This is a genomic window from Undibacterium sp. TJN25, from assembly GCF_049339885.1.
Taxonomy (GTDB): Bacteria; Pseudomonadota; Gammaproteobacteria; order Burkholderiales; family Burkholderiaceae_D; genus Undibacterium.
The window spans coordinates 396,137-453,807 of record NZ_JBMPPM010000003.1 but is presented as its reverse complement, the minus strand read 5'-3'; the positions used below and the strand labels follow the sequence as shown (position 1 = coordinate 453,807).

Sequence of the window (57,671 nt, the reverse complement as noted above, 5' to 3'; positions counted from 1 at the left end):
TGCTGAAATAGAAATCAAGAAGAGCCGCTTCCTCGGCTCGCTCTACCCGGTCAGCAGCCGCGCCGAGGCACGCGCCACGCTGACGGCGATACGCGCACAACATCCGAATGCCGTGCATGTCTGCTGGGTATTGTTGTGCGAAGGCGATTCCGGTTTGGACGACGATGGCGAACCTTCCGGCACCGCGGCCAAACCCATGTACAACGTGCTGGTGCATAAGGAGGTCGCCAATGTGCTGGCTGTGGTAGTGCGCTACTGGGGCGGCATCAAGCTGGGTGCCGGCGGTTTGACCAGGGCTTACGGCCAGGCGATTTCAGATGCCTTCAAGGCGGCGCAGCTGGTCCCGGTTGAAGTGCTGTGCGAGCGCAGCTTCGCCATGCAGTTCGCCGACGAATCGGCTTTCCGGCGGCTGGCGGAGCAGTACGCGGCAACCGTCATCGGCGCCGCTTACGGCGACAGCGTACACTTGCATCTGCGCCTGAAGCTCAGCGACGCGGAAGAATTTGAACTGGCGGCTTTCAATCTGCTGCGCGGCTCCCTGCAGCGCCTGGACCCTGAACACCAGGGCCCGGTACACGGCGTTTAATTTCCCTTAAAGCAATATAATTTAGCGTATTTGCCGCGCAGGCGAAACTGCACTACCATTTACCAACCGCTTCCAACCGGACAGACGGCCAATTAAAAGGAGTTGCAGTATGTCTATATCTCTACTCTCTCACGCTCTTGAAAAAGAATGTCCCGAATTGGCCGACCAGATCGCCGTCCTTAAAAGAGAGAATCCGCACTTCGTACGGCTGCTTGCCGCACATGATGATATTGACGAACAAATCACCCGCGATGAAGCAGGCACGCAGCAAAGGCTGGACGACAACACGCTGCAGCAACTGAAACTGCGGCGCTGCCAGCTAAAAGACGAACTGTACAAGATTGCCTGCAACGGCAACTCCGGTAAGCCCTGCGAGTAATCGCTCTGACAGTATCAGGCGGTGCGCTTGACGAAGAACAGCGCAGTGCCGACTGCCATCAACACCCCGCCGAACAGCCTGTTCTGGGTTTTGACTGCGCGCGCATTGCGGAAGAAACCCTGCATCGTCGCTGCCGCAAACGCATAACCGTGCATGACCGTAAGATCCACCGAACACATGGTGACTGCCAATAGCAGCAGCTGCGGCAGCAAGGGACGCTCTGCGCTGATGAATTGCGGCAGTACCGCGACCATGAAGATAATTCCCTTGGGGTTGGTTGCGTTCGTCAGGAAACCCTGCAATATCCGCTTGCGTAACACCGGCACCTCCATTCCTGCCGCATGGCCGGCTAAGGGCAACGCATCAGGCCGGCTGACCGGCGGCGCATTGCCAACATCGACCCTGGCCCGCCACTGGCTGAGCCCGGAATAAATCAGGTATAGCGCCCCCACCGTCTTGACAACGGTAAATGCCGTTTCCGACGCCAGCAGGATGGAGCCCACGCCTGCGCCGGCAATGAACAGCAGCAGCATGCCGCCCATCTGCAAACCCAGTATCGTGCCCGAGGTCTTCCTGACGCCGTAGGCAAGGCCATGCGACATGCACAGCACCGCGCCGGAGCCGGGCGAGATGGCAATCAGCCAGCAGGCAAGAAAAAAGGTGATCCAGGTATGAAAACTCATGGCAAATCTTTTCAATCAACAAAATTGCATAGAAAGGGTGGGGGCGTATTTTAACAGGCCGCCCTGCGCAAAACGCCACTCTGCTATGGGACGGCAGGCTTTAGGGCGGCACCGTCCGGCAACGGCCATAGCAGTGCGCAGGCCACCAGCAGGTAAAACATCAGCCCCATGCGCGGAAAATCAAACAGACTATCCACCACGCCAACAGTGAGGAAACCCGTCAACGACGCGGCGATTGCTGGGAACGGAAACGCATTTTCGCGGTAACGTTTCAGCAATCCCCACCCCACACAAAGCAGCAGGCTGCAAAAAACCAGCAAGCCGAACCAGCCTTGCTCAAAGTAGACCTGCAGCCATAAGTTCTTGAAGTGCCAGGGCAAATGGTTGTCGGCCGCAAAGAACCAGTGGTCCATGCCTTGTTCAAAATTGCCGTTACGGATCAGTTCTGCACCGCTGGCCGACCGCAGCGACACATTATCCACGCCCACCAGCGTATTTTCATTCAGGTTGAGCAGCGAGAGTTTGACGGTAGGGCTGGCATACCAGGCTTGGGGCCGAAACCTTCTGGTACTGACAGCAACCGAGAATTTTTTCCATTCACCTTCAGTATTTCCTACCTTGACGACGTTCCACGTACACGCGGTGGCGTACAGCATCCACTTGCGGCAAACCGGGATCGCCAGCTCTGCATCTTCGCTTTTACTCATCAGCGACAGATCCAGCGTGTATTCCTCACCGTCATGCACGTCAACGATCTGCTCCATGTACAACGGGTCGCCGCCGCTGAGCAGCAAATAGGTATTGTCCGGCCCGCCGACGAAACTGTACGCCGACAGGATGTCATGACCGCTATGGCTGTAATACGTATAAGGCAATGAACCCAGGCCCATACCGAACATCCTGCTGCGGTTGTCCGTATCCATCATGCCGAGGATTTGCGACCAGTGCCCCGTCCGCGTGCCTACGTCTCTTTGTGCAATGGAAAAACGGTATTCCATCGGGGTGTCTTTCAACGCAAACCAGCCGGTAGCCAGCACCAGCAGCAATGCGATGGCGGCGCTGCGCAGGTGCGGGCGCCGGAAAAAAGCGCTACGGCGAAACAGCAGGCTCAGCAGCAACACCGAAATGCCCAACCCGAGCGCAATGTAGCCTCCGCGCGCATAGGTCACCAGCATCGCATAGCAACCGGCCAGAAAAACCGCCGCGCCGCACGTCCGCGGCAGCCAGCGGCGGCTTTTCAGCGTCCACCACAAGACAAACGGCATGGCCGTCGCAAAATAGGCTTCCACGTAGGCGCCGCCGGTATGCATACCGGAAAAAGGCCCGACTACCCGGTATCCGCTATGGAAGTTCCATAGCCCGGGGAAAGACAGCCTCTCCCACATTACGACCAGCGCCGCCGCAAAAGTGCCGATCACCATGCCCAGCGCAATGCGGCGATAGGTATTGCCGGCATTGTCCTGCAGCGCATCGCGCAGGAAAGGCAGCAGCAACAGACCATATAACAGACTTTTCCCCACGCGCAGCGCGTTATAGGGACTGTAATAGTTGCTGAAGGTATTGGCGTCCGGCGCCGGGAAAGGATAACTGCCCCTCAGCGCGGACAGCAGAACCGATACGGCAAGCAAACTCAGCAGCACCAGCGCAGACTTGGCAAAACCCGTGGCGCTCATTACAGGCGGGCGATGCCAGGCCAGCCCGGCTATCGTCACCAATAGAAACAGGTCGAATTCATCGAAGAAGAAACGGCCGCTGAACGCCGCAAAATCGAGGACAGGCAACGCGCCAAGCATTGCGGGCAACCAAATTTTTGGCCAGCGCCGCAGCGCCAGCAGATAAAGCAAGGCGACGACTGAGGGAAAATAGCCTCCCAGCGGATAGCTGGCCAGCCCCCATGCCGCGATGGCGGCTGCCAATACGGCGAGCAGGTCCAGGCGCGCGAAACCTGCGGCAGCCGTTTTCCGTAACAAAGCAGGATGGCCGTGCACAGGCAATACGGAAGGAGCAGGCTTTGCCAGCATGCCGGAGACCGTTATCCAGGCCATTATGCCGGCCAGAGCAGGCACGCAGAACAGGCAGAGACGGCCGAAAAAGTTTATCGCGTCCAAATTGCCGCAACAAAAGTAGAGGATAGCGCCGGTGCTTGCATCATGCGTGTATCAGATAAAAATAAAGGTGGAAGTAGTCTCGTACATGGAATTGCCAAGGCCTGCTACCGCCACATATTACAAGAAAAGCCTGCCCGGCCACGCGCAAACGCCAAAGCGCGTGTCAATTTTAATGCCATGCGCCATAATGGCAGGATAACAAGCGGCTCGCCGTTATCAAGGCCCCGCTATAACCCGCCTTTTCACCCAGACTCGTTTTGCCGGACTCCACTACCGAAGCCGCCATGAATATACCTTCCTCCATCAGATACTACTTCCTCGCATGTTTGTGCCTGTTACTGGCCCGGCCGCTGCTGGCGGCAGATTTCCCCGACACGATCAAGGCGATCAAACCGTCGGTGGTTGCGGTTGGCACCTTCCAGAAAACCCGCAGCCCGGCGGTCAGCTTTAACGGCACCGGCTTTATCGTCGGCGATGGCCTGACGGTGATTACCAACGCGCACGTGGTCAACCGCCCCGCCAGCGCCGACACGCTGGAAACGCTGGGCGTACTGGTCGGCAAAGGAGAAGCGGCGGATTTTCGGCCAGCTATCATCGTCGCCATTGACGAAGAACACGATCTGGCGCGCCTGAAAATTACCGGCACGCCGCTGCCTGCGATGGCCATGGCCGACATGGGCGCTGTCGCAGAAGGACTGCCGGTCGCCTTCACCGGTTTCCCGCTGGGTGCAGCGCTGGGTTTTCACCAGGTTACGCACCGGGGCATCATTTCAGCCATCACGCCGGTGACGAGGCCGACCCAGGATACCCGCTCGCTGGACCCGAAAGTGATCGCCCAGCTACGGCGCGCGCCTTATGTTGTGCTGCAGCTGGACGCCACCGCCTACCCGGGCAATAGCGGCAGCCCGGTGTACGATCCAGAAACCGGCAAGGTATTCGGTGTGATCAATATGGTATTTGTCAAAGGGCTCAAGGAAACTGCCATCAGCAGCCCCAGCGGCATCACCTACGCCATACCGGTCAACTTCATCCAGGAGTTGCTGCAGCGTCCGTCTAAATAAGTGCAAATCGATATCCGTACAAATTTTGCAGGGCAAGCATAAATGTGGCGAGCTGAACATAAACTGTCTATTAAAACTGGTAAACTTAGCCTCCAATAAAAAATATATTTCCCAACAACAATGATCGTAGAAATACATTGTCTGTTAAGGGAATTGCGGGTTTACAAAGCATCTGATACATTGGCTTAACGAAATTATCAAACTGGAAATCTTTATGGATATAGTGGGAGTAGTTGGGCTAGGATATGTAGGCTTGCCGTTGGCAGTTGAATTTGGGAAAAAGCTGACAACAATAGGCTTCGACCTGTCGGAAAGCAAAGTCGCTAGTTACAAGAATTTCATCGATCCTACCGGGGAGCTTAGTAAAGAAGAATTACAGGCATCCCGCCATTTGACCGTCAGCAATGACCCTTCCGCATTGTCGCAGGCTGACTACATCATTATTGCGGTCCCAACTCCCGTAGATATTGCCCACAATCCGGATTTCGGCCCGCTCAGAGGTGCCAGTGAAACGGTCGGCAAACAGATGAAACGTGGCGCCATCATCGTCTACGAATCTACGGTTTATCCTGGAGCAACCGAAGAAGTCTGCATTCCCATCTTGGAAAAGAATTCAGGCTTGAAATGGAAGGAAGATTTCCATGTTGGTTTCTCACCGGAGCGCATCAACCCGGGTGACAAGGAACATACACTGACAACCATTTTGAAAATTGTTTCCGGCGACGATGCAGAAACATTGGAAAAAGTGGCTGGTCTGTATGAAACCATCATTACTGCAGGGGTACATAAGGCAACCAGCATCAAAGTTGCGGAAGCTGCAAAAGTAATCGAAAATACCCAGCGCGACCTCAACATCGCGCTGATGAACGAGCTGGCCATTATCTTCGACATGATAGGAATAGATACACTGGAAGTGCTACAGGCGGCAGGGACCAAATGGAATTTCCTAAACTTCCGACCCGGCCTCGTAGGTGGTCATTGTATCGGTGTCGATCCCTATTACCTGACCCACAAGGCCGATATGCTCGGTTACCATCCTCAGGTGATTTTAGCGGGACGCCGCATCAACGACGGCATGGCAAAATTTGTCGCCGAAAAAGTAGTGAAGGAAATCATCAAGGCCAACCACCATGTGAAAGGCTGCGTGGTCAACGTCATGGGACTGACCTTCAAAGAAAATTGTGCCGATTTGAGAAACTCCAAAATTGCGGAAATGATCTTCGAGTTACAGTCCTATGGCGTAGACGTCCATATTCATGACCCTTTGGCAGATGCAAACGAGGCGATGCATGAATACGGTCTGAAGCTGGAAAGCTGGGATGCGTTGCCGCAGGCAACCGTCACAATTGCCGCAGTATCCCATGATGAATTGATACGCCGGCCACTCAGTGACTACGCAAGCAAGTCCCTTCCAAACGGATGTTTTGTGGATGTCAAATCAAAATTCAATAGAACAGAATTGAAAGATGCAGGCTTCAATGTCTGGCGTCTGTAGTTTTATTTTCTAATACAAAAAAATGACCAAATATCAAGAAACCCAACAGCGTTTGCAGGCCAGCCAATACCGTTGGCTCATTACTGGCGTGGCCGGCTTTATCGGCTCCAATTTACTAGAGGCCTTGCTGAAGTTAAATCAGGTTGTCGTCGGGCTGGATAATTTTGCAACGGGCCATCAACATAATCTCGATCAAGTCAGAGAGTTGGTCGGCGAAAACGCCTGGCGTAACTTCAAGCTCATTAAAGGCGATATTCGTACACTGGAAGATTGCCAGCTTGCCTGTGAAGGTGTGGATTATGTGCTGCATCACGCCGCACTTGGTTCCGTTCCGCGCTCCATCGAAGACCCTATCCTGTCCAATGAAAGCAATGTCACGGGTTTCGTCAATATGATGGTTGCGGCGCGTGACCACCAAGTCAAACGCTTTGTCTATGCAGCATCCAGTTCCACTTATGGTGATCACCCAGGTTTACCGAAGGTGGAGTCGGTGATAGGCAAGCCACTGTCGCCGTATGCCGTCACCAAATATGTCAACGAGTTGTATGCCGACGTATTTCACCGCTGCTACGGAATAGATAGTATAGGCCTACGCTATTTCAATGTTTTCGGCCCTAGACAGGATCCGAATGGGGCTTATGCCGCAGTGATTCCGCAATGGGTGGCTGCGCTGATCAAGAATCAGGCTTTGTACATCAACGGAGATGGGGAGACTACTCGAGACTTCTGCTTTGTGGACAATATCGTCCAGGCTAACCTGTTATCGGCCATGGCGGAAGACAAAGCGGCGCTGAATGAAATCTACAACGTGGCATTGAACGACTCTACCAGCCTGAACCGTTTATACCAGATGATGCGGGAATTGCTGGAAGATGATTTCCCACATATTAAAGAGCATCAGCCGGTCTATCAGGATTTCCGTGCAGGCGACGTTCGCCATTCGCAAGCGAATATATCAAAAGCACAGACTTTGCTCGGCTTCGCCCCCACACATACTGTAGACCGGGGCTTGGCTGAAGCAATGGCATGGTACAAGAAGAACTTGCAAAGCACTTCATAAGACGCTTGAACTTAATTAACTTTTAAGGAATTTCTATTCAGACGATGGCCAAAATCATGATCTTCCTGGTTTTGGCAATTCCTTGTTTCCCCTGCGCCACCACCACCGGACTACAATGAACAAAGTCTGTATCTACGACAGCATTGTTGCACTCCCTTCCGGATACAAGGCACTGTTTGATCGATCGGAGCGGACCGGCGGCATATTTTCAAGCCTGTCCTGGTTCCAGCACCTTTCAAAAACCTCGTTCGAACCCGGCACGCACCTTCGCATTTACGGTCTTGAATCAGAAACCGACACTGACAATGCGCGGGGCGCTCTGGTCATGCGCTTCCAACCTCAAAAATCGCGCTGGCTAACACCTTATAGGCTGGAAGCTGCAACCAACTATTACACCTCGCTGTTCAGTCCGACGATTGGCGGTTGCGATGCCGACATGCAGGACAAAGTAGGTGCACTGATTCGGGCAATCAAAGAAGACACGCTACATTGGGATATGGTGGATATGCACCCCATGGCACTCGATGCCCCGATCTTTCAGGCATCTGTCTTGGCTTTTCGCTCGGCGGGCATGATTACTCAACACTATTTTTGCTTCGGGAACTGGTATCTGCAAGTGCAGGGGCGCACTTATGGCGAATACTTTTCGACACTGCCGTCTCGCCTGCGCAATACGGTGCAGAGAAAGTCGAAGCAACTGGAAAGTACAGATCGGCTCAGTATCAGCATATTTAAGAATCGGGAAAACCTGAACATGGCGATTCAGGTTTTTCAAAAAATTTATCAGTCCAGTTGGAAGGGAAGTGAATCCTACCCCGACTTCATCCATGGATTGATAGAGTTGCTAGCCGACGAGGGAAAATTACGGCTAGGCATAGCCTATATCGACCAGCAGCCAGCCGCGGCACAGATATGGATAGTGTCTGGGGGAACGGCATCCATCTACAAGCTCGCGTACGATGAACAATTCACCAGCCTATCCATAGGATCTATCCTAACCGCCCGCATGATGCAACAAGTGATTGATGGCGACAAGGTCAGCGAAGTAGATTACCTGACCGGCGACGAAGCCTACAAACAAGACTGGATGTCGCACCGCCGCGAGCGCTGGGGCATCTTGGCCTTCAGGACCAGCAGTGTTCGCGGTCTGTGTGCCGCGATATTGCATATCGGTGGGCACACTGTAAAAAAACTGGTGAAGCAATTGGCTTATGGCGGAAAGCGAGCTATAAAATTAATCTTGGGCAATTAGTCTCGCTCTGCTGTTTTTATCCGGATTATTCGATTCACAGCAAATTTGGTGTAACCTTCGCAATGGTGATTTTTTCGATACCGAGGCACCAGAACATCAGACAATAGCTGGGCGTATGCATACCTGGCCTTCGAGAAAACGGTGTTGAACGCAGAAAATTTCATTTCGCAACCATAAGATTTGATCCTCAATAAAAGGACAGAGATATGTCACGCAACAAAAACAAGCACAACAAGGTCGTCATGATTTCTGGAGCCATCTTACTGATGGCCAGCCTGGGCGCGTGCAATAAATTCCAATCAGCAGACAAACTGGTGAGCGAAGCCAAGGAATACCAGCAAAAAGGCGATACCAAAGCAGCAGTCATCCAGCTCAAGAATGCGCTGCAAAAAGATCCGAATAATATCGACGCACGTTATGTGCTGGCCAGTATCTACAATCGCATTGGCGATCCTGTGTCTGCAGAAAAGGAGTTGCGCAAGGCAACAAGCCTGGGACTGAGCTTAGACAAAGCCAACCCGGAATTGGGTCGATCCTTGCTGCAGCAAGGTCAATTTCAAAAAATTCTGGATGAAATCAAAACCGAGGCAAATGCCAAGCCCGATCCAGCCATTCTAACCGTGCGCGGAAATGCGCACCTCGCACTGAACCAGCTGCCGGAAGCCAAACAGGACTTTGACGCCGCCTTGCAGGCGCAAGCAAATTACACCGATGCGCAAATCGGCCTTGGCAAATATGCGTTCACTCAAAGAGATGTGGATGCAACGAATAAATATGCAGACCAGGCCACGGCCGGCAATCCGAAAAGCGCCGAGGCCTGGCTATTCAAGGGCGACGTAGCGAGGGCGCAGGGCAAAACAGCCGAGGCGATGCAGGCATACGACGAAACGCTGAAGATTCTGCCCGATAATGTTGTGGCACACGTCAATAAAGCCAACCTGGAAATGGCGCAGAAAAAATTTGCCGAAGCGCAAACCGAAGTAAATACTGCCAAGAAGGCAGCCCCGGGCAATCTCATCGTCTTATATACGGAAGCTGTACTCAACTTCAGCCAAGGCAAGAACGCCCCGGCGCTGGAAGTACTGCAACAGGTGCAGCGTGCCGCCCCGGATTACATGCCTGGTGTATTGCTGCTGGGCGCCGTGCAGTTTGCTCTCGGATCCAACGAGCAGGCAGAACAGGCCTTGAAAAAATATTTGGCTGCGAATCCGGAAAGCGTCTATGCCCAGAAGCTGATGGCAGGGGTACTCATCAAGAGCGGCCAGTCAAAACGTGCGCTGGTGTTGCTGGAGCCTGCACTGAAAAAAAATCCGCAGGATAACCAATTGATCGCGTTAGCCGGCGAAGCGTCAATGCAAACCAGGGACTATGCAAAGGCGACCGAATATTTCGAAAAAGCCAGTGCCATGGCGCCGGAAAACGCCGAATACCATACCTCGTTAGGCATGAGCAAACTAAGCTCCGGCGAAAGCGAAAAAGCGGTCGCGGAACTGGAAAAAGCGAATACCCTGAATGCCAACTCCAAGTCAAACAAGGCGGGCATCCTGCTGGTCATGACACATTTGCGCTTGAAGGAGTTCGACAAGGCAATGGTAGCCGCGCAGGAACTGGAAAAAGAAACTCCCGACAATCCGCTGGTGTACAACCTGAAGGGTGGTATCTACCTGAACCAGAAAGACAATGTCAACGCCAGAGCCAGTTTTGAAAAAGCGCTGAGCCTGCAACCGACCTACTATCCTGCCGCAGCCAATCTCGCTGGCCTGGACATACAGGAAAAGAAAATAGACTCGGCAAAGAAACGCTTCCAGGCTGTACTGGATAAAGACCCAAAGAACATGCCGTCGATGCTTGCCCTGGCGAATATTGCAATCTCGGAAAAGAATAATGAGGAAGCAAAAAAATGGCTGGAAAAAGCCAGCGGCGATCACCCTGAAGCATTTCAAGCCACGCAACTGCTGGTAGCGCATTACATACGCATGGGAGACAAGCAGAAAGCGATCGTATTCGCGAAAAAAGAGCAGGCACTGAACCCTACCGTCCCCGAATTCCTCGGCTTGCTGGCACGCGTGCAGCAAGCTACCGGGGATAATGCAGGCGCTGTCGACAGCTATGAAAAAATTGCGGCGATGCTGCCGGAATCTGCTGCCGCGCAATTTGTCGTGGTGGGACCTTACGTCGCCATGGGCAAAGATGCGCAGGCCATGGAAGCGGTAAAGAAAACACTGAGGCTGGACCCCAACTACCGCGATGCGCAAACTGCCATGGCAGCGCTGGAAGCGAAACGCGGCAATTTTGACCAGTCATTGCAAGTCGCCCGTCAAACGCAAAAACAGGACCCCAAATCTCCGGTCGGTTATGTAACAGAAGGCGACATCCTGGCCACGCAGAAAAAATTCGGACCTGCGGTCACCGCGTACGAAAAAGGCCTCGCACTTTCCAAAAATTCGCAGATATTCCTCAAGGTATACAGTGCATTGACAGCAGATGGCAAGACGAAAGAAGCAGATGCCAGGCTGAGTCAATGGCTAAAAGACCATCCTGACGACAATACAGTGCGGATGTATCTTGCCACATCGGAACTGGCCAATTCCAAAACCAAAAAAGTCGCTATTGAACAGTTTCAGATATTGTTGAAAACCAATCCGAACAATCCCGCTGTCCTGAACAATCTGGCTTGGGCTTACGACCAGGAAAAAGATCCTAAGGCGCTAGAATACGGAGAAAAAGCGTATAAGCTTGCGCCTGACAGCCCAGCCATCCTGGATACCTATGGCTGGCTGCTAGTACAAAAAGGCGACGTGGCGACGGGCCTGCCATTGCTGAAAAAAGCGGCATCCCTCAGCGCCGATAACGCAGAAATCCGTTTCCATTTCGCGCAAGCCCTGGTCAAGTCCGGTGACAAAACCGGTGCCCGCACCGAGTTGGAAGCAGTGATCGCCAACGGCAAGGGATTCTCTAAACTGGAAGAAGCGAAGACACAGCTGAAACAGCTATAGGCCGGTTGGCTTGAAGGGTGCCTGTAAGCAAGCACTCTTCAGCCGGACTTAGCTTCACGCATGAGATGTCCGGCATACCCTGCAGCAAGGGCAAATTAGATGCCCTGAAGACGAAAAAAAGCCCCGCATGTTCACACATGCGGGGCTTTGATTTTGTTGCTGTCGGATCAGAAGAAGCTTTGCGGTATCACCAGCACGTCGCCAGGACGGACCGGCACGTTGGCGGATATATCGCCATCCTTGATCAGGTCGTTCAGACGCACGCTCAGTTTCTGCTGCTTGCCATCCGTGGTACGGATGAGGTTAGCTTTGTTGCCCGCCGCAAATTCGGTGATGCCACCGACGGCAATCATCACGTCCATCAGCGACATGCCCTGGCGGTAAGCCAGCGCCTGCGGTTTGGCGGCTTGGCCGATTACACGGATCTGTTCCTGGTAAGGGCCGGCAAAACCAGTCACGATGATAGTCACTACCGGTTGCTGGATAAATTTTTCCAGTGCTTTTTCTACGTCCCTGGCCAGCTGCGTCGAAGTCTTGCCATTGGCGACAATGTCTTCTACCAGCGGTGTCGTAATCTTGCCGTCAGGCCTTACAGGAACCGACATCGACACTTCGGGATTGCGCCAAACGATCACATTGATGGTATCGCCCGCACCGATGATGTAGTCATTGGTCGGTATCGCGCCCTCGGTAGGTGCCGGCGGATTGGCGTTCGTCGCGCATCCGCTGATAGCCAGCATAGCGGCCGACATGGACAAACAGGCTAACCATTTCATCGTTGTTGTACGTAGCGTGTTCACGTGTATTCCCTATGAGTGCGTGATGGAGTATCCGGCATTATTCTGGAGGAACCAGGCATGCCTATGTCTTGTATTGAAGCATGATGGTACCACCAACATAGCAAATTACAACTATTCGCCTGCTTATTTAGCATCACTGCTACAGGTGACGAGGCGGCTGATATTCGCAAGCAAGCACTTCATGCAAGCCATTTTTTCTAAAAATGCCCACTGGAATAGTTCACTTTATTGGAAAGGCTTGCAATAAAAAACCCTGATATTTGAAAGGCTTGGCGCACAAAAGTAAGGTAGACGTTGAAAATTTCCAACACTTTTCTCGAATTAAAGAAATTCAACAAACTGCGGATCAACAGCGCAACTTTCCAATAAGTTGCCGTTAGAAAATTTTCGTAGGGCAATTTACAGCTAAATGCCCGATTTACCGGGCTCCACACGGTATTACCTTGTTTTTTTTACATCCGTGCAATATCATAGCTCGCTAAATAAACGTGCCCATATACCAGATAAACTGGTAACTTATAGCTTGATTAGGTGCCGTTAATTACCATATATGGAGAGTTTGACAAGATGGAGGAATTAGTAACGCAGCTACAATCCCTATTGAGGGGCGGATGGAAATACCGCTGGTATGCTGTCACTATCGCCTGGCTGGTCGCTGCCATAGGATTTATCGTCGTCTACAAACTGCCCGACAACTACCAGTCGTCGGCGCGCGTGTTTGTCGATACGCAAACGATACTGAAACCCTTGCTGGCTGGCATGACCAGCATTCCCAATGTGGAACAGCAGGTTTCCATCATGAGCCGCACGCTGCTGAGCCGTCCTAATATAGAACGGGTGATGCGCATGGTGGACCTGGACATTACTGCCAATACCGGCAAGGACAGGGAAAAACTCATCGAGAACGTTATTGCGTCGATCAAGATAGGCGGCACAGTACAGAACGATATCTACACCATCTCCTATAACGACCCTAACCCCAAGCTGGCCAAGGACGTAGTGCAGGCTTTCCTGACCATCTTCGTGGAAGGCAGCTTCGGCGACAAGAAACAGGATTCCGCCAAGGCCATCGTCTTCATCGACAGCCAGATCAAGATCTATGAAGAGAAGCTGGCCGCAGCCGAAAACGCGCTGAAAGACTTCAAGCTGAAAAACATGATGATGCTGCCGCGCACCGGGAGCGACTCCGGCAGCAAACTGATGGATCTCACCGAAAGCCTGAATTCCGCCAAGCTGGAACTGTCCGAAGCAGAGCAAGCTAGGGATGCCATCAAGAAACAGGTGCAGGCAGTAGAAATGCCGCAAAAATCGGAAGATGTAGCACCATTGCCGAATCCAGAGCTGGATGAACGCATTGCTACCGTCACCAAGAACCTTGATTCGCTGCGCATGCAGTTCACAGAACAGCATCCTGACATTATTTCTTCCAAGCGCCTGCTGGCGCAACTGGAAGCACGCAAGGCAGAAGAAGCCAAGAACAGGAAGCCGCCTTCAGAAACGACGATGGCAGCCAATCCGCTGTTCCAGCAGTTGAAAGTATCGTTGTCGGCAGCGGAAGCCAGGGTCGCGTCGATGCGCGCCAGGGTGGAAGAATACAACTCCCGCAGTTCGCGTCTGAAAGCACTCAGCATTGCAGCACCCGAGATCGAATCGCAGTTGGCGCAACTGAATCGCGATTACCTGATCAACAAAGAGAATTATGAAAAACTGGTTGCCAGCCGGGAATCCGCCAAACTGTCCGGCGACCTGAGCGCAACAACGGAAATGATGACCTTCAGGGTCATCGATCCGCCAACCATGCCATTGACGCCGGTAGGCCCGAATCGTCTGAGGTTATTCTCCATCGTATTCGTCGGCGCGCTGATCATAGGCATGCTGGGCGCGGTACTGATGAGCAAGATACGTCCCACCTTCCTCAGCCATATCGATCTGCTGGAAGCGACAGGCTTGCCTATTCTCGGCACCGTGTCGATGAACTGGACCGAAGGCGAAAAAACCAGGCGCAAGAGAAGTCTGTATGCATTCGGTATGTCCTCGTTTGTCTTGCTGGTGTTCTATGTCGGTGTCATGGCAACCATGTATCTTAAATAATGTGTCCTCCCGCTCCGCTGCCTTCCTGATGGAACAGCGGAGTTTCAAAGGGTAATCGGCGACAAAAGCAAAAATATTCTTGGAGTTAGCGTGAGCATTATTGAAAAAGCGGTTGGCAGACTTGACCAAAGCAAGGGAGCGGCAGGAGCGGTAACGCCTGCTGCCGAATCCGCTATTGAGATCAAAGCGGAGACAGCGGCGGAGCATGCGCCTGCAGTCCCGGTTGCATCTGCACTTGTTGAGGCAGTCATTCCAACTCCGGCGCCCGCCGCGGCACCGGCCCCCTTGGCGTCAGCAGAGCCGGTCGCCGCTGTACAGGCGACTCAACGCACGACCCAGCAGGAACAGGCACAAACGTCGGCAAGAAAATCCACTTCCCGCAGGATAGAAATAGATCTGGCCCAGCTGCATCAGCTCGGCATGGTCACTCCCGATGCGGAAAGAACCATCATCGCCGAAGAATTCAGGCTCATCAAGCGTCCGCTGATAGAAAAAGCCTTCGCCAAGAACAACACAGGCATCAAGCACCATGGCAACCTGATCATGGTGGCCAGTTCCTTGCCAGGCGAAGGGAAAACCTTTTGCGCGGTCAACCTCGCCATCAGTATTGCGATGGAGATGGACCATACGGTGTTGCTGGTGGATGCCGACGTGGCACGCCCTTCCGTTCCCCGCTACCTGCGCCTGGACCCTGCTGATACAGCGTCCGCCGTCGGCCTGATGGACGTGCTGCTGGACGACAAGCTGGATCTGGCAGACGCCATGCTGAAGACCAATATCGATACGCTGAGCATACTGCCAGCAGGCCGCAGCCATAAGCGCGCCACCGAATTGCTCGCCAGCCAGGCCATGAGCAGCCTGCTCGACGAGATCGCCAACCGCTATCCAGACCGTATCGTTATTTTCGATTCTCCACCGTTGCTGCTGACGACCGAAGCACGGGTGCTGGCCAACCAGATGGGCCAGATCGTGCTCGTCGTTGAAGCTGAAGCTACGACGCAGCACGTGGTCAAGGAAGTATTGCGCCAACTGAAATCTCACACGAATGTCAACCTGGTCTACAACAAGGCCAAAACATTCGCCGGTGGGGATTACTATGGGCGTTACTATGGTTAGGCGGGTAGCAGTATCCGGAACGGCGCGCAGCAAACATAAAGTACGCGCCATCTCCTTCTGGGTTGCCTCCACCTTGCCACCGCTCGTCATCACGCTGGCCGGTGGTGCTCACGCCGCCGAATGGAAAATCACGCCGACCGTTAACCTGACCGAGACCTATACGGACAACGTCAATCTGGTACCGGATGCACAAAAACAAAGCTCTTTTATTACCCAGGTATCACCCGGCATCGACTTTACTGCGACCGGCGCTCAGGCGAAGATCAAGGTCAATTACCAGATGCAGAACCTGTACTACACAGGCGATTCAAATGGCCTCAAGACCAATCATCTGCTGAACGCACTCGGCAGTACCGAACTGGTGAAAGATCTTTTTTTTTTAGACGGTACTGCGGCAATTACCCAACAGAATCAGAGTCCCTTCGCTGCACAGGCAACGGACAACCTGAACCTGTCTAATAATCGCGTCGAAGTCAGAACCTACAGCGCGTCTCCCGCCTTGCGTCATACGTTCAACCAGTTCGCATCCGCAGAATTAAAGTATACCCGCGACTCGGTCGCCACCACCAATTCAAACAATGCGGTGGGAAACGCCATTAACAGTACTGGGGACACTGTTGCCGTCACCGTTAATAGTGGTACTGCATTCCAGCAATTGAAATGGGGCCTACAATATAATAACCAAAAAACTGCCTTTGACAATTCGGCCAATTCGCTAGAAAGCACCACGACTGGCGGTAATCTCAGTTATTACTTGACGCCACGTTTTAGCCTGACGGGCACGGGTGGCTACGAAAAAAATAATTACATCGCGTTGGATGGAAAATCTCCCTCAGGCGCTTACTGGTCGGCAGGTTTCGACTGGGAGCCGACTGAACGGACCAGTCTGGCGCTTAACGCCGGCCGCCGCTTTTACGGCTCTAGTTACAGCCTGCGGGCAACAGAACGGACCCGCTCTACTGCGTGGAGTATTGCGTACAGCGAAGACATCACAACAACGCGCCAGCAGTTCCTAGTGCCTGGAAGTATCAATACTTCCGCGTACCTGAACTCACTGTTTCTTACCAGCATTCCTGACCCCATCGCACGCCAGCAGACGGTTGATAGTTTTATCCGTAGCTATGGCTTGCCTGCTTCACTGGCAGTACCAATCAATACCTTTTCCAATCAGGTTTTTCTGCAAAAAGGCCTTCAGGCGTCCGTCGCCATTACCGGAGTCAGCAATACCGTACTACTGAGTTTTTTTAACACCCGGCGCAATGCGCAGTCCGCAGCCCTCGGGGGGAATTCTACGGATCCTAGCCTGGCGGATAATAGCCACCAGGTCGGCGGCAGCGTGTTATGGAACCTTGTCTTTTCACCGCGTACATCAGCCAATTTCAATATTGGGTACAATCATTCCACTTCGCCTCTGTTAATAGACACCAATAAGACTTTCAGGACTGCGCTGAGTCATGATTTACAACCCAAACTGAAAGCAACGCTGGAATACCGACACACGCAACAAGATTCCAACTTCAATCTGGGCAACTACAAGGAAAACGCACTTTCGGTTTTCCTACTACTAGGTTTCTGACGGAGTAAGGCAACAGATGTACGAGTCATATTATGGTTTCACTGCGAAACCCTTTCAGCTAAAACCCGATCCTCGCTTTTTCTTCGGCAGCAAGGGGCATAAGCGCGCAATGGCCTACCTGGAGTACGGCATCTCCCAGGGCGAAGGCTTTATCGTCATCACCGGCGAAGTCGGTGCAGGCAAGACCACGCTGATGCGCAACCTTTTTTGCGAGCTGGAATCCCAGAACATCCTGGCCGCCCAGATCGTCAACACCCATGTGGGTTCGGACGACATCCTGCGCTTGGTAGCATCCGCCTTCGGGCTGGAATATGAAGACGCCACCAAGGCATCGCTGCTGACTCGGCTGGAACAGTTCCTGCGCCAATGCGACCAGCAAGGCAAACGCGCGCTGCTGGTCGTGGATGAAGCGCAAAACCTGACGCCACGCGCGGTGGAAGAGCTGCGCATGCTGTCCAACTTCCAGACTGCCGACAAATCGCTGTTGCAGACCTTCCTGCTGGGCCAGCCTGAATTTCGCCGCACGCTGCTGAGCGCCGACATGCAGCAATTGCTGCAAAGGGTCATCGCCAGCTACCATCTCGGCCCCCTGGATCTGGCGGAGACACAATCGTATATAGAACACCGCCTGCATACGGTCGGCTGGAAAGATGACCCAACGATCAGCGCCGCCGCCTTTGCCGGCATCTACGACTACACCGGCGGCATTCCACGCAAGATCAACTCGCTGTGCGACAGGCTGTTCCTGATGGGCTACCTGGAAGAATTGCACGCCTTTGGCGAAGATGAAGTCAAACAGGTGATCGCCGACATCAAGCAGGAATTCGACCTGCCGCCCGCACTGGCACTGGATACCGAAGCGCAAAATGCCGCCAATTTCGCACTGGGCCTGAAAGAATTAAACAATGTCAGCCTGGAAAGCATGGACGACAGGATGGCAAAGATGGAGCGCTCCATCATCTCCGTCATCGATGCGCTGAAAAAAATGCTGCCGTCATCCAAGATGACCGGCTCCGAAAAAGACAACTGATGCTTTACCCTAAAGAATTGAAGAGTTGATCATGTCACAGGCCGGTCCATCCTCAATCGCAGGCACGCACGCAGGTAAGCACGCCGGCATGCCAATACGCAATGCGATGACCATCGACGTGGAAGATTACTTCCAGGTGTCTGCATTTGCCGACCATATTTCCCGCGATAGCTGGCCAACGCTGTCCTGCCGCGTGGAGCGCAATATCGACCTGATACTGGGCGTGCTGGAAGCTTCCCAGGTCAAGGCCACCTTCTTCACGCTGGGATGGATCGCGGAGCGCTATCCGGAAATGGTCAAGCGCATCGTCGCCGGCGGCCATGAACTGGCCAGCCACGGCTATGGACACTTGCGTGCATCCGACCAGAATGCAGAAGAGTTTATGCACGACATCAGCAGCAGCAAAAAAATCCTGGAAGACATCGGCGGCCAGCAGGTGCTGGGCTATCGCGCGCCGAGCTTTTCCATCGGCAAGCAAAACCTGTGGGCACTGGATTCACTGCTGCAGGCAGGCTACCGCTATAGCTCCAGCATCTACCCGGTCAAGCACGACCACTACGGCATGCCGGATGCACCGCGTTTTGCGTTTTACCCAAACGGCGAAGACGGCCTGCTGGAAATCCCGATTACTACCGTGCGCATCATGGACAGAAACCTGCCGGCCGGCGGCGGCGGATTTTTTCGCCTGTTCCCGTACCAGTTGTCACGCTGGCTGCTGCAAAGAGTCAACCAGCAGGACCAGCAATCCGGCATCTTTTATTTCCACCCGTGGGAAGTCGATCCTGATCAGCCGCGGCAGCAAAACATCGGCATGAAAACCCGCTTCCGCCACTACGTCAACCTGGCCCGTACGGAAAACCGGTTGAAGGCACTGACGCGCGATTTTCAATGGGACCGCATGGACAAGATATTCTTAAAGACACCATGAACTCTATCGCTGAAGCACCTGAAGTCCATTTGCACACACCCGCCGCCACACCCCCTATTTCGATCAAACTGATGCAGCCGCAAGATGCGGCAAAATGGGATCAGTTTGTCCTGGAGTGTCCGGAAGCGAGTTTTTTTCACCGTGCCGGCTGGCAACCCGTCATCGAGCGCGCATTCGGCCACAAGACATGGTTCTACTATGCCGAGGCCGATGGCAAGATCGTCGGTGTGCTGCCGCTGGCCGAGATCAAGAGCGCGCTGTTCGGTCACTCATTAAGCTCTCTGCCATTCTGCGTCTATGGCGGCGTCGCCACAGAATCCGCCGCAGCCCGCACTGCGCTGAACGCCAGCGCACAAGCGCTGGCCGCCAAGCTGAACGTAGGCCACCTCGAATACCGCAACTTCAAGGCCACCGAAGGCGCTGAACAAGGCTGGCAGACCAAAGAGCTGTACGTCACCTTCCGCAAGGAAATCGATGCCGACGAAGAAAAGAACATGCTGGCCATTCCGCGCAAGCAGCGCGCCATGGTGCGCAAGGGCATCAAGTTTGAATTGAAGAGCGAGCTGGATGAAGGCGTGGACCGTTTTTTCCACGCCTACTCCACCAGCGTACACCGTCTCGGCACGCCGGTCTTCTCCAAGAAATTCTTCCGCCTGCTGAAAGGAACCTTCGGCAAGGATTGCGAAGTGATGACCATCGTCAAGGACGGCCGCGTCATCGCCAGCGTCATGAGCTTTTATTTCCGCGATGAAGTGCTGCCCTACTATGGCGGCGGCACCGCCGAAGCACGCGACCTGGCCGGCAACGACTTCATGTACTGGGAACTGATGCGGCGCTCCTGCGCCCGCGGCCTCAAGGTTTTCGATTTCGGCCGCAGCAAGCTCGGCACCGGCGCCTTCGACTTCAAGAAGAACTGGGGTTTCGAGCCGCAGCCGCTGCACTATGCCTACCAGTTGCATAAATCGACGGCCGTGCCGGACAATAATCCGCTGAACCCGAAATACCAGCTGTTCATCAAGATGTGGCAGCGCATGCCTTTGGCAATGGCGAACCTGATCGGCCCCCATATCGTCAAAAACCTGGGGTAATCGATGGATGATCTGCTCTTGCTGGTGCATCGCATTCCCTTCCCTCCTAACAAGGGGGACAAAATACGCTCTTACCATCTGTTGAAGCATCTGGCGCAGCGCTACCGCGTGCATCTGGGCACCTTCATCGATGATGAAAACGACTGGCAGTACGTAGACCACGTCAAGAAGCTGTGCCATGACACCCATATCGCCAGGCTCGATCCCCGCTCCGCCAAGATCCGCAGCCTGGGCGCGCTGCTCGGCGGCAGGCCGCTATCGCTGGACTACTACCGCAATGCCGGCCTGCAAAAGTGGGTGGATGGCGTCATCCGCCAGCACGGCATCAAGCGCATCGTCGTATTCTCCTCCGCCATGGCGCAGTTCATTGAGCATGCAGACGGCGCGCGCCGCGTCATCGATTTCGTGGATGTCGACTCCGACAAATGGCTGCAATATGCCGGCAAAAAAGTCTGGCCGATGAGCTGGCTGTATCGCCGCGAAGGCACGCAGCTACTGGCCTATGAACGCCGCCTTGCACGTGAATGCGACGCATCGCTGTTCGTGTCGCAGGCAGAAGCCGCCTTGTTTCAACAGCTGGCGCCGGAAAGTGCCGACCGTATCGACTTTTTCAACAACGGCGTCGATACCGATTATTTTTCGCCAGAGCTGGCGCACGACAATCCTTACAGTCCCGATGAAAAGGCCATCGCCTTTACCGGCGCCATGGATTACTGGCCCAATGTAGACGCGGTGCAGTGGTTTGCCGATGAAGTCATGCCCGGCATACTGAAACAGCAGCCCGGCGCCGTGTTTTACATCGTCGGCGCCAGGCCGTCCGACCAGGTCAAGGAACTCGCCAAACGGCCGGGCATACAGGTCACCGGCTCGGTGCCCGACGTGCGTCCCTACCTTGCCCATGCGCAGGCCGCAGTAGCCCCTTTGCGCATTGCGCGCGGGATACAGAACAAAGTGCTGGAGGCGATGGCCATGGCCAAATCCGTCGTCGTATCACCGCAGGCGCTGGAAGGTATCGATGCACGTGCAGGAAGCGAACTGTTGCTGGCAGATGATGCGGCCCAATTTGTCTCGCAGGTGTTGCCGCTGCTGACACACAAAGACGCGGCAATGGAACAAGCCGCCCGTGCTAAAGTCATTGCCCGTTACAACTGGACCGCCAATCTGGCGCGCGTGGACAGTCTGCTGGAACCGGCATCTGCGCACCGTGGCACCACAGCCCCCTCCTATTCATCCGACCTCACTCCAGCAAAGGCCTAGTCGTGACCTCTACCAATGCGGCGGCTGTACCGGCAAGCTCTTCCGGCTTTCTCAAGGGACTGATCATCGCGTGCGCGCTTCTGATCCCTTTTCTGTTTTATTTCAGCACCGCGCAATCCATCGTCGATGTATGGAACAGTTCTGAAACCTTCGCCCACGGCTACATCATCGTGCCCATCAGCCTTATCCTGATATGGCTGCGCCGCAAGAGCCTGGCCGAAATGACGCTGCACCCCTACTGGCCGGCGCTGGCCGCGCTGCTGGTCTGCGGCATGGCCTGGCTATTGGCCGACCTCGGTGAAGTGCAAGTCATCAAACAATACAGTTTTGTCGCCATGTTTCCGCTGGCTGCGGTCGTGCTGCTGGGCCGCCGTATTTCCTGGGCCATGGCCTTCCCACTGTTTTTTGTGCTGCTGGCAGTACCCTTCGGCGAAGTATTCATCAATCCGCTGATCGACTTCACGGCCGACTTTACTGTGCTTGCCGTGCAGGCAACCGGCATACCGGTGCTGCGCGACGGCAGCAGCTTTTCCATCCCCAGCGGTAACTGGTCGGTGGTGGAAGCCTGCAGCGGCGTGCGCTACCTCATTTCTTCCGTCACGCTGGGCTGCCTGTACGCTTACCTGACCTACCGCTCGCTGAAACGCCAGCTCGCCTTTGTCGCGCTCTCCATCATCGTTCCCATCATCGCCAACGGCCTGCGCGCTTACATGATCGTCATGATAGGCCACCTGAGCGGCATGACGCTCGCCGTCGGCGTTGACCACATCATCTACGGCTGGCTGTTTTTCGGCCTCGTCATGTTCATCATGTTCTGGATAGGCAGCTTCTGGCGCGAAGACAAGGAAGAAGTCGTCACTCCTGAAGAACAACGGCAAGCTGTGCTGGATTCACCGCCAGTCCCCGCCAGCCGAATACTGGCGGCCGCCGTGGCCGTCGTCGTCTGCATCGGCATCTGGCCTGCCTATGCCGGCTACGTACACCGCGCCAGCATCAACCCCGCGCCGGTGGAACTGGCGGGCCTGCACACCAGTTGGCAAGATACATCCTCGTTCACCACCTGGCGCCCGCACTTCCTGCCGGCCAGCGCGGAACTGGACAAGAGCTATCAGCAGGGTACGCAAAAGGTCAACCTGCTGCTGAAATACTATCGCAACCAGACCCGCGAAACATCGCTGATCAGCAGCGTCAACATCATGGTGCCGGACCGCGATGACAACTGGGTCAAGACCAATTTCTCGGAACGCCAGGAAAACGTCGCCAACCGTATGCTGGCAGTGCGCGAGACTCAGCTGAAGGGTCCTTCCGGCCCCATGGTCGTGTGGCACTGGTACTGGCTCGCCGGACGCTATACCGCCAATAACTATCTGGGCAAAGTACTGCAAACAAAAGAAAAAATGCTGATGGCCGGCGACGACGGTGCCTCCATCATTGTTTATGCTCCGTTTACCGAAAACCCGGAAGAAGCCAGGGCAGCTCTCAGAAATTTCCTGAACGCCAACTTGGATGTAGTGCAGGCCACGCTTTCCGCCAATAAGAAGTAAGCAGCGAATATGGCACAAACTCTGACAAATCCACTCCCGCTGGTGGTGCACCTGTTGTACCGGCTCGATTTCGGCGGACTGGAAACCTTGGTCGCAGAATGCGTCAACCGTATGCCTGCTGACAAATACCGCCATGCGATCGTCTGTCTGACGGACTACACCGCATTCTCTCAAAAAATTACGCGGCCTGGCGTCGAGATCCATGCACTGCACAAGCCGCCCGGCCTCGGCCTGGGCACGCATGCCAAGCTGTGGAAATTGCTGCGCAAGCTGAAACCCGCCATCCTGCACACCTATAACCTGGCGGCGATAGAATATTCGTTCACCGCCGCCATGGCCGGCGTGCCGGTGCGCATCCATGCCGAGCACGGCCGCGACCTGAGCGATCCGCAGGGCAAGAACCCCAAACACAATATGCTGCGCCGCCTGCTGATTCCTTTCATCGATTGCTACGTGCCGGTATCGCGCGACCTGCGGCAATGGCTGAAAGACGTGATCCGTGTGCCGGAAGACAAGAACCTGCTGATCAATAACGGTGTCGATACCGCGCATTTTCATCCTGCCCTGGGGCAGGCAAGCCAGGAAGATGCAGCCGCACGTCCCTTCGTCGTCGGCACCGTAGGCCGCGTGCAGGACATCAAGAACCACAAGGGCCTTGTCATCGCCTTCCAGCGCCTGCTGGAATTGCTGCCAGAGTATAAGGACAGGCTACGCCTGCAGATCGTCGGCGACGGCCCGCTGATGGCGCAATTGAAAGAACAGGTCCAGACAGCCGGCTTGTCGGAGCACATATGGCTGGCCGGTGCACGCGCCGACATTGCCGACCTGATGCGCGGCTTTTCCGTTTTCGTATTGCCGTCTTTTGCCGAAGGCACTCCTGTTACACTGCTGGAAGCGATGTCCAGCGGCTTGCCGGTAATCGCCTCCGCAGTCGGCGGCATTCCGGATGTAGTCAGCGAGCAGCACACCGGCATCCTGATACAGGCCACCGACCACGAAGCGATTGCCGCGTCGCTGGCGGACTATTACCGCCAGCCGGAAAAAGCAGCCGCCCACGGTGCCGCCGGTAGGTTACTGGTAGAGCAGCGCTACAGCATCGCGGCCATGCTGCTGAACTACACCAGGCTGTACGATGCGCTGTGCCAGGCAAAACTGAATAAATAACTGAACAAAATATCATTTACACCTCACCCGGGAAACAAGGACATGTGCGGAATAGTCGGAATTTTTGATACGCGCGGCGAGCGGGAGATAGACCGTGCGGTGCTGCACCGCATGAACGAAAGCCAGCATCACCGCGGCCCCGACGAAGGCGACCTGTACCTGGAACATGGCTTGGGCTTTGGCCACCGCCGCCTGTCCGTGATCGATATCGCCACGGGCCAGCAGCCGCTGTTCAATGCCAATAACACGGTGGGCGTCGTATTCAACGGCGAGATCTATAATTACCTGGAGCTGATGGACGAGCTCACCAAGCTCGGCCACGTCTTCCGCACCCGTTCCGATACCGAAGTCATCGTCTATGCGTGGCTGCAATGGGGAGAAGACTGCGTACACCACTTCCGCGGCATGTTTGCCTTTGCACTGTGGGACCGCAACAAGCAAACCATGTTCCTCGGCCGCGACCATGTCGGCGTCAAGCCGATGTTCTACTCGCTGCTGCCGGACGGCCATTTCGTGTTCGGCTCGGAGCTGAAGTCGTTGATGACTTTCCCCGCGCTGTCACGCAAACTCAACCCCAGCGCCGTTGAAGACTATTTCGCTTACGGCTATATCCCCGAGCCAAAAACCATCTTCCACCAGGCATTTAAACTCTGCCCGGGCCATACGATTACATTGAAGATAGGCGACACAGCGATTCATCAAAAGAAATTTTGGGACATTCCGTTTCAGCCTGCGCCGGCAATGTCGGAGCAGGACACGGAACATGAGCTCATCGCCCGTTTACGTGATTCGGTAAAAAGCCAGTTGAAGGCTGAGGTCCCTTTGGGCGCATTTTTATCTGGCGGGGTAGATTCCAGTGCAGTGGTGGCAATGATGGCAGAACAGGCGCCCGAGGCAGTGAATACCTGCTCGATCTCCTTCAATGACCCCAGGTACGACGAGTCCACCTTCGCCAACCAGGTTGCGCAACGCTATAAGACAACACACCACGCCGAAACCGTGGGCATGAACGACTATGGCCTCATTGATACACTCGCGCACCTATATGATGAGCCTTATGCGGACAGCTCCGCCATTCCCACCTACCGGGTATGTCAGTTGGCCCGCAAACGTGTGACAGTGGCGCTGTCCGGCGACGGCGGTGATGAAAATTTCGCGGGGTATCGCCGCTATCGCTACGCAATGGGGGAACAAAAAGTACGTTCCCTGCTTCCCTCGGCACTACGTAAGCCCATATTCGGCACTTTGGGCAAATATTATCCAAAAGCAGATTGGGCGCCTCAGATGTTTCGCGCCAAGACCACTTTTGAAGCGCTTTCCAGGGACATCGTAGAAGGCTACTTCCACGGAGTATCCATCATGCCGGACCGGGTCAGAAAGCAGCTGTTCAGTACACAATTCCAGACGGAGCTGCAGGGCTATCAAGCAGTGCAGGTCATGCGGGAGCACGCCGCGAATGCACCAACAGACGATCCGCTATCGTTGCTACAGTACCTGGATTTCAAGACCTATTTACCAGGAGATATCCTGACCAAAGTAGATCGCGCGAGCATGGCGCACTCGCTAGAAGTACGGGTGCCTCTGCTAGATCATGAGTTTGTAGAATGGGTCTCCAGCCTACCTCCCGAAATGAAGCTACACGGTGGCGAAGGAAAATATATCTTCAAGAAATCACTTAAACCCTACCTATCCGACGATATTCTGTATCGTGCAAAGAAAGGGTTTTCCATACCTGTTGCAGACTGGCTCCGTGGCCCATTGCGTGCCAAAGTAAGAGAAGCTGTTTTCAGCCCTTTACTACTGGATACGGGCATCTTTAATGAAACATATCTTCGGCATATGGTTGAACAACATGAATCCGGTCTCAAGGATTACAGTGCTTCGTTATGGTCAGTACTCATGTTTGAAACTTTTTTGCGAGTGAGTGTGAACGTTGAATACCATTAGATAAATACGGAAACTTTATAGGTTTCCTTCTATCAAGAAAAAAGGCTTAAGTGATTTGGTTCACTTAAGCCTTTTTTAAATACGGGTAACTTGTCAAATATTAGTTATTCAATTGCTCCGCGTCCGACAATTTATCTTTATAGGAATCAAAGATTTTTACCAGTGCATCACGCATTGGATATTGCGGGGCCCAACCTAGTTCGGACTTGGTATTGTCGATTTTCGGCACGCGGTTTTGCACATCCTGGTAGCCTGTGCCGTAGTACCCCTGCGCTGTTATCTCAACCAGATTTACTTTTTTCGCAGTGTCGCGGTATTCAGGATACTCAGCTGCCAGTTCCAGCATCATACCGGCCAGCTCCTTGATGGAGTAGTTGTTGACCGGGTTACCAATGTTATAGATCTTGCCGGTGGCAACGCCGTCTTTATTGGCGATGATGCGGACCAGCGCATCGATACCGTCGTCCACATAGGTGAATGAACGCTTCTGCGCACCGCCATCCACCAGCTGGATGTTTTCACCGCGGACGATATGGCCCAGGAACTGGGTCAGCACGCGGGAAGAGCCTTCTTTCGGCGTATGGATGGAGTCCAGGCCGGCGCCGATCCAGTTGAATGGGCGGAACAGCGTGAAGTTCAGGCCCTCCATGCCGTAGCCCCAGATCACGCGGTCCATCAACTGCTTGGAACAGGCATAGATCCAGCGCGATTTGTTGATCGGGCCATAGACCAGATCCGAAGACTCAGGATCAAATTCTGCGTCTGGGCTCATGCCGTACACTTCGGATGTGGAAGGGAAGATCAGGTGCTTGCCATACTTGGCGGCGGAACGGACGAAAGGCAGGTTGGCCTCGAAATCCAGTTCAAATACACGCAATGGCTTTTGCACATAGGTAGAAGGCGTAGCGATAGCAACCAAAGGCAATATAACATCGCATTTGCGAATATGGTATTCAATCCATTCTTTATTGATCGTGATGTCACCCTCAAAAAAATGCATACGCGGATGATTCAGCAATTCTCCCAAGCGATCATTTTGCATGTCCATACCGTACACTTCCCAATCGGTAGTTTCCAGAATGCGCTTGGAGAGATGATGGCCGATAAAGCCATTGACACCAAGAATAAGAATTTTTTTCATGTTATTTAACCATTAACGGGCTAGCTTGTTGACCAAGCATTATACCAATCTTTGAAGCGCATCAAGCCAGTCTCCTGGCATTGACCTGTGGAAAGAAATTTTGACTTGCATTCCATTTGCTGGCGAAACCTATCAAGCGCGAGCTCAGTTGCCCTTCTTAATCAGCCTACTTAGGAACATCAACACGATTATTATAAAATTTAACAATTCTTGATGGGTGCGGATTTGTGGATTTTTCAGTTAAAAATAGCCGCATGGAAACTGATTTATTTGAGGAAAACGCAAAAACTCGCACAAACGTCGCTTTTCATTCTTGATTAAAAAATATAAGAAAAATATTAACTAACAAGGGCATAGAAGTTGATTCCAAAACGCAATAGCACCTGTTAGTATCGAGAGTTATCAGTAAAATGGCGCTCCTTGTGCAGATCAATATTCAGGCCCGCTTATTCATGTTATGAAACGATGAAGCTACTTACATTTAGCACCCTGTTCCCCAATGCAGAACAACCTAATCACGGCATCTTCGTAGAGACCCGGCTGCGTTATCTCGTCGCCAGCGGCGCTGTGGAATCACGTGTGGTAGCACCGGTGCCCTGGTTCCCGTCGAAAAACAAACGATTCGGACATTACTCCACCTATGCCAGAGTGCCTGCTGAAGAAAGCCGCCACGGAATTCAGATCCTGCATCCTCGCTATCCTGTACTGCCCAAGCTGGGCATGGTGGTTGCACCATTGCTGATGGCAAACGCCATGAAAAAAACACTGGGCAACATCATCGATGAGGGTTTTGATTTTGACGCGATCGATGCGCATTATTTTTACCCAGATGGCGTTGCTGCGGTGATGCTTGGCAAATATTTCAACAAGCCGGTGGTCATTACTGCGCGCGGCACCGACATCAATCTGATTCCACAGTATCGCCTGCCGCGAAAAATGATCTTGTGGGCCGCGCAGAACGCCCGGGGCATCATTACCGTCTGCCAGGCGCTAAAAGACGAAATGGTCGGCCTCGGTGTCGCTGGAGGAAGTATCACGTCCTTACGCAACGGGGTAGATTTGCAACGGTTTCAGGTATTGGACAGAGAATCGATCAGGCAAAGCCTGGGACTGAACAACTTCACCCTTTTGTCAGTCGGCCAGTTGGTGACACACAAAGGGCACGACCTAATCATCCAGGCACTCCCCTCCTTGCCCGAAGTGCATTTGCTGATTGCCGGTACAGGACCGGAACGAGAAAGCCTCGAAGAATTGGCTCAGAGCCTTAAAGTTTCACATCGCGTCAAATTTCTTGGCTCTGTTCCTCAGGCTGAACTCAAGACTTATTACAATGCAGCAGATACATTGGTCCTCGCCTCCAGCCGCGAAGGCTGGGCAAATGTGTTACTTGAATCCATGGCTTGCGGTACCCCGGTCATCGCCAGCAATGTTGGTGGAACACCCGAAGTGGTTGCGTCGCCAGATGCCGGACTGGTCATGCCTCGGCGCACGACGCAGGTGTTGATAGAGGCCGTGCGTGCGCTACGTGCCAGTTATCCGTCGCGTGAAGCAACCCGACGCTATGCAGAAAAATTCAGTTGGGATGATACGACCCAAGGACAAATACAGTTATTTCAGGGAATTTTAAATGGCGGGCGCTTAACGTGAAAATTCTCTACCACCACCGCACTCGCTCCAAAGACGGCCAATCAGTCCACATAGACGAAATGATCGCAGCGATGCGTGATCTTGGACACGAAGTCATTGTCGTAGCACCTGCAGGTGCAGAGCAAACATCTTTCGGATCGGATGGCAAATTTGTGCCATGGCTGAAACGTCATGTCCCGAAGGTCGGCTATGAGCTGATGGAATTTGCCTATAGCCTAATCGCCTATAGAGATCTGGTGAAGGCAGTCAAACTGCACAAACCGGATTGCCTGTATGAGCGTTACAACTTGTTCCTGCCTGCCGGCATCTGGCTTAAGCGCAAATATAATTTGCCAATGTTGCTGGAAATTAATTCGCCGATTTTTGAAGAACGTTCGCGGTACGACGGCCTCTCGTTAAAACGGCTGGCACGCTGGTCGCAACACTTTGCCTGGAACGCCGCAGACTTTGTACTGCCGGTAACCCAGGTGATGGCTGAAATTGTTCAGTCTTATGGTGTACCGGCCAACAGAATGATGGTCATCCATAACGGAATCAATACCAGAGAATTTGAAAACGTAGCGGACAACAACGCAGTTAAATCATCCCTCGGGCTGAACAATAAGCTGGTGCTTGGCTTCACCGGCTTTGTGCGGGACTGGCATGGCCTGGACAAAGTGATCGACATGATCGCCACAGACCCCCATGACTCTGGCAGGCACCTGATGGTAGTTGGAGACGGCCCGGCAAGGCGGTCGCTGGAGCAGCAGGCGCAGGCACTGAATGTGGGGCATCGCGTCAGCTTTACGGGCATTGTTGGAAGAGACAAAATTCCCGAATACGTGTCCGCCTTCGATATCGCCCTTCAGCCAGCAGTAGTTGCCTATGCCTCGCCTTTAAAATTGCTTGAATACCTCGCTCTCGGCAAAGCGATCGTGGCGCCCGCACAACCGAATATCCAAGAATTATTGCAGGATCAACACAATGCCGTACTATTTGATCCTGCAGAGGCAGATGGCTTGCCAAATGCGATAGAACGGCTTTGCGCCGACGCGAAGTTGCGGCAATACGTCGGTAAAAATGCTTCTGCAACTATCAGCAGTAAGCAGCTGACCTGGAAATCCAATGCTGAACGCGTAGTATATCTATTTGAAAGATTGTGCCGCCATGCGTGACTATGCATTATTCGCAGTCATTTTCGGACTACTACCTTTCGCCTTCAAGAAGCCGTTCGTCGGCGTATTGATGTTCACCTGGGTTAGTCTGATGAACCCGCACAGGCTGACCTACGGTGCTGCCTATGATTTTCCGTTTGCAGCGCTGATCGTCGTCGTTACGTTAGTCGGTCTGTTAGCGGCAAAACAAAAAAAAGTTTTTCCAGTAACGCCGGTAACAGTAGTATTGATCCTGCTCATAATCTGGATGTTAGTGACGACCCTGGCTGCCCAGGAGCCGGACCGAGCTTGGGCGGAATGGAACCGCGTGATGAAAACGATGTTCCTAGTTTGCGTTATTTTACTTACTGTGAATACGAAACATGAAATACAGGTGCTCGCCTGGACGATTGCTTTGTCGCTTGGTTTCTACGGTTTAAAAGGAGGAATATTTACCATCCTCTCAGGCGGCGGCAATCACGTGTTTGGGCCTGAAGGAAGTTACATAACCGACAATAATGCGTTAGCTTTAGCACTGATCACCGTGGTCCCTATCATATGGTATGTACAGCTGACAGCAAAATATAAAATAGTACGCTATGCGCTAATGGGACTGACTTTAATGACGGTTGTATCGGCAGTGGGTTCGTATTCCCGCGGCGCTTTATTAGGCGGAGCATGTATGTTCTTTTTTTTGTGGCTCAAGAGCAGGCAAAAAATCCGCACTGGTCTCGTAATATTACTTATTGTCCCATTAATTTATAACGTCATGCCGAGCCAATGGTTTGAGCGCATGAACACAATTGACGATTATAAGCAGGACGACTCTGCACTCGGGCGTATAAATGCATGGGGGTTTGCAGTCAATGTCGCGTCATCTAATCTGACGGGCGCCGGCTTTGACTGCTTCACACACAGATTATTTTTGATATATGCGCCAGACCCGTTAAACCACCATGCCGCACACAGCATCTATTTCCAGGTTTTGGGTGAGCACGGGTATATTGGCTTAGCCTTGTACCTTCTCTTCATGTTTATGGCGTGGAGATCGGGTAGCCGCATTATCAAGCGCTGTAAGGGACGCGAGGATCTCAAATGGGCAGCGGATCTTGCTGCAATGTGCCAAGTAAGCATGATCGGTTTCGCCGTAGGAGGAGCTTTTCTAACCATGGCTTATTATGATTTATATTACGATATTGTTGTTCTGTTGGTTTTAACGGAAAAATTATTGTCCTCTGAAAGCATTCCTGTATCAGGTACGGTAAAACACGATATTTCAATACCCCTAAGTGCCTCTTAACAATTAAAAGCACATGAAATCATCGATTAAAAATCGGTTGTCAGCATTTCTTTTCCGCTCTGTCGGAAACTGGATCGCTCCTAGTGCAATTGGACAGGGTCGGCTATGTATATTAATTTACCACCGCATCCTTGAAATTCCTGATCCACTCCTAGAATCAGAACCGGACGTCGTAGAATTTCGCCGGCAAATGAAAACCTTGGCGACTAATTTTAATGTTTTACCGCTGTATGAAGCGTTAGAGACTTTGAAAAATGGCCGCATGCCACCAAGAGCGGTATGTATCACATTCGACGACGGTTACCGCTCCACTCATGACCTTGCCCTTCCTATTTTAAAAGAATTTAATCTGCCAGCAACAGTTTTCGTCACTACCAGCTATCTGGATGGTAGCAACATGTGGAACGACAGAATTTTGGAAGCATTACGCAGCATGCCAACAGGGCCTCTCGATTTAAGAGGTTCTGGCTTGGGCCTTCATCCAATATCATCGATTGCAGATCGCGAAAATGCCGCAGATAAATTGATTAAAGCGGCCAAATATTTGCCTTCCGAACAGAGATTGGATCTGTCGTTAAAACTCGAAAGCTTCATCGGCGCGGCACACCGCTCAGGGCTGATGCTAACGCATGATATGCTGCGCAACCTGGTGAAAAACCGCGTGGAGGTAGGTGGGCATACCATTACTCATCCGATATTGACTAAGCTGGACGATAATACCGCGCGCCAGGAAATCGCCGGTTGCAAGCAAGAGCTTGAAGCTATCGTTGGAGAACCTGTCCGTTTATTTGCCTACCCTAACGGAAAGGTGGGAATGGATTTTGACGAAAGGCATGTGCAAATGGCGAAGGAAGCTGGCTACAGTGCCGCATTTACAACGACGATTGGCGCTGTAACAGCGAAATCCGATGCTTATCAAATTCCTCGCGGCCGCCCTTGGGACACGACTCAATTGATGTTCAAGTTGCGCATATTGCGCTGGTTGGCTACCTAAAAATCAAAGTCTTACCTATGGCCAATAACACATATTCTCTTTCTTTTCCATCCTCAAAGGACAAAGCCTTTACGTTTAAATATCGGCAAAACGATACCCTATTTTCATCGGCCCCTGTCCCTAGCCTTTTTATCCAGGTAAAAACAGTCGTCAAGGAAATGATTTACGCCTTAGGTGGCATGGGGGTATATCACCGCTTTCGTAATCGGCAAAATTTGACGGTTGTTATGTTCCACAGAGTACTGCCTCGCTCAGATATACGGGCCGCAGGAGCAGACCCCGAATGGACAATGAGCACTGACACTTTTCGTGCTTGCTTGAAATTTTTTAAAAAGCACTATTGCCCGATTTCTATGGAGCAGCTTGCAACAGCCCACGTAATGAAAAAGGAATTACCCGCCTGCAGCCTGTTGATCACTTTTGATGACGGATGGGCAGACACGTCCGAGTATGCGCAGCCCATACTGGATGAATTGGGATTATCCGCTCTTGTATTTGTCGCTGGCTCCATCATTAACCAAACTCGCCCCTTCTGGCAAGAGAGCCTCTATCACCTCTTGTCGTCTCAACCGGATGGCTTGGCAAAATTACAGACATTATTGGCGGAGCATCAGGTCAGCATTTCGCACGACCTGAAATGCGCTAAGGATGAAGAGGGCATACGAACAGTTATACGGCAATTGGGAAATTGCGATCACAGCCGACTTAATGCCATTGCCCAATCGCTGCAATTGGAATCAGATCTTCCTCCGTCTATGCTGACGACTGAACAGTTAAAAAATTTGACCGTGGCGCGCCATTCAGTTGGAAGCCATGGAATGTCACACCAGCCGCTAACGACAGTTAAAAATCCACAACAAGAAGTGTCCGAAGCAAAAGAAATTTTGACTGAACAGCTAGGGTCAAACGCAAGCGTCAACACGATGTCCTTTCCACATGGCGCCTACAACAAGGACGTTGCAAATATATGCTGGGCATCAGGCTATGAATACCTTTTTAGTAGCGACTCTCTGTTAAACCGAATGCAGAATTCGAATAAAAAAAATCGCATCTGGGGACGTATCCATATTTCCGAGCGCGCAATTACCGACATGCGTGGCAATTTTCATCCATCTATGCTGGCAACGTGGTTGTTTTCGCGGCCGAGCGGTACCCTGCTTACAAAGTAATCATGTCAAATCAAAATCTGACGGCTAGAGTTGTCAAACCTCATCAGCTCACACAGCAGGAAATTTCACTGTGGGATGAGCTCTCTCTCACTCAAGCCCATCTCGCATCTCCTTTTTTTAGCGCCCACTATGCGCAAGCGGTAGAAAGTTCAGGCGTGAACGCGAAAGTATGCGTCTTGTACAGCGGTGACAGTATCCGCGGCTTCTTTCCCTTCCAATTCGGAAATACGCTTTCAAGTATGCTGAAATCCGCCGTGCCGGTGGGCGGTAGTATGAGTGACTATTTTGGGCTGGCTGCAAGCAAGGATTTTAGAATTACATCGGATGAGTTATTGCGTTTAGCCAAAATAAATCACTTTAATTTCTCTCATCTCGACGAATCCCAACTGTTCTACGGCTTGGCCGGGGAGCGGCCACGGACTGGCCTGCGTATCCGATTTGATGCCACAGCCGAGAATAGAACTGACCTGGACTGGGTAAGCAACAAATATCTTAAAGATACGCAAAGACGGGAGCGGCAGCTAGAGCGGGATATCGGTCCTATCAAATTCGAATATGATGCCCAGCAAAAAAGAACAGAAAAACTTTTGCATCTGATTGAACAGAAAAGAACGCAGTACAACAGAACCAAGGTGAGCGATGCCTTGAGCTATTCTTGGAAATCCGCCTTGCTAAAAATTTTACTGGATACAAATTTTGCATCCTGCCACGGTACCCTGTCGCACATGACTGCGGGAGACAAGTGGGTAGGCAGCCATTTCGGCATTATGGGTAACGGCGTGCTGCAATACTGGTTTCCCGTATATAACCCGGACTTGACTAAATACGCCCCCGGCAGGCTACTACTGCACTCCATATGCAAAGCAACTCATGGTAATGGCGTACACGTGATAGATCGTGGAGAGGGGGATACCCCTAGCAAGCGGGAAGTTACCAATGAAGATCATCAGTTTTACCGCGGAGCGTGGTACAACAAATCGATTTCCACTCAATTGGCGCGCGGCCTCCAGAGTCTGCAGTGGCGACTGGGAATGTAAAAAATGAACAACTCCAACACTCAACCTGCTGATACTACTTTAGAAGAAAATAAGTACGAAATCAGTGTCATTATTCCCGCATTCAACGCGGCAAAAACAATTTCTCGTGCGATAGAATCCGTCCGCATTCAGGCAATGGAATCCTTGGAAATTCTCGTTATTGATGATGGCAGCGTAGACGATACTTATGCTGTCGTTTCCAGCTTGGTAATGCCAAATGAGAATTTTCGAGTTTTGAAAATGCCGAAAAATAGCGGAGTTTCCGCGGCGCGAAATATGGGCATACGACATGCGGAAGGTAAGTTTTTGGCGTTTCTTGACGCCGACGACATCTGGCTATCTGGCAAGCTAAAACAGCAGATAGATGCTATCAAGCTTGATCCACAGATAACGCTTGTATCCTGCAACAGCATATTAATTTCAGAATCCGGCGAGCATTTAAAAGAGGGCCATGTAAATCGTCAGCCAGTTGAAGGCAGCGAGGCATGGAAAACTTTATTGATCTACAATTTTTTGCCGACCCCAACCGTATTAACCTACCGTCACTTAGTCACCAGCTTGGGCGGGTTTGATGAAACACTTGCCGTCGGTGAAGATCTTGATTTGTGGATCCGGCTGGCATTCCTGGGCAAGGTGCGCGTGCTGAAAGAAATACTGATCAACTACTATGACAGTACTGACAGCTTGATGAAAAGACACACGTGGGAAACACAAACGATCGTCCAACCCATGCTGGAAAAACACATGGCTACTCAGCGTAGTAAATTATCTTCCAGCGAAGTGCGTCACATCCGAGGAACTCAAGCCTTCCAGATGGGGTGTAATCTGTATTTTGCGGGCGCGTTTCTACCTTGCATTCCTCCCTTTTTAAAGGCTGCCTATTTTGGTATCAGACCAATCAAAAGTGCCATATATATTCCCCGTGCCATATTAATGGAAGGGCTGTCGCGAGTGCGAAAATAACGGCGCAAACGGCGCATTGAGATACGCCACCACGGATTTTTCCATACTGCTGTCGATTCAATTCACCCCCTGGGCAACGTCTGCCGCAACGTATTGAATTTGAAATTCCTAGATTTCGTGTTACCGCAATAAAAAGAGAACACCAATGCACTCATTATTAGTATGCGACTCGGCCCATCTCGGTTTGCGGGCATTAGGCGAACATCATAAATAGCGTGAGCCCACTGTTACAGACACGGCTTAATCAAACACATCGGGGCTAAAGCTTGAGTTCGATCCGGAAAAAATTTGGCATACAATTCTTCGTAACCAATAGCGCGACTATCACCTATTTCTTCATGTCGCTGATACTGTCGCGCCTACTGTCTCCTTCTGAGGTCGGTATCTTCTCCATCACTGCCGTGCTGGTAGGATTCACGCATGTCTTCCGGGATTTCGGCGTGGTGTCATTTATCAGGCGGCAAAAAGTCCTGAGCGATGACTTGCTTCGTGCTTCCATAGGTGTGCTTTTTACATCTTCCTGGGTCGTCGCTGTATTACTTTATGCCTCAGCGGACTATGTTGCGATATATTTCAAGCAGCCTGGTATTCGCAACATCATGCACGTCCAGGCCATAGGTTTCCTTATTATTCCCTTTGGCAGCATTCCACAGGCAGTACTTGCTCGTGGTTTGGAAGTGGAGAAAACGGCGATAGTCACCGTCATTTCCGTCATCGTTTATGCAACCACCTGTATTACATTGGCATATTTAGGTTTCAGTTTTATGAGTATGGCATGGGCTAACCTCCTCAACATCATTGTAAGCAGTGTGGGTTTTATGTGGCTTAGTCCTAAAGGGCTACCAAGGACACCCTCTTTCAAAGGATGGAAAGGTGTAGTTCATTTTGGTGCGGGAGCCATGATAACCTCGGCACTTAGAGCAACCGATGCGGCATTGCCCGATATATTGCTTGGTAAAATTTCGGGCCCTCATGACGTCGGTATTTTCAGCAGAGGTAATTCTACTGTGAATATTTTCAATAACGTTGCCGGCCCGACTGTCAATTTTTTTGCGCTCCCGTATCTGGCGAAGATACATCATGGCGGAGATAAGGTAAGCAAAGAAGTAGCCAGGTCTATCGCCTATCTTTCCGGCCTTATGTGGCCCGCATTAGTCGTTATGGCTGTGATGGCTAAAAGTGTCGTCGTACTGTTGTATGGTGCAAAGTGGGAAGAAAGTGCGATCATCATCCCATGGCTATGCGTTTGCGCAGCATTACAGATAGGATTTTTGGTGCTACAACCTGCGCTAACGGCCCTAAACAAGCCCTACATGAGCGCTTTCCCAATCGCATTGATCGTCATCGCAAAAGTTGTGCTCGGTATTTGGAGCTTTGATGGCGGCAATTTGGTTTCCTTCGCCCGCGCAGTAGCGATCGCAGAAATACTCGCAATCCCGATTAATCTCTACCTACTCGACCGTTACGTAGGGCTCAAGTTTTCAGCTTGGATTAAAGCGGTATCCCAAAGCCTGCAACTATGCATCGTTGTATTGGTACAGGTACTTTTGTTGAAATGGGTCATTCAGTCAATTGAGATGCCGCTACTCCGCATTACACTTACTGCGCTGTGGATTACTCCCAGCTGGATATGCGCTATATTTTTGCTAAACCATCCTCTGAAAGAGGAAATGCTGACTGCTCGGAATTTCATAAAATCCTACTTCGTTCCGAAAGCAAAAAAACTATGAACCAAAATTTCTAATCCGGGATTTTGTGATATCAACAGAAAAAGAAATGGGACGTGATTTTTGGCCTTATCAGGCTTCAGTAACTATTCAGAATGCTTTTCCATTGCCAGCAAAAAATTAATATACTCTTCTGCCAAATTATCACGATTCAGGCTCGCGGCGCTCTCTCTCCGCGGTTCTGTATCCCAATGTGTCGAGGGCGTATTAATTAGTTTATCCAGCGCTTCGGATAATGCCAACGGTGTGACATCGCTAATGACAATCCCAGCTTTAGCTTTCTCGACAAGCCTGGCAGCATCACTAATCGCACCAAAAGCAAGTATAGGCTTTGGCACATTTAAGTAGTCGTAGGTCTTTTGAGTAATGACACCGTTGTACGCGGTCAAATTGAGCAACAAGAGCGCACCACTCTCCCGCATAACTTCCACTGCCTGGTTTTGAGGTACCGCCGGGAGTATCTGTGCTGTTCCCCGATGGCGAAAATTGAAGGCCTCAATGGATTTATGTGTTGAAGCTAACTGATTTCCGATCAATAGCAGTCGAATTTTTGTCGCTAACTCTGGGCGGAGTTTGAACACGCCATCGAGTGTATTCAAGAATGGCTCAATGGGCGTATGCTCCGCCGCGCGGCCAACAAAACTTATACAAAATGACTCTGTATATTCGGCCAAGTGATTGCTATGATCGGCCGCTAACGCAAACGCGCGAGGATCCCATCCATTAGGAAATACTCGCCCAGCTTTTTGCCTAAGAAACGGATAGGCAGTTTCATACGCCTTGCGCTTCCCTTCTGTAACATAAGTGACAGCATCCGCCACTTCAAGACAATGCCGCTCCCAATGTAAATCGTTTGCCGATGCCGCCACGAACGGTGGGGTGTGAATTCCCCATTCATCCATATAAAGCAGAACAAGCTTAGCTCGCGCCCATCTGGCGATAAAGGTCGCAGCAACAAAGTTAGAAAAGCGAGGTCCTACAGCCAAGACAACCGTGGGTGGGTCATCCTTGCAAGTTCCCATAACCGTTTTGGCCATGGATATTGCTGTGTCGTAGCCACCATCAAGAGAGGGGGTAAGGAAATAATAGGGACGAGTCGCCGGATCATTCCGCATAGAAAGTGTGCCCGGGGTTCGGAGAATACGCAACGATGAAGGTAGTGACGCAAACATATCGAGCCCTTGCGCCGATGGCGACGCTGGCACCGGCGAACAAATTACACTGATGGAAGTTGATTCTCTTTCCGCCTTTCGAGCGAGGGTCATTGGAATGTGGGCGCTCGTCGCATGCGCCGGTGGAAATGCCCAAGAGACAAGAAGAAGATGAGAGCGTCGAGGGCCCGGACTAGTATGGACACGCGGTGCAAAAGGAACCCAGAATTTGTCAATTAGAAATTTGGCTGTTGTCCATACTCTCATATAGGAATTTCTATTTTTGAAGTTAAGTCATACTCCGGATTAACATAGCAAAATCAGTTGGGGTTATCGTAGTGATCAAAACTGAGAGTTTGGCTCCTTCTTACCCATTGGCCCTCGCAAAAATACCGGCGATCCAAATTAATTGCTACCGATTTTGGCAGTTAAGTAGGCCTCAATTTTAAGGCCGACCAAGGCGCTATCTTTGAGCTGCGACTATACGTCATGGTAATGATACAGGTGCTATTACGAGATAGACCACTTGACTAATTGAGACGCCGTCGATTCGCTTTGGATTGAATACTTCCGTTGGCTGTACACTTTATTTTGCTCACCCTGTCCGTAAGGGTGGGCACGGAATCAAAAGCTTACTTAGTATTAACTCGTTTAGGGGGAAAATCCAAAAAGCTGAAAAGCCGAATGATAATTTCGCGAGCAGTCTTTTTTTTCCGTTCAGTAAAGTACCCGATTACTACAACAACTATCAGTGTGAATATCGCAAGACATATTCCTCGAATCGCCACCGGCCACATTTTTGGAATAAATGCAGCACCTAAATGTAACAGAGGCAGATGAAAAAGATAAAGCGCGAAAGTAAAACCCGCCAAAAGAACTATGGTTTTTTCAGCCCACAGAATTGGTAATTTTAAGAACGAGACGGATAAAAGATTAATAGCTAATAAGAGTCCCATCAAGAAGTCAACAAACGAGAACCCTGGCGGAAAATAGGGTGACGAAGACCTCTCAATCGTTCCATTAGCATCCAATAACAGTAAAAATAAAATCAAAGCCGAGGTCAATATAAACAATCCTGCAGCGGCTAACTTACTAAGTATTATCATTTTAGTTAAGCGATAGGCAGCAACACCAAAAAGCCAAATAGGAAACAAAAGTAGAATGGTTGGCCCTGCTATGCACGCCGCCAAAAAAACAAAAATAATGCGGGAAGTGCCTTTGAGAAAAATTGCGATACCAAATATCTGGTAATACCAAAATTCATAAGGCAGCGACCAAAATGGATCGTTAGACAGCATCGACAAATTCCACCACCAGCTTTGCCCCAAAAAGAAAAAAGCTCCTACCACTCTGAGCAGAGGATTTGTTTCTCTTTCCATCAGATATACTGATGGGTCATGGCGAGTTCCGATGCCATCGCAGACAAGCGTCAAAATCAATGCTGGCACAACTACTGAATAAAGTCGCGCGAATCGTGCGACCGAAAAATCAAAAAAAGTTTTTTCTTTCTTGTCGACGGTATATTGAATAACAAATCCTGAAAGCACAAAAAAAACAATAACCGCGCTATGGCCGTATGGTTGCAATTGCCAAAGAAATCCGCCGCTAATCCGAAGCCAGGATAAGTGGCTTAAAAAAACGGCCAACGCTGCGAATAGTCTGAGGAAGTCTAAGTAAACAGAAAGCTCGCGTCGCATGAAGTGTTTTTTAGGATATCAAAGATTAGTTAACCGAGAGCCCGCAACCACCGCATAAAATTAATATCCGTATTTACACGATTATTTAACAATATGTATTTGGTGAATTAAATCTAGGGCTGTCGAATCCTAGCTTATATTAAGGCTAGAAGTAAAATAATTATGAAATAATAAATATAGATGATTGGGCTAGTTTGCTTAATAAATGCAAACGGGGACACCAAAATGCACCCGACACCGCAAGAGACTGTTCCAATTCGGAGGGGAGATCGCTAAGATCCACACTATAAACTTAGTGAAATCTCATTAACAATCAAAGAAAAATAACTGAAGAACTATTGAGTAATTTCAAATACCCATGCCCATAACAGGATGGACATGGGTACAAAAATCGCATTTGCTACCTTGACCTATAAAACGTTATCAAGGCTGCTTCATCAGCACTAACGCGGAACAATCGCAAATTGAGGGCTGGTTGAATAATCCGGTTTTACCGAACGTGCCATAAATGCTTTCCAAGCATTGGCTCCACCAGCAACACCTGAATCAGCACTATATGCAAGCGCAGGCTGCATATCGGAAGGAAACCCATCCGCCGCAGAAGAATAGCCTACCATTTCGCCGACTTGCAACCCCAACCCACTTGCCATACTTGCGCTTGCGCACGCCAGTGAGCTTAAGTTAGAAGGAACGCTGGCACGGTATGCTTGCCCCATGTCTGTGTAGATTGTGCCTCCGTCAACGTCTGTAACATGGAAAGAGTAAATTGAACCTTGGATCCAGCAAAAACCGGGATCTGTCATCCGTTTGATCGGAAATTTTACCTTCCAAGCCAGCAAAGGCTGAGCTTGCTGGTATCCCAACTCCACAATATGCCCCACAACTGAGGTAAAGAAATCATCCTGCCAAGGTGCAATTCCGGTATTGCCATCGTATACCCGAGCATTCGAATCGGTAAAAGCACCGAAGGTATTTGCCGAACTTGTATTTGAGGAAAACGAATTGTTGTACCAATCGAGGTTATTTCCTAAAAAAGTTGCAAACTGCTTTTTAAGCGTATCGGAATCTGGCGTGATATACGCAGCGTTCGCTACGTCCCTTAACATCCATGCTTGTGCTCTGACCTGATTGGGATATAACAAGCCGCTTATATTATTCCGGTATCCTGGATTGCTTTGGAATAAGGCGTACATGGCTTCAAATTGCAACTCTTCCAAATAGTAATAGTCGCCAGTTACCAAATACGGCAGATAAGTAGATGCCGGCGTATGGGCGGTATCTGCAGTATTGGGCGATGCACAGTCTCCGCCACACGCCGGAAACGATTCGTATTTTTTTGTGGCAGGATTCAGCGTGTCAGTGCTTCGACCTACAATTGTCATGTATGGATAGTCCATCAAACTGACCGGCCTGTCAGTATTTTTGTCACGATAATGCGAGCCCCAACTGCCGGCTAAATCTGCGGTATTCAGTGTAGCCAGCCTCAACGAGTTATCCATGCTTCGCAAGTAGCTTACCGCCCAACTCGGCAATAGCCCGATGTCACCCCTGCCGCCTGTCGATGGCATGTAGGCGACTGCCATCCCGGTTCCCATTGGCTCAAAGCTGGCGCCAGATAGTTTACTGCTAGCATCAGCAACAACTGCAGGTGACACAGTGAAACTTTGATCATAGTTTGAAACTGCCTTACTTGCGATTAAGTAAGCCGGGTTAAGTTGTACGTTCACTTGCGGAGTCTGTCCCCACCAAAACATTTTACGCCAGCGTGCTTGCGTGTAATGAGTAAGGGCAGATTTAGAGTAAACGTTTTGGCCGCCGATCAATATTTTCACGTCATACGTCAGATTTTGCGGGGCAGGTTCAAAAGCCCAGTTATTTTCAAGTGTGACGTCTACTCTTGCATTGCTTAAGCCTGTATAAGAACGAATTGCGAAACGTGCTGTCAGTTGAGGGTGCGCGACACCTTGTGCATTTTTCAGCGGGGCAGACACTAACCATTCGTTCACCAAGGGACCAGCCAGCCAGGACTGGGCTTGTCCCGCCTTAAGTAGCGCATCGGCAGAAGCGGTATAGAGCTGTCCGTTCAGCGTTACACTAACGCTGCTGGTAAAACCCGATGCCAACAGAGCTGAAGCGGTAATGCCAGGCGCAGATGCAACAGATGACTTCGCTTTAATGAGGGAAATTGCGGCTGTCTGCCCGGAAGGCAAACTCGGCAATACGCAAGAAATGATTGCATGCCGTACTGACCCATCGGCGTGCTTTGCCTTTACATCGATCTGCAAGGGCACCGTGCTCCCATCACTCAATTTACCGTACAAAGTATTTGCATTCGGCAGATCCCCTGGAGCAAAAATCTGCCCAAAGGTAACCGGCACATTGGTTTGTGTTTTTGTGCCTATCGCGGTTGTATTTTGTATTTTGACATTCGTGATAATTGTATCCCCACTATTGATAGGAGGAGTAACAACGGGAGGTATTACAACGGGCGGTTTGGCCGCAGGTGGAGTGGCATTTGGCGGCGCAAGCACGGGTGCTGCGCCAGGATTCGACGTGGAACCTACCGGCAAATTGCTGCTGTCCGCCATCGCAACGACGCCGGTGCTATCCGCTCCGCCGCCACCGCCACAGGCCGCCAGCAAGATGCTGATGGAACATGTTGATAAGACACTCATGAGCCTGAAACGCTGAGTTGAAGAGGAAAATTTCATATCGGTTGTCATCGGAAAAGTACCTGTAAATGCTTGGGAGTAAGTGCAGCATACATTGCCTTGCATCATCAATGTCTACGACTCTTACAATTTGTAAACATTGCGTGGCGGCTATAGCAACTTCGATGACAACAACACACAGCTTAATTCTGAATCGACAATAAGAATATAGATTTCGACTATCTATCTGGCGGCAGAAATGCAATTCGCCTTCATCTGTTTATCAAAACCACATGACGTGACAATGACGATTTTATCGGGTAACGAATATTGTGAACACAATCGAGGAACCGCAAAAGCTGTGAAATTTACACCAGCACCTCGGCAGCATTTGGATGCCCGAGAAATGCAGTAGGGCTGGCCGTTAACCCATACGCTCCTGACTGGAATACCACAATCAGATCGCCAATCTCCGCATGCGCCAGCGCCATCTGGTCCGCCAAAATATCCAGCGGCGTGCACAGCGGGCCTACGACAGATGCGTTGCCGGCTTCGCCGGGCGACATCTTGTTGCCGACAGCAACCGGGTAATTCTTGCGGATGACCTGGCCGAAGTTACCGGAGGCGGCAAGGTGGTGGTGCAGGCCACCGTCGGTAATGATGAACAGTTCACCACGCGAACGCTTGATGTCGGTAACACGCGATACATAAATGCCGGCCTCGCCGACCAGATAGCGGCCGAATTCCAGCGCGACTTTTGCCTGCGGCAGTTCTGCGTGGACGCGCGGCAGGCTGGCATGCAGATGGTCGGCGACAGGCGCCACATCCAGTGCTGTCTCTCCGGGGAAATACGGGATGCCGAAACCGCCGCCGATATTGAGCGACGTGACTGGTTGCGGCGCATGCTGGGCGAGGCGGAAGGCTAACTCGAAAGTTTTTTCCTGCGCCTCGATGATCGCTGCAGCTTTCAGGTTCTGCGAGCCGCTGAAGATATGGAAGCCGTGGAAATCCAGCCCCATTGCAGCAATTTGCTTCAGCACCTCGGGCACAAGCTCGGCATCCAGCCCGAAGGGTTTAGGACCACCGCCCATTTTCATGCCGGAGGATTTCAGCTCGAAATCCGGATTAACGCGCAGCACGACGGACGGACGGATGCCGAGCGTAGCGCCTATGCGGTCCAGCCTCTGCAGCTCGGTAGTCGATTCCACGTTGACGACGATGCCTGCAGCTACGGCCTGGCTGAGTTCGGCCTCGGTTTTTCCGGGGCCGGCAAAACTAATGGCCGCTGGCAGCATGGGCGTATCCAAAGCCACCCTCAACTCTCCACCCGAGGCTACGTCCAGGCCATCCACCAGGCCGGCCATGTGCTGCACCAGCGCCGGCATGGGATTGGCCTTGACCGAATAGTGCAGCGATAGCTGTGCCGGCAGCATGCTGCGCAGGTACTGCACACGGCGCGTCAGCAGGCTGCGGTCGTAGGCATAAAACGGTGTGCTGCCCACCCTGTGCGCGAGGCGTGTCAGCGGCATGCCGCCTATGTGCAGGCAATCGTCCACAACAGCGAACTGGGTCTGGGGGGCGTGGGCTGGTTTGGCGGTTTTCATGTTGGCTGTGATTCGAACTGGCGGGCAAAACGCAATTGCAGCGCCTTGCGGTCGATTTTTCCATTCGGGTTGCGCGGTAGCGCTGCAACGTCTATCTCTATATGCGCCGGCACCATGTAGGCGGGCAGGCGGCGCTGGCATTCCTTGCGCAGCGTATCTGCAGCAAGGCTGCCGCTGTCATTCTGCCTGATGACCGCGACAATCGCCTGGCCCAGTTGCGGATGCGGCACGCCGACAGCGGCGAGCTCTTCTACATCAGGAAAGCTGTAAATGACCTCTTCCACTTCGGTCGGGCTGATGCGGTAGCCGGATACCTTGATCATATCGTCTTCGCGGCCGATGAAATACAGGTAGCCGTCTTCATCCATCCTGACGGTGTCGCCGGACCAGACGGCAATTTCGGGGAAAGGCAGGCCTGTCAGTTTTGCCGGTAGCGGCCTGAAGCGTTCGGCTGTTTTTTGCACATCGTTCCAATAACCCAGCGACACCAGGGCGCCGCGATGCACCAGCTCCCCCGGCTCACCAGGCGCGCAGGGGCTGCCGTCCGACTTCAGGACCAGGATCTCGGCATTCGGGATAGCTTTGCCCATGGAGTCCGGCCGCGCATCCAGCTGCGAAGGCGAAAGGTAGGTGGAACGGAATGCCTCGGTCAAACCGTACATCAAATAGACCTGCACAGCGGGCAGCGCAGTACGCAATGCCTGCAAAGTGGGCCGCTGCATCGCGCCACCGGAATTGGTGAGGTAGCGCAAGGTACAATCTGCCGGCCATTTTTGCTGCGCCAGCTGTATCCACAGCGGCGGCACAGCGGCCAGGCCGGTGATGCGTTCTTCGCTAACGAGCGTGACAACATCGCGCGGTAGCAAGTAATTGATCAGCACGGCGGTGGCGCCGCAGAGGAAGGCGGTGGTCAGCTGGCTCAGCCCGTAGTCGAAACTGAGCGGCAGAACTGCCAGTATGCGGTCTTCCGCCGTATTGCCGAGATACTGGACGACGCTTTGCGCCCCGGCCAGCAGGTTGCGGTGGGACAGCACAACGCCCTTGGGCCTGCCGGTGCTGCCGGACGTGTACAGGATGGCGGCGACATCGCTGTCTACGCAGTAATGTGCCTGCGCATCTATGTCAGCCAGCAGGCATTCTTCCCACCGCAGCAGCTTGCAGGCGGGTGAACCCTGCCAGGCCAATACGGCTCCCGCTTTGCTGCCGACGATGACGAGGGTATGCAGGCTGGCGTATGCGCCGGATTCCAGCATTGGCGCCAGCGCCGCCAGCCTGTCGGCAGAGGTGACCAGTACGCTGACGTTGCAATCGTTGACGATATAGGCAAGCTGGTCGGGTTTCAGCAGGGGGTTCACAGGCACGAAGACGGCGCCGGCGGCGGAGGCGCCAAATAGCGAGACGACGGTTTCTATGCGTTTTTCGAGGTAAACCGCGACCCTTTCGCTGCGACCGGTGCCTGCAGCCAGCAAGCCGCCGGCAAACCCAGTAACTTGCTGCTGCAGCTGTGTGTAGCTGAGGCGTTGCGCCTGATAGCACAGCGCCTCGGCGTCCGGCGTGCGCCGGGCGCTGTGTGCAATCAGCTCATGCACGAGGATGGTCATGGCATGCGGAAGCCGGGCCGGCTCATTTAATGGAGTGCCGGTTCATCAGGTCGTACAAGGTGGGACGGCTGATACCTAGCACTTCCGCCGCCTTGGCGATATTGCCGTCCACCCTGGCCAGCGCCTTGACAACAGCCTTGTATTCCGCATCTTCGCGGATCTGGCGCAGGTTGATGGGCTCTTCTTCAGTCTGCGTGGTGGAAAGGCCCAGGTCTTCCGCAGTGATCTGCGGTCCATCTGCCATGATGACTGCGCGCTTGATGCAGTTTTCCATCTCGCGCACGTTACCGGGCCATGGATAGCTTTCTATCATCGCCAGCGCATCGGGACTGAAATTGAGGCCGGGCCGACCCTCCTTGGCATTGAATTTGTTCTTGAAGTGGTGCGCCAGCAGGGCCGGATCGCCAGTGCGCTCGCCCAAGGGAGGGATATTGATAACGATTTCGCTCAGACGGTAATACAAGTCTTCGCGGAAGCGGCCGGTGGCGGTGAGCTCCTTCAGCTTCTGATGGGTCGCGCAGACAATGCGTACATCCACCGGGATTTCCTTGTGGCCGCCTATGCGCTCTATCACCCTCTCCTGCAGGAAGCGCAGCAGCTTGGCTTGCAGCGGCATCGGCAGATCGCCGACCTCATCAAGGAAGAAAGTGCCTTCGTGGGCCAGTTCTATCTTGCCCATGTTCTGTTTGACGGCGCCAGTGAACGCGCCCTTCTCATAGCCGAATAGTTCGCTTTCCAGCAGGTTCTCCGGAATGGCTGCGCAGTTGATGGCCATGAAACGCTTGTCCGCCCTGGGGCTGAGCTGGTGCAAGGCACGCGCGAGCACTTCCTTGCCGGTACCGCTGCTGCCGAGCAGCATGACGGATGCCGATGTAGGCGCCACTTTTTCTATATTGCGGCAGACCTTGAGCATGCCGGGGTCGCGCGTGATGACGCCGGACATCGGCGACTGCGCCTGGGTTTGCAGCATGCGGCGGTTTTCTTGCTGCAGCGTGTGCAGGAAAAACGCGCGCTCTATGACCAGACTGAGCATTTCAGGGTCACAGGGTTTCTGATGGAAATCGTAGGCGCCCATGCTGATGGCCTTGACGGCGTTTGCCCTTTCCTGATTACCGGACAGGACAATCAGCTTGGTATCCGGCGCCATGGACAATACCTGCTGCAAAATAGCCAGCCCTTCGGTGGCGCCATCCGGATCGGGCGGCAGGCCCAGGTCCATCGTGATAACGGCAGGCTCGTGGCGGCGTACCTGCGCCAGCGCACTTTCCCGGTCGCCGGCAACGATGACGTCATAGGCATCCAGGCTCCAGCGCAACTGCTTTTGCAGGCCCAGATCATCTTCGATGATTAAGAGTTTCTTTTTTTCTTGGCTCACGGTATGACCTTTTTGCTTTAATTTGCCTTGACGGCGGCGCGCTCTTCCCTGCTGTGCAGAGGCAAAGTAATGGTGAAACGGGTGCCCATCGAAGGGCGGCTGCTGACTTCCAGCTTGCCGCCTAATTCCTGAATATACTCTTTGGTTTCAAAGACGCCTATACCCATGCCAGCCAGTTTGGTGGATTCAAAGGGGCTGAACAGCTTGTCGCGGATGAATTCTTCGCTCATGCCGACACCGTTGTCCTCAATTTCCACTACGGCGCTGCCGCCTTGCTTGGCCAGAGAAACCCTGACTTCGCCGTCGCGCGGCGTGGCCTCCACCGCATTTTGTATGATATGCCCGATTACCCTTTCCAGCCGCTCCCAGTTGGCGATGACGGCGATGCCGGGGTCCCTGATCTGCAGCACCGGCTTCGGCTCATAGGGGGACTTGGACTCCACGGCCTCCTGCAGCAGTTCATCCAGCTTCAGCGATTGTGATTTTTCGGCATCGAATCCGCGCGCCAGCTTCTGCAGCAGCACTTTCATTTTCTGCACCGAGTTGTCGATGGTATCGACCATGTCTTTCTGGAATTCGGGGTTGTCTTTATGCTTTTCCGCATTGGCGAGCAGTAAAGACAGCTGCGCGACCAGGTTTTTCAGGTCGTGCACCATGAAGGTGGACATGCGGTTGAAGGATTCGAACTGGCGGGCCACCATCAGCGCGTTCGCGGATTCCTGCTGCGCGAGGTAGCTGGCGGCCTGGCTGCCGGCGATCTTCAGCAAATCCAGCACCTCCCAGTTCAGCTCCAGCCGGCTCCGGGCCTGCTCCAGTACGATAAACCCGAACAGGCGGCCCTGGAACACCAGCGGCAGCACCAGCCAGCCCCTGACGACATTTAACAGCCACTCCGGTATCTGCAAGCCATCGTATTTATCCGGGTGGATCTGGCAATCCTGCAGATCTATGACCCATTGTTTCTCTTGCAAGAAGATACTGAACGGGCTGCTAAGCGGTTCGGGCTGCGCCGCGGATTCTTCCATGTTCCACTGGACCGCCGGTTCGAAATTGCCGGACTCCTTGAGGACGAACAGCATGCCACCGGGGCTTTCCACCAGCGCGGCTACCGCTTTGATAGCCCGCTCTCCCAAACCGGGACCGCTGCCGGACAGGATGCGCGTGAAGCGTATCCACTCTTCCCGGTAATCGTAGTTATAACTATAGAAGTGCTTGCTGATGAAGACTTTCAGCCACGAGCGTACCGAACCGGAAAACAGCAATATCACCAGCACAATAGCGGCACCGAACAGGAAAGCCAGCTGTAGCACCGAGCCCCAGTCGCCGCCGAAGAAGCGCAGATAATAACCGGCGGCAGCCATGATCAGCAGATAGACGGCGGAACCAAACAGCGTGGCAGAATGGAACAGGATACGGCGAGACACCTGCATGCCCAGCGACCATTTAGGGTTTCTAGCCAGAGAAATGGCCAGCAGCGGAACCGTGAGCGCATCGACCAGGCCGCGTGCGGCCCATATCTCTACATTGATGACGCGGAACATCATCGCATCGCTGTACAGGTAAAAGTCGTAAATGAACAGGCCGGCGATACCCAGGCAGGCGAACTTGATGCTCCAGCGCCCTTTTTCCGATGTGCTCCTGAACAGCTGCTCGACCAGCAGCATGCCGATGACTGCCAACGCCACGCGGCCCAGCGTATTGACGGCGACGGACATGCCCGGAGTTGTCAACGCGGGGAAACTGACGTACATGGTGGCCAGCACCAGCACGCATAGAAAGGCGAGGATCGCCTTTGCGTAGGCGCGCATGCCAGGCAGCACGCTACTGTCGGCTTGTTCGCCCGGACGCAGCAGCATCAACAGGAAGACAACCCAGCTGGCGCCTTTGAGCACTTCCAGTGTATTGACCAGCAAACCCGGCGCAATGGCGCGGGAGATGTGAAATGCCAGTACCGCGGCCCACACCGTGGAAACCATGCTGGCGACGGTGATCGACAACCAGTGCAGGCGCCCCCGCCATTTGGTGAACAGCATGACGGACAATAGCAGGAATGCCAGCGCCGCCAGCGAATAACTGAGAAGCGCGATGCTGCTCAGCATGACGGGCGAACCGTGCGACGCTCCATGAAAATAGCTTGGTCAGCAGGTTTCATCGAGCGCCTTTGCCGAGCAGGACGACTTGCACGGTTTCTATCAGGATCAGTGCATCCAGGAACAGGCTATTGTTTTTGACGTAGTACAAATCGTACTGCAGCTTTTGTACAGAGTCTTCCACCGATGCGCCATAGGCGTATCTGACTTGCGCCATGCCGGTAATGCCAGGCTTAATGCTGTGTCGCATATTGTAGAACGGCACTTCCTTGCACAACTGGTCTACGAAAAAAGGACGTTCCGGGCGCGGGCCGACAAAGCTCATCTCGCCTTTGAGCACATTGATAATCTGGGGCAACTCATCAATACGCAGCTTGCGGATGATCTTGCCTATGCGTGTGACGCGCGGATCGTTGCTGGTAGCCCATTGCGGCTTGCCGGATTTTTCAGCATCACTGCCCATGCTGCGGAATTTGAGCACCATATAGGTACGGCCGTTCTTGCCTACCCTCTCCTGCTTGTAAAAGATGGGGCCTTGGTCTTCAATGAAGATGAGCAGTGCCGTTATCAGCATGATGGGCAACGTCACGGCAAAAATCAGCGCACTGACCAGCATATCGAAAGCTTGCTTGCCGAATTTACGTAGAAAACTTTGATTAAAGCCGTCGCCAAAGACCAGCCAGCCGGGCTGCAACGATTCGACCCGGATCTGGCAGGCTTCACGTTCAATGAAAGTGGCAGCATCAATCACTTTGACGCCTATCAGCTTGCAATCCAGCAATTCTTGCAAGGGAAACTGGCCACCGCGCCGGTTTTGCACCGATACAACGATTTCACCGACATTGAGACGCTTGGCCATGACAGCGAGATTTTCTGTTTGCGGAACCAGGGACTCTTCCGGCACCTTGCGCTCTTCGCCGGCCAGGGGGACAAAGCCGACGATGTCGTATTGGTGATAGGCAATATTATTGATCGCTGTTTCACGACACTCCAGCGCCAGTGCGCCGCTGCCAAGAAACAGGATACGGGACTTCAGCAAGCCTACTTCCGAGAATTTAAAAATCAGCACCCTGGCTGCCAAGATCATCACGGCGGCAAAAATCATCACCAGACCCAGGATGCCGCGGCCGAAGTACAAGTCCGGCACCAGGTAGAACACCAGAGTGATGATGCCGAAGCCCAAGGCAAACGAAGGCATCAGGCGCAAAAAGGTATTTCGCAAGCCTTCGCGATAATTAATCTGGTACATACCCAGTGCACTCATGCTGAAAACGATTGCGCCCGCAAAAGCAATCGCCGATAACAGGAACTTGTCAGCTTGAGGAAGAAAGAGAGAATGCTGATCAAAAAAACGGAGCATTGCACCCATGTATACAGCAGCAACTGCGATGGCAAACTCAACGAGAAGCAAAACAGCCGTAATCCGTGAAACATGGTGATTGGCGATCCGCAAAATCAATTCTCCAAATAACTGAAAAACAGCAAGATTATTCAATAAAAAAACATTCAACGGAGGATACTACATTCCAATAAGACACTAAACCTATTTCGGACCATAATTAGGCATTCTGCCCGTAGATGTGGGCTGTATTGACACAAGAAGTGCGAATTGGAGCCCGCTTTCCGCGTTTATTTCCTCACGACAATTTTGCGCCGTATTCCTTTAAAAATTTCGATCAGATTACTTGCCAAGAAGAATTTATCGTTCTGCAATATACTTCGATGCGACGGGAGGCCCGCGTACCACCCAAACAGCCGACCCGCACCGAACAGACGGCACACGCCCACGTGTAAATGAAGTTCGCTAAGCACTTAATTGATAAGCGATGCAAGAGGCGTGCCACAGCAAGTAACAGGAGTTACCTATGACATTCGAGGCGGCACTCTCCGACTGGACAAATCTGCTAGGCGCTCACCAGGTGCTCAACGCACAGGCGACACAGCAAACGTACGGAGCGGATACCAATGGCATCACCCGCGCACTGCCGGGGGCCTTGCTCATCAACAATAGCAAACTGCTGCCAGAAGTGCTGCGCATTGCCAGCCGGCACGGCGTGCCGGTCTATCCCATCAGTACCGGCAAAAACTGGGGATATGGGAGCTCGTTGCCGGCCCGCGACCATTGCATGATCCTGGATTTGTCACGCCTGACAAAAATTCTGGGCTTTGATGCAGAGCTTGGCGTCGTCACGCTGGAACCCGGAGTGACACAGGGCATGCTGGCAGAATTTCTGGACCACGGCGGCCATTCCTTTTTGGTACCTGTCACAGGTGCCGGCCCCACCTGCAGTCTGGTGGGCAATGCGCTGGAGCGCGGGTATGGCATCACTCCTTATACAGACCACTTTGGCGCCGTGACCGACCTGGAAGCCGTACTGGCGGATGGCTCACTCTACCGCACCGCTCTGCGCGAGGCCGGCGGCGATGACCTTGCGCGCCTGTTCAAAGGCGGTATCGGCCCTGCGTCAACCGGCTTGTTCACCCAGAGCGGCTTTGGCGTGGTCACCCAAATGAGCATTGCATTGGCGCGCAGGCCGGAATGCATCAAGGCCTGCCTGTTCAGTCTGAAAGACGACAGCCTGCTGGAACCAGCCGTTGAACGCATACGGAACATATTGTCGATATTGCCCGGCACCGTCGGCGGCATCAATCTGATGAACCAGCACAGGACATTGGCGATGGCTGCGCCCTTTCCGCAAGACAGACTGGGTGCCGATGGCATGATCCCGGCTGAAGTGATCCAGAAAATGGGGGGGCAATACCAGCTTGCACCCTGGACCGGCTTTGGCACGCTGTACGGCAGTAATCGCATGGTGGCTGCGGCACAGAAAGAGATACGCACGGCTTTGTCGGGCATCGCCAGCCGGCTGTTGTTTATCAGCCCCGAGCGTGCCGGCACGCTGGCCAGCCTGGTCGGCCATCTGCCGGGCACAGGCGCGAAACGGCTGTCACGGACGGTGGGCACACTGGCGAAATCCCTGCAATTAGTGGCGGGACGGCCGAATGAAACTGCCTTACCGTTGGCGTACTGGCGCAATCCGAATCCCCCGGCTGGCGCATTGCGCAACCCCGCCGCGGACGGCTGCGGATTGATCTGGTATGCGCCACTGGTGCCCATGCGTCCAGCGGGAATCAGGGCGTATGTGGAAATGGTGAAAGAAGTAACAAAAAAACATGGAATAGAGCCCCTGATCACCCTGACTTCCATCAGCGACCGTGTTTTCGACAGTACGGTACCTATCATTTTTGAGAAAGAGAGCGCCGAGGCGCAGCAAAATGCTGAGCGCTGCTACCAGGATTTGCTGGAAACGGGCCGGTCATTAGGCGTTTTCCCCTACAGGGTAGGAATACATTCCATGGAGCATCTGGCGTCCTTGCAGGATCATGCGCATCGTTTTCACAGCAAATTGAAGAATCATCTTGATCCGGCAAATATCCTGGCACCCGGGCGGTATAGCTGAACACCCACAACTTATTGTCATAATGAAATTTTTTGCATCAACTCGCATGTCGACTTTTTTTACACTACAGTAAGTGTTACGTAAAAAAAAGCTTGCTCCGCTCTATAGATATTAATATTTTTCCTTTATTTTCAAAGGCTTAATAAAAATTCTCTAGTCCTGGCACACTCCCTGCTTTATACCAAGGCAAGAGACTCTCGGAGTCGTCTAAAGCGAAGTAAAACTTAACTCTAGGAGAATAAAATGAATTTTCTGAAAAAAGCAATATTTGGTGCCGCGACAGCGTTGGTATTTTCCGGTGCTGCATTCGCTAGCCCAGTCAATGTTGATGGCGTAATCTGGAATGCAGGCGCAGACTTTACAGGTATCAACGTAACGCTGACTGAGACAATTGATCCATCTTCCGGCGCATTGAGCGGTTTTGGTGTTATCACATCATTAAACGGACAAGGTGCTAGTTCATTTTGCCCAGGTTGCCAACTGACTGTGCAATACTCTGGCTACACTCCAGTAAGCGGCGGCGTTTTGCCTAGCCCTACAGGCAATGGTACACAAATCGCATATCAAGGCGGCCAAATCAACATTTTTGTTCATCATGACAATGACTTGAACCCAAATGATCCATTGTCTTTGAATGCTGGCAACACAGGTGGCGATCTGTGGTTGACATTGGAAGGTCATGCTATCAATGGCGTAACTTTGACAGGCTCCAATTTCTTCCCTAGCTTCCTGTTTGGCTCAGGACTGTGGGATGTTACTGGGGGCGCAGGTTCTGCTTATCTGAACACAAACACCAAGCAAGACGGTGCTGACTTCTCTTTCTCTAATACTTTTACTTCGTTCCCAGGTACTCCAGATACTCCATCGAGCCCACTGTTTTCAGTCGGTTCGGGCACATTCCAAGGAAACAGCATCCCAGAACCAGGCTCCATGGCTTTGGTAGGTCTGGGCCTGTTGGCAGCCGGCGCTCTGCGTCGTCGTCAAGCTTCAAAATAATTTGCCAGGGTTTTTCCTAGCATCTGTAAGGGCCCTGCAATGCAGGGCCTTTTTTATTTGTCGGCACAAAAAAACAAATAATCCGGCATCGCTACAGGATGCCGTTTCGCATTTCGATCAATCTTCTGAATCCGCAGTATGATCAGTTGTTTAAGCATTGGCTCGATGCGCTGCCAGGTATGCTCCATCTGCGCAAAGTAAATCGTTGAAGAGATTTTGTTCCACCAGTTTTTTGTTAGTATTAAGCGCAAACATTCAAGTAATGTTTCTTGCTGTCACACAATGTTCGTTCTAACTTCGTATAATAATGATACTGGCGTCCGCAAGAAGTGTTGGTCGATTTGCTCCATCATTTGCGCGATGTCTACCTGCCTCCGGAGAGAACAATGGCAAATAACCGACTCGTGAAAAACACGCGCAAGCTGATGCATGAAGCAATCAGAAAAATGATCAGCTTTCTGCCGAAGACCGGGAAATTTGCGGTGTACCGTTCTTTCGTTGAGTGCAATCCTGCGCCGACTGAGCGCCTGGTACTGAAAATAGCAGAAACCCAGGAAGAACTGGAAGCCTGTTTCGCCTTACTGCACGATGCCTATGTCGGCAGCGGCTTCATGAAACCGGATCCTTCGGGCATGCGGGTTACCTTGTACCATGCGCTGCCAACCACGACCACTTTGTGCGCAAAGTATGATGGCCAGGTCGTCGGCACTTTGTCGCTGATCAGGGAGAGCGCACTAGGATTTCCACTGCAAAAAATCTTCGACCTGACGGATGTGCGCAAACACGAAGGCAATATTGCTGAGGTTTCCGCACTGGCAGTGCACAGAAAATTTCGCAAGACCGGCGGCAGTATCCTGTTTCCGCTGATGAAATTCATGTATGAATATTGCACGACCTTCTTTGATACCAGGCATCTGGTCATCGCTGTCAATCCTTATCATATAGAGATGTATGAATCGCTGCTGTTTTTCAAGCGCCTGACCGCTACGCCGGTGGACAACTATGATTTCGTCAACGGTGCGCCGGCGGTAGGCGCCTGGCTGGATCTGAAGTTTGCACCCGAGATCATGAAGAAGGCCTACTCTTCCAAGCCGCCGCAACGCAATCTGTATGCCTACTTCACGCAAGTAAAGCTGGCCAATATCAAACTACCCGAACGGCGTTATTACACAACGAATGATCCGGTCCTGACACCGGAGTTGCTGGATCACTTTTTCAACCAGCGCACCAAGGGGTTTGCCAACCTGAGTGAGCGCGAGAAAGTGTTACTGCATACCATTTACGACATCGTTGAATATATCCCTGTGTTGCCCGCGCTAACGACGAAGAGCATGGATGTCAGCGTCAGGCGACATGAACGCTATTCGATGAAATGCCCAGGCCAACTGACTGTGGAGATCGTCAACAATGGTTTGGAAAACATAGACATCGATGTAGTAGAAGTGTCGCTGGAAGGATTTCAGGCTCGCGCCTTGAAACCGATTCCCATGCAGGTGTCGCTTAAAGCTACGGTGTGGCTGGGTAAGACAGAGATCTCCCACCTGCAGGTAGAGGCAGTCCGCGATATCGGAAAAGGGTTTTACGGTTTTCACTTAGGCCAAGCGGATTCTATCTGGCGCACCTTTGTCAACGCCATCTATTCGGGCACGACACATCGTGACCTGAATGAGCCGACAAGATTCGTTGCCGACATAAAATTGGCCTAGGGCAATTTGTTACAGACCTTGCACTTTGTTGCGCGCTGACTTTGAACGGCTGCGGTAACTGCGGGAATTTACATGCAATAATGGCGAACCAAAAATCTGCTGTAACGTGCAAACGTGGTGTTTATTTTTGGAGTTTGCCGAATTATTCGAGCAGTATTGTTTTGTCGTTGTTAGCCTGCATTCCGGTCATTGAATGATTGGAAGCCCGGCTGTTATCGGGGTTGAGACCAGTGATTAAAAAAGGCATATCAAGCCTTAGAAAGCACGTGCACATAACGGCAAGAAAGCTGTTCGGCGTGCTACCGCGCTCCAGGAAATTTGCGCTTTACCGCTCTTTCGCGCGGTGCGATCCCTCCCCCGGACCGGAACTGGTTCTGAAAATTGCGGAAACACAGGAAGAACTCGAAGCCTGCTTCGCTTTGCTGCACGATGCTTACGTTGGCAGCGGCTTCATGAAACCCGATCCCTCTGGTATGCGGGTTACGCCTTACCATGCACTACCTACCACGACGACGCTGTGCGCAAAATATAACGGCGAAGTCGTCGGTACACTGTCCCTGATCAGGGAAAGCGCGATGGGCTTCCCTTTGCAAAATGTGTTTGACCTGACCGAGGTGCGCAAGCACGAAGGCAATATCGCGGAAGTATCGGCGCTGGCCGTACACAGGCGCTTTCGCAAGACCGGTGGCAGCATCCTGTTTCCACTGATGAAGTTCATGTATGACTACTGCACGACCTTTTTCGACACGCGCCATCTGGTCATCGCCGTCAATCCCAACCATATAGAGATGTATGAGTCGCTGCTGTTCTTCAAGCGATTGACCGCGCAGCCTGTCAAGAACTACGATTTCGTCAACGGCGCGCCTGCTGTCGGCGCCTGGCTGGATTTGAAGTATATCCCCGGGATCATGAAGAAACACTATGGATCCAGGCCGCCGAACAGGAATCTGTACGAATACTTCATCCGGTTGAAAATGCCGAATATCACTTTGCCGCAGCGCCGCTACTACACCACCAACGATCCGGTGTTGACGCCGGAGTTGCTGGACCATTTTTTCAACCAGCGTACCAAGGTATTTGCCAATCTGGGCGAGCGACAAAAATTGCTGCTGCACTCCATCTATGATATCCCCGAATATCTGCATGTGCTGCCTAAACTGACCAGCACGCGGCCGCACGACCCCATACGCCGGCATGAGCGTTTTTCCATGCGCTGCCCCGGCCAGCTGACCATCCGGGCCAATGACGGTGCGATCAGGAAAGTGGATATCGACGTCGTGCAGGTTTCGTCATCCGGCTTCATGGCCAGCATCAGCGCGCCTATTCCGCTGCAGATCTGGGGCGACGTGATGGTAAAGCTGGGCAAGGCGGATATTTCCTACCTGCAGGTGGAAGCGGTACGCAGCATAGGCAAGGATTTTTATGGTTTCACGTTGGGAAATCCCGACACAAACTGGAAAACCTTCGTATCTGCGCTGTACCAGGGCAGCACCCACAAAGACCTGGAAAACGCCAGCAGCTTTCTGTAGGTCTGCCTTTTCCGGCTAATGCATGACAACAGACGAAGGCTCGGTAATGCTGCGCTGGAAAGCGTGGCGCGTCTTGCCGTAACGGGCGCTGACCTTTTTGACGTATTCTATTGTCTCCAGGTATGGCGGCACGCCGTGGTACTTCTCCACAGCCCGCTCCCCCGCATTATAGGCTGCAGCAACCAGCGGCACATTCCCCTTGAAGTACGCCAGCAGCCATTGCAGGTAGGCGGCACCGCCCTTGATATTATCTTCCGCATCGAAACTGTCCTTGACGCGGAAGCGCTGTGCGGTTTCCGGCGTCAATTGCATCAGGCCCTGTGCATTTTTAGGCGAGACCGCCTTGATATTAAAACCGGATTCCACGGAAATGATCGCCAGCACCAGCTTGGGGTCGATACGGTAATGCGGGGCGACTTTGTCCACCAGTTTTGCGATCGCTTTCGGATAGCTGCTTTCCGGGATGTTGGCAGGCGGGCCTTCTATGACGATGACCTCCTCCACCAGGCAGGTGGGCAGGGTCAAGGTTTCCGAAGGC

At 52.5% G+C, this 57,671-nt stretch carries 42 protein-coding genes (2 of these 42 running past the window's edge); 29 read left to right on the top strand and 13 right to left on the bottom strand.

Features of this window, described 5'->3' with window-relative positions; genetic code table 11:
• A protein-coding gene (locus tag ACO0LO_RS09015; RefSeq protein ID WP_422963875.1) for an IMPACT family protein crosses the window boundary here: on the top strand, window positions 1-586 show its 3' portion. 26 nt of this gene lie to the left of the window's left edge; only the last 586 of its 612 coding nucleotides appear in the window; its start codon lies beyond the left edge, outside the window; it ends in the stop codon at window positions 584-586.
• 109 nt (window positions 587-695) lie between these two features.
• Window positions 696-965 (top strand): YdcH family protein, encoded by a 270-nt coding sequence (locus ACO0LO_RS09010; protein ID WP_422963874.1) that lies wholly within the window; start codon window positions 696-698, stop codon window positions 963-965.
• Window positions 966-979: 14 nt separating this feature from the next.
• Here the strand turns inward: ACO0LO_RS09010 and ACO0LO_RS09005 are convergent, their stop codons facing one another.
• A complete protein-coding gene (locus tag ACO0LO_RS09005) occupies window positions 980-1,648 on the bottom strand; it encodes a LysE family translocator (protein WP_422963873.1) in 669 nt (222 codons plus the stop codon).
• Between the two features lie 83 nt (window positions 1,649-1,731).
• Entirely contained in the window at window positions 1,732-3,693 is a 1,962-nt protein-coding gene (locus ACO0LO_RS09000; protein ID WP_422963872.1) for a hypothetical protein, read from the bottom strand.
• Between the two features lie 347 nt (window positions 3,694-4,040).
• Here ACO0LO_RS09000 and ACO0LO_RS08995 point away from each other — a divergent pair, with 347 nt between their 5' ends.
• From ACO0LO_RS08995 to prsT, 5 genes are all read left to right on the top strand, one after another.
• The gene (locus tag ACO0LO_RS08995) at window positions 4,041-4,817 is read left to right on the top strand and encodes a S1 family peptidase (protein WP_422963871.1); all 777 of its coding nucleotides are present in this window, start codon (window positions 4,041-4,043) and stop codon (window positions 4,815-4,817) included.
• 214 nt (window positions 4,818-5,031) lie between these two features.
• Window positions 5,032-6,312 (top strand): nucleotide sugar dehydrogenase, encoded by a 1,281-nt coding sequence (locus ACO0LO_RS08990; RefSeq protein ID WP_422963870.1) that lies wholly within the window; start codon window positions 5,032-5,034, stop codon window positions 6,310-6,312.
• Between the two features lie 22 nt (window positions 6,313-6,334).
• On the top strand, window positions 6,335-7,372 hold the full coding sequence (locus ACO0LO_RS08985) for an SDR family oxidoreductase (RefSeq protein ID WP_422963869.1): 1,038 nt from the start codon (window positions 6,335-6,337) through the stop codon (window positions 7,370-7,372).
• A gap of 115 nt (window positions 7,373-7,487) precedes the next feature.
• Window positions 7,488-8,624 carry a GNAT family N-acetyltransferase gene (locus tag ACO0LO_RS08980; protein WP_422963868.1) on the top strand — a complete coding sequence of 379 codons (1,137 nt, stop codon included), beginning with the start codon at window positions 7,488-7,490 and terminating at the stop codon, window positions 8,622-8,624.
• A gap of 206 nt (window positions 8,625-8,830) precedes the next feature.
• Entirely contained in the window at window positions 8,831-11,620 is a 2,790-nt protein-coding gene (gene prsT, locus ACO0LO_RS08975; protein WP_422963867.1) for an XrtA/PEP-CTERM system TPR-repeat protein PrsT, read from the top strand.
• Window positions 11,621-11,787: 167 nt separating this feature from the next.
• Here prsT and ACO0LO_RS08970 read toward each other — a convergent pair whose 3' ends face one another.
• A complete protein-coding gene (locus tag ACO0LO_RS08970; protein WP_422964115.1) occupies window positions 11,788-12,372 on the bottom strand; it encodes an XrtA/PEP-CTERM system exopolysaccharide export protein in 585 nt (194 codons plus the stop codon).
• Window positions 12,373-12,987: 615 nt separating this feature from the next.
• On the opposite strand from ACO0LO_RS08970, the gene ACO0LO_RS08965 reads away from it, so the two are divergent.
• The 10 genes from ACO0LO_RS08965 to ACO0LO_RS08920 all read left to right on the top strand — a co-directional run bounded on the left by ACO0LO_RS08965 (window position 12,988) and on the right by ACO0LO_RS08920 (window position 26,161).
• A complete protein-coding gene (locus ACO0LO_RS08965) occupies window positions 12,988-14,511 on the top strand; it encodes an XrtA system polysaccharide chain length determinant (protein WP_422963866.1) in 1,524 nt (507 codons plus the stop codon).
• A 90-nt stretch (window positions 14,512-14,601) separates the two neighbouring features.
• Window positions 14,602-15,627: an XrtA-associated tyrosine autokinase gene (locus ACO0LO_RS08960; protein WP_422963865.1), complete on the top strand. Its 1,026-nt coding sequence runs from the start codon at window positions 14,602-14,604 to the stop codon at window positions 15,625-15,627.
• On the top strand, window positions 15,608-17,203 hold the full coding sequence (locus ACO0LO_RS08955) for a TIGR03016 family PEP-CTERM system-associated outer membrane protein (RefSeq protein ID WP_422963864.1): 1,596 nt from the start codon (window positions 15,608-15,610) through the stop codon (window positions 17,201-17,203). The genes ACO0LO_RS08960 and ACO0LO_RS08955 overlap by 20 nt, the downstream gene beginning before the upstream one ends.
• A gap of 16 nt (window positions 17,204-17,219) precedes the next feature.
• Complete coding sequence (locus tag ACO0LO_RS08950) at window positions 17,220-18,233, top strand: XrtA/PEP-CTERM system-associated ATPase (RefSeq protein ID WP_422963863.1); 1,014 nt, start codon at window positions 17,220-17,222, stop codon at window positions 18,231-18,233.
• Between the two features lie 31 nt (window positions 18,234-18,264).
• Window positions 18,265-19,161 (top strand): XrtA system polysaccharide deacetylase, encoded by an 897-nt coding sequence (locus tag ACO0LO_RS08945; RefSeq protein ID WP_422963862.1) that lies wholly within the window; start codon window positions 18,265-18,267, stop codon window positions 19,159-19,161.
• A complete protein-coding gene (locus ACO0LO_RS08940) occupies window positions 19,158-20,249 on the top strand; it encodes a FemAB family XrtA/PEP-CTERM system-associated protein (RefSeq protein ID WP_422963861.1) in 1,092 nt (363 codons plus the stop codon). The genes ACO0LO_RS08945 and ACO0LO_RS08940 overlap by 4 nt, the downstream gene beginning before the upstream one ends.
• Window positions 20,250-20,252: 3 nt before the next feature.
• Window positions 20,253-21,506: a TIGR03087 family PEP-CTERM/XrtA system glycosyltransferase gene (locus tag ACO0LO_RS08935; RefSeq protein WP_422963860.1), complete on the top strand. Its 1,254-nt coding sequence runs from the start codon at window positions 20,253-20,255 to the stop codon at window positions 21,504-21,506.
• Window positions 21,507-21,508: 2 nt separating this feature from the next.
• Window positions 21,509-23,050 (top strand): exosortase A, encoded by a 1,542-nt coding sequence (gene xrtA, locus ACO0LO_RS08930; RefSeq protein ID WP_422963859.1) that lies wholly within the window; start codon window positions 21,509-21,511, stop codon window positions 23,048-23,050.
• A gap of 9 nt (window positions 23,051-23,059) precedes the next feature.
• Window positions 23,060-24,214, top strand: coding sequence for a TIGR03088 family PEP-CTERM/XrtA system glycosyltransferase (locus ACO0LO_RS08925; RefSeq protein ID WP_422963858.1), 1,155 nt, complete (start codon window positions 23,060-23,062; stop codon window positions 24,212-24,214).
• Window positions 24,215-24,256: 42 nt separating this feature from the next.
• Window positions 24,257-26,161, top strand: a complete 1,905-nt coding sequence (locus ACO0LO_RS08920) for an XrtA/PEP-CTERM system amidotransferase (RefSeq protein ID WP_422963857.1) — start codon at window positions 24,257-24,259, stop codon at window positions 26,159-26,161.
• Window positions 26,162-26,261: 100 nt separating this feature from the next.
• Here the strand turns inward: ACO0LO_RS08920 and ACO0LO_RS08915 are convergent, their stop codons facing one another.
• The gene (locus tag ACO0LO_RS08915; RefSeq protein ID WP_422963856.1) at window positions 26,262-27,302 is read right to left on the bottom strand and encodes a bifunctional UDP-4-keto-pentose/UDP-xylose synthase; all 1,041 of its coding nucleotides are present in this window, start codon (window positions 27,300-27,302) and stop codon (window positions 26,262-26,264) included.
• A gap of 465 nt (window positions 27,303-27,767) precedes the next feature.
• Here ACO0LO_RS08915 and ACO0LO_RS08910 point away from each other — a divergent pair, with 465 nt between their 5' ends.
• The 8 genes from ACO0LO_RS08910 (at window position 27,768) to ACO0LO_RS08875 (ending at window position 37,275) form a co-directional block, all read left to right on the top strand.
• The gene (locus ACO0LO_RS08910; protein ID WP_422963855.1) at window positions 27,768-28,949 is read left to right on the top strand and encodes a glycosyltransferase family 4 protein; all 1,182 of its coding nucleotides are present in this window, start codon (window positions 27,768-27,770) and stop codon (window positions 28,947-28,949) included.
• Window positions 28,946-30,103, top strand: coding sequence for a glycosyltransferase family 4 protein (locus ACO0LO_RS08905; protein ID WP_422963854.1), 1,158 nt, complete (start codon window positions 28,946-28,948; stop codon window positions 30,101-30,103). Before ACO0LO_RS08910 ends, ACO0LO_RS08905 begins: the two co-directional genes overlap by 4 nt.
• Window positions 30,096-31,382, top strand: a complete 1,287-nt coding sequence (locus ACO0LO_RS08900; protein WP_422963853.1) for a putative O-glycosylation ligase, exosortase A system-associated — start codon at window positions 30,096-30,098, stop codon at window positions 31,380-31,382. Before ACO0LO_RS08905 ends, ACO0LO_RS08900 begins: the two co-directional genes overlap by 8 nt.
• A 13-nt stretch (window positions 31,383-31,395) precedes the next feature.
• Complete coding sequence (locus ACO0LO_RS08895) at window positions 31,396-32,376, top strand: polysaccharide deacetylase family protein (protein ID WP_422963852.1); 981 nt, start codon at window positions 31,396-31,398, stop codon at window positions 32,374-32,376.
• The gene (locus ACO0LO_RS08890) at window positions 32,319-33,545 is read left to right on the top strand and encodes a polysaccharide deacetylase family protein (RefSeq protein ID WP_422963851.1); all 1,227 of its coding nucleotides are present in this window, start codon (window positions 32,319-32,321) and stop codon (window positions 33,543-33,545) included. Before ACO0LO_RS08895 ends, ACO0LO_RS08890 begins: the two co-directional genes overlap by 58 nt.
• A 2-nt stretch (window positions 33,546-33,547) precedes the next feature.
• Window positions 33,548-34,582, top strand: a complete 1,035-nt coding sequence (locus ACO0LO_RS08885) for a GNAT family N-acetyltransferase (RefSeq protein WP_422963850.1) — start codon at window positions 33,548-33,550, stop codon at window positions 34,580-34,582.
• A gap of 3 nt (window positions 34,583-34,585) precedes the next feature.
• Window positions 34,586-35,545, top strand: a complete 960-nt coding sequence (locus ACO0LO_RS08880) for a glycosyltransferase family 2 protein (protein WP_422963849.1) — start codon at window positions 34,586-34,588, stop codon at window positions 35,543-35,545.
• Window positions 35,546-35,811: 266 nt separating this feature from the next.
• Window positions 35,812-37,275, top strand: coding sequence for an oligosaccharide flippase family protein (locus ACO0LO_RS08875; RefSeq protein WP_422963848.1), 1,464 nt, complete (start codon window positions 35,812-35,814; stop codon window positions 37,273-37,275).
• 83 nt (window positions 37,276-37,358) lie between these two features.
• Here the strand turns inward: ACO0LO_RS08875 and ACO0LO_RS08870 are convergent, their stop codons facing one another.
• The 8 genes from ACO0LO_RS08870 to ACO0LO_RS08835 all read right to left on the bottom strand — a co-directional run bounded on the left by ACO0LO_RS08870 (window position 37,359) and on the right by ACO0LO_RS08835 (window position 50,852).
• Window positions 37,359-38,309 carry a hypothetical protein gene (locus ACO0LO_RS08870; RefSeq protein WP_422963847.1) on the bottom strand — a complete coding sequence of 317 codons (951 nt, stop codon included), beginning with the start codon at window positions 38,307-38,309 and terminating at the stop codon, window positions 37,359-37,361.
• Window positions 38,310-39,055: 746 nt separating this feature from the next.
• Window positions 39,056-40,120 (bottom strand): acyltransferase family protein, encoded by a 1,065-nt coding sequence (locus ACO0LO_RS08865; protein WP_422963846.1) that lies wholly within the window; start codon window positions 40,118-40,120, stop codon window positions 39,056-39,058.
• A 443-nt stretch (window positions 40,121-40,563) separates the two neighbouring features.
• On the bottom strand, window positions 40,564-42,900 hold the full coding sequence (locus ACO0LO_RS08860; RefSeq protein WP_422963845.1) for a hypothetical protein: 2,337 nt from the start codon (window positions 42,898-42,900) through the stop codon (window positions 40,564-40,566).
• Window positions 42,901-43,139: 239 nt separating this feature from the next.
• On the bottom strand, window positions 43,140-44,375 hold the full coding sequence (locus tag ACO0LO_RS08855; protein ID WP_422963844.1) for a pyridoxal-dependent decarboxylase, exosortase A system-associated: 1,236 nt from the start codon (window positions 44,373-44,375) through the stop codon (window positions 43,140-43,142).
• On the bottom strand, window positions 44,372-45,976 hold the full coding sequence (locus tag ACO0LO_RS08850) for an acyl-CoA ligase (AMP-forming), exosortase A system-associated (RefSeq protein ID WP_422963843.1): 1,605 nt from the start codon (window positions 45,974-45,976) through the stop codon (window positions 44,372-44,374). The genes ACO0LO_RS08855 and ACO0LO_RS08850 overlap by 4 nt, the downstream gene beginning before the upstream one ends.
• Before the next feature lie 22 nt (window positions 45,977-45,998).
• The gene (gene prsR / locus ACO0LO_RS08845) at window positions 45,999-47,351 is read right to left on the bottom strand and encodes a PEP-CTERM-box response regulator transcription factor (RefSeq protein ID WP_422963842.1); all 1,353 of its coding nucleotides are present in this window, start codon (window positions 47,349-47,351) and stop codon (window positions 45,999-46,001) included.
• A 17-nt stretch (window positions 47,352-47,368) separates the two neighbouring features.
• Complete coding sequence (gene prsK / locus ACO0LO_RS08840) at window positions 47,369-49,450, bottom strand: XrtA/PEP-CTERM system histidine kinase PrsK (protein ID WP_422963841.1); 2,082 nt, start codon at window positions 49,448-49,450, stop codon at window positions 47,369-47,371.
• A gap of 49 nt (window positions 49,451-49,499) precedes the next feature.
• Window positions 49,500-50,852, bottom strand: a complete 1,353-nt coding sequence (locus ACO0LO_RS08835) for a TIGR03013 family XrtA/PEP-CTERM system glycosyltransferase (protein ID WP_422964114.1) — start codon at window positions 50,850-50,852, stop codon at window positions 49,500-49,502.
• A 454-nt stretch (window positions 50,853-51,306) separates the two neighbouring features.
• Here ACO0LO_RS08835 and ACO0LO_RS08830 point away from each other — a divergent pair, with 454 nt between their 5' ends.
• From ACO0LO_RS08830 to ACO0LO_RS08815, 4 genes are all read left to right on the top strand, one after another.
• Window positions 51,307-52,902: an FAD-binding oxidoreductase gene (locus ACO0LO_RS08830; protein ID WP_422963840.1), complete on the top strand. Its 1,596-nt coding sequence runs from the start codon at window positions 51,307-51,309 to the stop codon at window positions 52,900-52,902.
• Between the two features lie 243 nt (window positions 52,903-53,145).
• Window positions 53,146-53,898, top strand: coding sequence for a PEP-CTERM sorting domain-containing protein (locus ACO0LO_RS08825; RefSeq protein WP_422963839.1), 753 nt, complete (start codon window positions 53,146-53,148; stop codon window positions 53,896-53,898).
• 386 nt (window positions 53,899-54,284) lie between these two features.
• The gene (locus ACO0LO_RS08820) at window positions 54,285-55,604 is read left to right on the top strand and encodes an N-acyl amino acid synthase FeeM domain-containing protein (RefSeq protein WP_422963838.1); all 1,320 of its coding nucleotides are present in this window, start codon (window positions 54,285-54,287) and stop codon (window positions 55,602-55,604) included.
• 266 nt (window positions 55,605-55,870) lie between these two features.
• Window positions 55,871-57,133 carry an N-acyl amino acid synthase FeeM domain-containing protein gene (locus ACO0LO_RS08815; RefSeq protein ID WP_422963837.1) on the top strand — a complete coding sequence of 421 codons (1,263 nt, stop codon included), beginning with the start codon at window positions 55,871-55,873 and terminating at the stop codon, window positions 57,131-57,133.
• A gap of 15 nt (window positions 57,134-57,148) precedes the next feature.
• Here the strand turns inward: ACO0LO_RS08815 and ACO0LO_RS08810 are convergent, their stop codons facing one another.
• Window positions 57,149-57,671, bottom strand: partial view of a transglycosylase SLT domain-containing protein gene (locus tag ACO0LO_RS08810; RefSeq protein WP_422963836.1) — the 3' portion only. Its footprint extends 368 nt past the window's final position; the window shows 523 of its 891 coding nt (coding positions 369-891); its start codon lies beyond the right edge, outside the window — the gene reads right to left on this strand; it ends in the stop codon at window positions 57,149-57,151.

Coding starts and splice junctions, on each gene's coding strand:
- ACO0LO_RS09010 (WP_422963874.1), top strand. CDS start 696: ATGTCTATATCTCTACTCTCTCACGCTCTTGAAAAAGAATGTCCCGAA.
- ACO0LO_RS09005 (WP_422963873.1), bottom strand. CDS start 1,648: ATGAGTTTTCATACCTGGATCACCTTTTTTCTTGCCTGCTGGCTGATT.
- ACO0LO_RS09000 (WP_422963872.1), bottom strand. CDS start 3,693: ATGGCCTGGATAACGGTCTCCGGCATGCTGGCAAAGCCTGCTCCTTCC.
- ACO0LO_RS08995 (WP_422963871.1), top strand. CDS start 4,041: ATGAATATACCTTCCTCCATCAGATACTACTTCCTCGCATGTTTGTGC.
- ACO0LO_RS08990 (WP_422963870.1), top strand. CDS start 5,032: ATGGATATAGTGGGAGTAGTTGGGCTAGGATATGTAGGCTTGCCGTTG.
- ACO0LO_RS08985 (WP_422963869.1), top strand. CDS start 6,335: ATGACCAAATATCAAGAAACCCAACAGCGTTTGCAGGCCAGCCAATAC.
- ACO0LO_RS08980 (WP_422963868.1), top strand. CDS start 7,488: ATGAACAAAGTCTGTATCTACGACAGCATTGTTGCACTCCCTTCCGGA.
- prsT (WP_422963867.1), top strand. CDS start 8,831: ATGTCACGCAACAAAAACAAGCACAACAAGGTCGTCATGATTTCTGGA.
- ACO0LO_RS08970 (WP_422964115.1), bottom strand. CDS start 12,372: ATGTCGGCCGCTATGCTGGCTATCAGCGGATGCGCGACGAACGCCAAT.
- ACO0LO_RS08965 (WP_422963866.1), top strand. CDS start 12,988: ATGGAGGAATTAGTAACGCAGCTACAATCCCTATTGAGGGGCGGATGG.
- ACO0LO_RS08955 (WP_422963864.1), top strand. CDS start 15,608: ATGGGCGTTACTATGGTTAGGCGGGTAGCAGTATCCGGAACGGCGCGC.
- ACO0LO_RS08950 (WP_422963863.1), top strand. CDS start 17,220: ATGTACGAGTCATATTATGGTTTCACTGCGAAACCCTTTCAGCTAAAA.
- ACO0LO_RS08945 (WP_422963862.1), top strand. CDS start 18,265: ATGTCACAGGCCGGTCCATCCTCAATCGCAGGCACGCACGCAGGTAAG.
- ACO0LO_RS08940 (WP_422963861.1), top strand. CDS start 19,158: ATGAACTCTATCGCTGAAGCACCTGAAGTCCATTTGCACACACCCGCC.
- ACO0LO_RS08935 (WP_422963860.1), top strand. CDS start 20,253: ATGGATGATCTGCTCTTGCTGGTGCATCGCATTCCCTTCCCTCCTAAC.
- ACO0LO_RS08925 (WP_422963858.1), top strand. CDS start 23,060: ATGGCACAAACTCTGACAAATCCACTCCCGCTGGTGGTGCACCTGTTG.
- ACO0LO_RS08920 (WP_422963857.1), top strand. CDS start 24,257: ATGTGCGGAATAGTCGGAATTTTTGATACGCGCGGCGAGCGGGAGATA.
- ACO0LO_RS08915 (WP_422963856.1), bottom strand. CDS start 27,302: ATGAAAAAAATTCTTATTCTTGGTGTCAATGGCTTTATCGGCCATCAT.
- ACO0LO_RS08910 (WP_422963855.1), top strand. CDS start 27,768: ATGAAGCTACTTACATTTAGCACCCTGTTCCCCAATGCAGAACAACCT.
- ACO0LO_RS08900 (WP_422963853.1), top strand. CDS start 30,096: ATGCGTGACTATGCATTATTCGCAGTCATTTTCGGACTACTACCTTTC.
- ACO0LO_RS08895 (WP_422963852.1), top strand. CDS start 31,396: ATGAAATCATCGATTAAAAATCGGTTGTCAGCATTTCTTTTCCGCTCT.
- ACO0LO_RS08885 (WP_422963850.1), top strand. CDS start 33,548: ATGTCAAATCAAAATCTGACGGCTAGAGTTGTCAAACCTCATCAGCTC.
- ACO0LO_RS08880 (WP_422963849.1), top strand. CDS start 34,586: ATGAACAACTCCAACACTCAACCTGCTGATACTACTTTAGAAGAAAAT.
- ACO0LO_RS08870 (WP_422963847.1), bottom strand. CDS start 38,309: ATGGCCAAAACGGTTATGGGAACTTGCAAGGATGACCCACCCACGGTT.
- ACO0LO_RS08865 (WP_422963846.1), bottom strand. CDS start 40,120: ATGCGACGCGAGCTTTCTGTTTACTTAGACTTCCTCAGACTATTCGCA.
- ACO0LO_RS08860 (WP_422963845.1), bottom strand. CDS start 42,900: ATGATGCAAGGCAATGTATGCTGCACTTACTCCCAAGCATTTACAGGT.
- ACO0LO_RS08855 (WP_422963844.1), bottom strand. CDS start 44,375: ATGAAAACCGCCAAACCAGCCCACGCCCCCCAGACCCAGTTCGCTGTT.
- ACO0LO_RS08850 (WP_422963843.1), bottom strand. CDS start 45,976: ATGACCATCCTCGTGCATGAGCTGATTGCACACAGCGCCCGGCGCACG.
- prsK (WP_422963841.1), bottom strand. CDS start 49,450: ATGCTGAGCAGCATCGCGCTTCTCAGTTATTCGCTGGCGGCGCTGGCA.
- ACO0LO_RS08830 (WP_422963840.1), top strand. CDS start 51,307: ATGACATTCGAGGCGGCACTCTCCGACTGGACAAATCTGCTAGGCGCT.
- ACO0LO_RS08825 (WP_422963839.1), top strand. CDS start 53,146: ATGAATTTTCTGAAAAAAGCAATATTTGGTGCCGCGACAGCGTTGGTA.
- ACO0LO_RS08820 (WP_422963838.1), top strand. CDS start 54,285: ATGGCAAATAACCGACTCGTGAAAAACACGCGCAAGCTGATGCATGAA.